The sequence below is a fragment of the Odoribacter sp. N15.MGS-14 genome (assembly GCF_000980245.1).
Classification (GTDB): Bacteria; Bacteroidota; Bacteroidia; order Bacteroidales; family Marinifilaceae; genus Odoribacter; species Odoribacter splanchnicus.
The window spans coordinates 1-42,966 of sequence record NZ_LARE01000023.1 but is presented as its reverse complement, the minus strand read 5'-3'; the positions used below and the strand labels follow the sequence as shown (position 1 = coordinate 42,966).

Here is a 42,966-nt window from a genome sequence, read left to right as displayed (position 1 = left end):
AGTTTTCATATACGGGAGGTACAAAGTCGAATACTTCCGGAAATTATATCGGTATGACGAAGTATAAAGTAGAAGGGACCGGTGTGAGTTGGTTGACTGTCGGTAGTGAGGGAGTCAGTTTTGTACAGGGTACCGACGGTTATATGGTTGTCGCTGGCGAAGACGATGCTTTTGTGACTCTGAATTTGACGGCTACAGCGAACAATACCGGAAAAACCCGTACGGCTACGATTACCGGAGTGTGGGAAGGGGTTACCGAAAGCTTTACGGTGACCCAGATGGATGCTTCATCGGTAGTCGTTTTACCAGCTTTGGAGGCCGGTGTATTAGCCGGAAACTATACATTGACAGAAGAAGGATATACCGGATATGTTCATTTCGGTGATAAAATCTATACGAAAGCAGAGTACGATGCGATAACAACCGAACTGGAAGCTGCAGGCACTAGCCTTTATGACGATCGCTATGCCAAATTCAGGGCTGCCGATTACGACTATGCTATGGGGTTGGATAATGGAAATACTGCTTATCCACTATTATTTAAGATTAATCAGGTGGAATCTACTGCAGACGGGGCTCCTTCAGGAGCTTATGAAGTTGAAATCGTGACGATGTATGAACCGGTGAATACGGCTCTCGAATCGGATTATATCGCTTACTATGATAAAAATACGAAGACTTTATATTTTGAGTTCGACTATTATTCATGGGCATCCGGTCAAACCGAACATTGTATCAGAACTTTGGTTTTTGCAGAATAATTTTCTCCGATACCGGATGCTATTTTAAGGTTAAAACGGTGCCGACAGTTAAAACGGTAATAACGGTTTAAAACTGGACATGCACCGTTCCTTTTTTTATTATCCGGTTTTGGGGGCAAGTCAACAATCGTATGTATGATTTTTATATGCTATTTTCCTTTTAAAAACTCGATTTGTACAATTGTTGTATTTTTTTGCATATATGTTTTATTGAAAGTTAAGGGAATGTCATTCCTTTGTTTAGGTGATTTGAAAAAGGAAAAACCGGGACGTAATAAAGTGGAGGAAAAGGTATTAAACCGATAGGCGGATGAAAATCCGGATGCTAATGATGTACCTCTGCATGGTGTGCTGGTGGGCAGATTGTCTAACCCTAATATGAAAGTGTTATGAAATATGTGATGTGCATTGTATTTTGTTGTCTGCTGTGTCTGGGAAAGGCGCAGCAGAGAGTAACCGGACAGAAACCGGGGATTACGGCTCCACCGCTAGAGCTGAAGCTGAATCCTTTTTACAAGAAATACCTGAATGCCAACGGGATTCATATTATAGCTTCCTGGCGGGTTCCCGATTCGGCGATGTATGCGGCTCACCGTACGTTGACGGCGTTGACCGGATATCTGCCTGCCGGGGTGTTGAAGGCGATGACAGATATCGGTACCCGTGTGGGCGTCATGGCTCGTTATGAAGGTACGACCGATATCCCCGAACATGCTCATTTGGCTCGGGATACTTCTTTGAATTGGGACTTGAGAGCCAGGGGATTAGGAGGAACGAAGTGGTTGCCTTTGACGACTTGTGCCGAAGAAAATATTTTGGGATATCAGATCGATAAATACCATGCCGAAGATATTCTGGTCCATGAATTTGCCCATTCGATTCATTTGATCGGAATACTGACTGTATATCCCGATTTTAATGAACGTCTGAAAAAAGCTTATGATGCCGCTTTGGCTGCCGGAAAGTGGAAAGATACCTATGCCGCGACCAATATCGAAGAGTATTGGGCCGAAGGAGTACAGGATTGGTTTAATGTGAATGCTGAAGTTCCTAAACCGGACGGAAAACATAACCAGGTGAATACCCGCAAGGAATTGAAGGCATATGACCGCGGTTTGTACGATATTTTGAGCGAGTTTTTCCCGGCTACGAACGAGCAGATTAGTTGTCATAAATACATCAATAAATATCGAAAATGAAGAAGAATAATATCGTTTTATTCGGGATAGCGGTGCTTTGTGCATGTTCTGTCCCAAAAGAGCGTCAACCTTTGACCGGTGGACAGTGGGGAGAAATAAAGAACGGTTCTGCCGAAGAGGTCGTTTCTTCAGAAGTGCTCTATTGGCAGGCTCCTCCTGCCAGTAAAGAAGTTTTGCACTTCTATGATGCAACGGCTCATGACGGTACCCGGAGTTTATGTATTTCAGCCGACGGTTTGGCTAATGGATACTGGAATAACCGGGTGAATCTCAAACCGTGGTCGAAATATCGCTTCAAAGGGTGGATCAAATGTGAAAATGTAGTGGCCGAACCGCAAGGGGGAGCCGGATTCCGCTTGCAGGGAGTCGAGGTACAATTGCCTGATTTTACCGGTACGCAAGACTGGACTTTGGTCAGTTGTGATTTTGAGACCGGAGCGAACGATTGTGTCATCGTATCATGTTTGCTGGGAACAGAAGGAAAAGCAAAAGGGAAAGTATGGTTTGACGATCTTTCGTTCGAATGTCTGGGTACGGAGGTCATCGAAACCAGTATAAAAGTTGATCCGGCAGAGCAAAAGGCGGAGATGTCTCCTTATATTTATGGGCAATTTATAGAACATATGGGGCATTGTATTTATGGAGGTATCTGGGCCGAAATGTTGATGGACCGGAAATTCTGGTATGCTCCGGGGCAAAAAGGTTCTCCCTGGCAGATTGCGGGCACGGATAAAGCGGAAGAAGGTTTATATATGGACGAGACGGCTCCCTATACAGGACGGCATACTCCGGTGTTGAAATCCGACGGTAAACGGATCGCGCTGAAACAGACGCAACTGGGATTACGGCCCGGTATTTCCTGTTCGGGATATATTGTAATGAAAGCCGATCGCGAAATGCCGGTAAAAGTGATGTTGAATTACGGTTCGTTTATTCAGGAATTATCCTTGGAGGTCGGGACTACTTATCGTAAATATCCGGTGCATTTTTCAGCTTTCGATCATAAAGTAAAGGATGCTACTTTTTCGATCTGTCCGCAAAAAGAAGGACGATTATGGATCGGTACGGCTTCTTTGATGCCGGATGATCATATCGACGGCTTCCGGGCGGATGTGCTGGCTTTGCTGAGAGGATTGAAAGCTCCGGTATATCGTTGGCCGGGAGGTAATTTCGTCAGTGGTTATGATTGGCATGACGGGATCGGTGAACGGGATAAACGGCCTCCCCGGAGAAATCCGGCCTGGACAGGAGTGGAATCGAACGATGTCGGGATTCATGAGTTTATGCGATTGTGTGAATTGTTGGATACCGAGCCTTATATTGCTGTAAATGCCGGTTTGGGAGGGGTAAAAGAAGCTGCCGATGAGGTGGAATATTGTAACGGTGCAGAGGATACACCGATGGGTAAATGGCGGAAACAAAACGGACAGGCAAAACCCTGGAAGGTGAAATGGTGGTCCGTCGGGAATGAAATGTTCGGGGATTGGCAACTCGGTTTTATGAGTACGGAGGCTTTTGTGAAAAAACATAACAGTTTTGCAGATGCGATGTGGAAAGTAGATTCTTCTATCCACCTGATTGCTGTCGGAGAAGTGGGCCGGTGGGACGAAATGATTTTGGCTAATTGTGCCGACCGGATGGATTTGGTGAGCGAACATTTTTATTGTCAGGACTGGCATGGCGGAGGACTGATGACACACGTATTGCAAATTCCCCGTAATATTCGCCGGATAGCCGAGGCACACCGGGGGTACCGGAGAGATATACCCGCTTTGGAAGGTAAAGATATCCGTATTTGTATGGACGAATGGAATTATTGGTACGGTCCTCATATCTATGGCGAATTGGGTACCCGTTATTTCTTACGGGATGCTTTGGGGATTGCTGCCGGACTGAATGAGTTCCTCCGTCAAAGCGATATGGTATTTATGGCCAATTATGCACAAACGGTGAATGTCATCGGTTGTATCAAAGCGACGACGACGGATGCTTGTTATGCTTCGACCGGCGAGGTGTTGAAATTATATCGCGAACAATTCGGTACCGTTCCGGTGAAAGTGGACGGAGAGTTACGTCCCCTGGATGTCGCTGCCGCTATCCGGTCTTCCGATCAGGCATTGACTTTATCTGTTATAAATCCGGGCTGGGAAGAAGTGACTTTCGAGCTGGATATACTGGGTGGACAGTTTGAGTATCAGGCAAAAACATGCCGGTTGAACGGAGTGGCGACGATTTATACCCTTACCGGACCCGACGATATGGCTTATAATACACCGGGACAGGAAAGTGTGGTGAAAGTGTCGGAAAAAAGTTTGAAAAATACCAAACAGGTGAAAGTAGGCCCTTTTAGTGCGAATGTGATTGTACTCGGAACAGAGTAAAGAGGTGCAAAGGTAGAATTTGAAAATAATGGAAGTTATGAGAAAATTAATAATAGGATGGTTACTGGTTATAGGGATTGTGTCGGTAGGCCGAGCCTGTGAACATTGTGCGGCCTTGGCTGTCGGGAATGTGGTGCCGGCGAAGGTGAAGTATTTCGGTTTGAAGGATGTCCGTTTGCTGGATAGCCCTTTTAAGAATGCTATGGACCGGAATGCGGCATGGATGCTGGAAATGGATATGGACCGTTTGTTATCGAATTTCCTGAAGAATGCAGGCCTCGAGCCGAAAGGAGAATCTTATGGAAGCTGGGAGTCTATGGGGATAGCCGGGCATACCCTGGGACATTATCTTTCGGCTGTGGCACAACAGTATGCCTCTACCGGAGACGAACGCTTCAAACAACGGGTGGATTATATCGTGCACGAACTGGATAGTTGCCAGCAATATTTTGTGAACGGTTTTATCGGTGGCATGCCGGGGGGAGACCGGGTATTCAAACAGGTGAAAAAGGGGATTATCCGTTCGGCCGGATTCGATTTGAACGGCTTGTGGGTCCCCTGGTACAACGAACATAAAACCATGATGGGACTCAATGATGCTTATCTGTTAGCTGGGAACGAGACTGCTAAAAAAGTGCTGGTGAATTTGGCTGATTACCTGGTGGACGTACTTGCCGGACTGACGGACGAACAGGTACAGACAATGCTGAATTGTGAGTTCGGGGGTATGAACGAGGCATTTGCCCAGGTGTATGCTCTGACCGGAAATAAAAAATACCTGGACGCTTCGTATCGATTTTACCACAGACGATTGATGGAACCGTTGGCAGAAGGGAAAGATATCCTGCCCGGATTGCATTCGAATACTCAGATTCCGAAGATCATCGGTAGTGCACGTCAGTATGAGTTGACCGGAAACTCAAAGGATGAACGGATTGCCGAATTTTTCTGGACAACGATGGTAAATCATCACAGTTATGCTAACGGGGGAAATAGCTCGGGAGAATATCTTTCGACACCCGATAAACTGAACGATCGCCTGACGCATTCTACCTGTGAGACGTGTAATACTTATAATATGCTGAAATTGAGCCGGCATCTGTATGAATGGACCGGAGATCCGAAGTATCTCGACTTTTACGAGAAAGCATTGTATAATCACATCCTGGCTTCTCAGCATCCCGAAACGGGAATGACCTGTTATTTTGTGCCGCTGGCGATGGGAACCCGGAAAGATTTTTGCGATAAATACAATTCATTCACCTGTTGTATGGGAAGTGGTTTTGAAAATCATTCCAAGTATGGGGGGGCGATTTACAGTCACGGTAGCGACGACCGTTCTCTGTTTGTCAATCTTTATATACCCTCGGTATTGACCTGGAAAGAGAAGGGATTGAAAGTGAGGCTGGAAACCGTTTATCCGGAGAATGGACGGGTGACGTTGAAAGTGGTCGAGGGGGAACGTCAGCCTTTGGCTTTGAATCTGCGTTATCCGGTGTGGGCCGGAGAAGGGATCGTGGTGAAAGTAAACGGTACAAAGCAGAAAGTAACATCCAAACCGGGATCTTTCATTACGCTGGAACGGAAATGGAAAGCAGGCGACCGGATCGAATTGAATATACCGATGAATCTTTATACGAAGGAAATGCCGGATAATGCCGACCGGCGGGCTGTGTTCTACGGACCGACTTTACTGGCAGGTGCATTGGGTGAGAAAGAGATAGAACCGATCCGGGGTGTACCGGTTTTTGTTTCACCCGACAAACAGGTATGTAAGTATATCCACCCGGTAAACGGTAAACCACTGACTTTTGAAACCGAAGGTTTGGGTTATCCGAAAGAGGTGACGTTGATTCCTTTTTACAATACCTACGATCAGTATTATACGGTGTATTGGGATGTATTCTCACCCGGGGAATGGAAACAAAAACAGGCGGAATACGAAGCAGAAAGATTGCGGATCGAAGAGTTGAATAAGGTGACTGTCGATTATATCGTGCTGGGAGAAATGCAGCCCGAACGGGATCATAACCTGAGTGCCGGGGAAAGCCGTATCGGAGATTTCAGGGGTAAAAAATACCGGTATGCTTATCCGACCGGATATTTTGATTTCGATATGAAAGTATCCGGGACGGAATCCATGAAGATGATGATGACTTTCTGGGGTGGGGATTGTGGCCGTGATACCTTCGAAATCCTGATCGATGGTGTACGTCTGGAATTGTTCTCTCCTAAAGGTGAAGATGGAAACTTCGTCGAAAATACGATTGTAATCCCTGCTAAATTTACCGAGGGAAAAGATAAAATCCGGGTATCTTTTAAAGGATATGAAGGCAAACGTGTCACTTCCTTGTACAATTGCAGAATGATGCGTTGATAAGTGTAGTTTCAAATTTATGTTGTGTGAATCCGGTAGGAGTGATCCTGCCGGATTTTTTGGCTTTTCTATTTTACCGGTTATTTTTATGCGTTTGTCTGGTTGTATTCATTTCTTTCGTTTCTTATGAAAAAAATAGAAAAATCGGTGGTTAAATGCTCAGAATATACTATTTTTGTTGAAAATTAAACAGCTCATCTTTTAAATGTACTTTATATGGTCAGTATTTCTCATGTTGTAGAAGATATCGTAAAACACCGGCCTTATCTGTCGGAGTCTTTAGCGGCGGGCATTATCAATGTTTCTTCGCTTGCCCGGCAATTGCAGCCCGATGTGGAGAGAGCGTTGCAGAAGGGAGTGAATACCGGGGCTATTGTGATGGCCTTGAATCGGTTGGCGCCTTATTTGCAGGTGCGGGAGCAGGTGCAGTTGAATAAGTTGCTGAGTAATATGGGGGATATTATTCTTAGGAGTAGTTTGTGTGACTATACTTTTAAAAATTCACCTACTCTATTGGATTGCCATATCGAAGTATTGAAAAATCTGGTGAAAAACGATGAGATTTTTTATACGATGGTACAGGGAGTTTTCGAAACCAATCTTGTGATCAGCGACACGATGGAGGAATTGATCGCCGATTATTTTAAAGATGAGTTGTGTCTCTTTAAAAAAAACGGTCTGTCTTCGGTGACGCTGAAATTGCCGAAAGGGAACAGTATGCAGGCCGGTTTTTATTATACCATTATGAAAGAATTATCTTGGGAAGGTATCAATCTGACCGAAGTCATCTCTTCTACCAACGAGTTTACGGTGGTGGTTGATAATGCCTTGATCGATAAAACATTTGTGGTGTTGAAAAATATTGGGAAAAGATAAAATAATCATTAAATATAAAGCGAATAAGATATGTTTGAGAATTTATCGGAAAGACTGGAACGGTCGTTCAAGATATTAAAGGGGCAGGGAAAAATCACAGAATTGAATGTCGCGGAGACCTTGAAGGAGGTGCGCCGATCCTTGTTAGATGCCGACGTCAACTATAAAATAGCGAAGGACTTCACCAATCGGGTGAAAGAGAAAGCTTTGGGTATGAATGTGCTCACGGCTGTCAAACCGGGACAAATGATGGTGAAGATTGTCCACGATGAGTTGGCTGAGTTGATGGGGGGCAAGAATGTCGAAGTAGATATAAAAGGTAATCCGGCGATTATTTTGATGTCCGGTTTGCAAGGTTCCGGTAAAACGACCTTTTCCGGTAAGTTTGCCAATTTATTGAAGAATAAAAAAGGGAAGAAACCTTTGCTGGTGGCTTGTGACGTTTATCGTCCCGCTGCTATCGAGCAGTTGAAAGTATTGGGCGAACAGATCCAGGTGCCTGTATATAGCGATGAGACGACCAAAGATCCGGTAAGGATCGCTTTGGATGCCATTAAACAAGCCAAAGCGAAGGGGTATGATGTGGTGATTGTCGATACGGCAGGACGTTTGGCTATCGACGAGCAGATGATGAACGAGATCGCTGCAATCAAAGAGGCTATTCATCCGAATGAAACCCTGTTTGTGGTCGATGCGATGACCGGTCAGGATGCAGTGAATACTGCCCGCGAATTTAACGAACGGCTGGATTTCAACGGAGTGATTCTGACCAAACTGGATGGAGATACCCGGGGGGGGGCCGCTCTTTCTATCCGTACGGTAGTGAACAAACCGATCAAGTATGTCGGAACCGGAGAGAAACTCGAAGCTTTGGACGCCTTCCATCCCGAACGTATGGCCGACCGTATTCTGGGGATGGGAGATATCGTGTCCCTGGTAGAAAAGGCTCAGGAACAGTTCGATGCCGAAGAAGCCAAAAAATTACAAAAGAAAATTTCCCGCAATCAGTTTAATTTTAATGATTTCCTGAGTCAGATCCAGCAAATCAAAAAGATGGGAAATATCAAAGATCTGGCTTCCATGATTCCCGGTGTCGGTAAAGCACTGAAAGATATCGATATCGACGACGATGCCTTTAAAGGAGTTGAAGCGATTATCTATTCCATGACTGCTGCCGAACGGGAGGATCCGGCCCTGATAAACGGTTCACGCCGTAAGCGAATTGCCGAAGGTAGTGGAACGACCGTTCAGGACGTGAACCGTCTGTTGAAACAATTCGAAGAATCGAAGAAGATGATGAAGATGTTGTCCGGTGGTGGTAAACTGATGCGGAAAATGCCCGGCATGAGACGTTGAGCGACTGTAAGTGATTAACGAAAAGTGAATAGAAGAAATGGAGTTAATAGAGGGGAAAAAAATTGCAGCTCAGGTAAAACAAGAGTTGGCAGATGAAGTAAAACGGATGAAAGCAGCCGGAGCCAAAACACCTCATTTGGTGGCCGTTCTGGTAGGTAACGATCCGGCGAGTGAAACTTATGTGGCCAGCAAAGTAAAGGCTTGCCAGGAGGTCGGTTTCAAGAGCACCGAAATGAGGTATTCGGCCGATATTACCGAAGAACAATTGTTGGCTGTCGTCGATAAGTTGAATCAGGATGCCGACGTAGACGGTTATATCGTACAGTTGCCGTTGCCTCGTCATATCTCTGAGCATAAAGTGTTGATGGCTATCGATCCCGATAAAGATGTGGATGGATTTCATCCCTGCAATGTCGGCAAGATGGTGACCGGTTTGCCTGCCTATCTGCCTGCAACTCCCGCGGGAATCGTAGAGTTGCTGAAACGTTATGAAATACCCACTCAAGGGAAGCATTGTGTGGTGATCGGGAGAAGCAATATCGTAGGTACTCCGATGGCGGTGTTGATGTCACGTAAAGATAAATATGCAGATTGTACGGTGACGATCTGTCATAGCCGTACGCAAAATATAAAAGAAATGACGTTACAAGCCGATATACTGATCGTTGCTTTGGGAAAACCTCATTTTGTGACTGCCGATATGGTAAAAGAAGGTGCGGTAGTGGTAGACGTCGGAATCCACCGGATACCTTCGGATAAAACGAAGTCCGGTTTCCGCCTGGTGGGGGATGTAGATTTTGAAGGAGTAGCTCCTAAATGTTCTTATATCACGCCTGTTCCGGGAGGAGTGGGGCCGATGACTATTGTGTCTTTGCTGCAAAATACCCTTAAAGCTTGCAAGGGACTGGCTGACAAGTAAAAAGTTTTGCTTTTTACTTGTCGTGATCAGTTGCCTTTGCGTTAATCAGGTGTAGTGAATTATGGTGTTGAATTATATCTGGATTTTCTTTTTTGCCGTTGCCTTTATCGTCGCTTTATTTCGTTTAGTGATAGGAGGTGATACGGAAGTATTCAGCGCTATGATGACCTCTACTTTCGATATGTCGAAGACCGGTTTCGAGATTTCCCTGGGGCTGACCGGAGTGCTGACTTTGTGGATGGGGATCATGAAAATCGGTGAACGGGGGGGGGCTGTGCAGGTGATGTCAGGAATGATCAATCCGTTTTTCCGCCGTCTTTTCCCTGGGCTGCCTCAGGATAGTCCTGCCCATGGGTCCATTATGATGAATCTGGCTGCTAATATGCTGGGCTTGGATAATGCTGCTACACCGATGGGATTGAAAGCGATGCAGCAAATGCAGGAGGTCAATACCCGGAAAGATGCGGCTTCGAATGCTCAGATTATGTTCCTGGTATTAAATACTTCAGGACTGACGATCGTACCGGTGTCGATCATGGTATATAGGGCCCAATTGGGGGCTGCTAATCCGACCGATATTTTTATTCCTATCTTACTAGCCACTTATTTTTCTACTTTGGCTGGTTTGATCGCTGTCGCTATTTATCAAAAGATCAATTTGTTCGATAGAGTGATTCTGGCTTATTTGGGAGGAATTTCGGCTTTGATGGCGGGAGTGATCTGGTATTTTTCAACCTTGGATAAAGAAGAGGTAACCGTTGTTTCGAATGTCGCCAGTAACATCATTCTGTTCGGTATCATCATGGTATTTATCGGGATGGCGGCCTGGAAGCGGATCAATGTGTACGATGCTTTTATCGAGGGGGCTAAGGATGGATTCGCTACTGCTGTAAAGATCATTCCTTATTTGATCGCGATTTTGGTGGCGATCGGGGTATTCAGGGCTTCCGGGGCTATGGAAGTGGTGATGTCTGCGATTACCCGGGGGATAGAAGGACTTGGTTTTAATGCCGACTGGGTGGATGCGCTGCCGACAGCTTTGATGAAACCGCTGAGTGGAAGCGGTGCCCGGGGGATGATGATCGATACCATGAAGACTTTCGGGGCCGATTCATTTGCCGGACGTTTGGCTTGTACTTTCCAGGGGGCGACGGATACGACTTTTTATATCATTGCTGTTTATTTCGGGGCGGTGGGGATCCGGAATACCCGTTACGCTGTTCCGTGTGGACTGATTGCCGATTTAGCAGGGATTATTGCTGCGGTCGTGATCGCCTATTTGTTTTTTGCCTGAAAATTTTTCTAGTTCAAAAATCTGTATATGAAAAAGGTGGTTGTCGGTATGAGCGGAGGGGTCGATAGTTTTGTGACCGCTTTATTGTTACGCCGGCAAGGGTATGAAGTGATCGGGGTGACCCTGGAATTGTGGGAGAAAAATGATTTAAGCGGTGTGAGAGACAGTTGTGAAAAACTGAATATCCCTTTCCTCTGCCGGGAAGGACATGAACTATTCAGGCAGCAGGTGGTTGATCCTTTCGTAAAAGCTTACCGGTCGGGTCTTACGCCGAGTCCTTGCTGCATTTGTAACCGCCGGGTAAAGTGGATATTGTTACAGCAGGTGGCTGATGAGTTGGGAGTGGAGTATATCGCAACGGGACATTATGTCAGGATTGTCGAACGGGAGGGAAGATTTTATATCCGGAAAGGGATCGATCCTCAGAAGGATCAGTCTTACTTTTTGTGGGGCCTGCCTCAGGCGCTTTTAAGAAGAGCGTTGACCCCTTTGGGTGAATATACCAAAAAACAAGTGAAGGAGTGGGCGGCCCGGAATGGATACGAGCAGATGGCCCGGAGACGGGAGAGCATGGGGATATGTTTTCTGAAAAATAAGGATTACCGTGATTTTATAAAGGATTATCCTATAAAAGACTTCCGACAGGAAAGTGGAGAAATTATTGACGATAAAGGACGGGTATTGGGCGTACATGCCGGAATCTTGAATTATACGGTTGGACAGAAACGGGGGATTCCCGACCGGACCGGAGTTCCTATGTATGTCCGGGAGATCGATGTGGAGAGGAACAGTATTATTGTTGCTCCCAAATCCGGGTTATATACTTCTGTGCTGACAGTCGGGCAGGTGGAGGCAGTGTACTTTGGGGATTTGTTGGCTGCCGGGGTAGAAATCAAAATCCGGGGGTTGGGATTAAATCCGAGGGGAAATATCCGGGCTGAACGTTTGAGCCCTGACCGCTTGAAAGTGGTCTTAAGTGAGCCTGCCTGGGCCGTTGCTCCGGGACAACCTGTTGCTTTTTACCACGAAGATATTTTATTGGGTGGAGGAATTGCTGAAAAAGATGAAAAGCTGTAAGTCAAAATATTATTTCTAAACCGGGGCGTATGGGAAAATTGAAGCGGAAAAAAATCTAAGAAATATGTACAGGAATATTGCAGATTCCAGGAAATTTGCTTTCCTTTGCAGCGTCAAATACGGGTGTAGCTCAGTTGGTAGAGCACTGGTCTCCAAAACCAGGTGTCGGGAGTTCGAGCCTCTCCACCCGTGCACTGAAACGCTATCTTTTCAGATAGCGTTTTTTAGTGCTGTTCTCCCTCTTTCCGGTTTAGCTGTTATTCGAAGGGACTTCCACATACGCCTGTTGGTGCTGATCTACAAAAAGCTTGTTACGCTCCGGGTGTTGTTTGCGCTGAGACTCGTAATTGGCAAACAGCAAAAGTACAAGAATGTATATGGCTATGTGAAGCCAATGCCTGATTTTTTGGAAGTTAGGTTTTGTTTTCATCCGAATCGTGTTTTATTATATAGATGCATCCTGTTTTATTACGTTGCGTCAAGATCGACATTTTTTTCATAAAAGATTTCATTCCTCGTAAAATTAAAGAAATATTAACTAAAAAGATAGTTTATTCCAGCTGACTTTGGTTTCATGTTATCAAGGAAATAGGTATTTATTGTACTTTTGTAACCGCTGTAACTAAAAAATAGTAGGTTTAATTTTTTTTCTTTCTATTCCGATTCCGGGCTTTATACCGTCAGACCGGTTCGCCTGGAACGGTCCGGTAAGGCTTTCCTTCACTGACCGGCGGAACTCCTCACTCCGTTCGTCAGACACCACCGGTCGGGCGTTCGGAAAACCTAACCGGACCCTCGTTCCCGCTCCAATGGTCTTCCGGCATAAAACCCTGCATCTCACGGCAGAGCTAACCGGCAAAGAAAATACAACCGGAAATTTGCAGCAGCAGGAAGACGGACCGTCCGGATTATTTCCAGTGAGAATAAGCTTTCTTAAATCAAGACTGGTCTGCAATTCAGTGATAACGTTAGTCGGAGGTGCTCGGGATTGGCGACCATTGGAGCTCTGGCGAGTGTCGTCTTGCTTTTTCTGAACGCCCGACCGGTGGTGTCTGACGAACGGAGTGAGGAGTTCCGCCGGTCAGTGAAAGAAAAAGGTAGACGACCGACAGAAGCGACCGGGTCGCCAATCCCGAGCACCGAAGACGAATTAGTAATGAAATAAACCTAGAATTATTTTGTTACAGTATAAAACCTGGATAAATTGTCAGGCTGGATCAAGGAAGACAGTAGTCCGGGCATTGGGTTCTATCGGTTTAAAGGCTGTCGTTTTGTCTTGAATATTTGCATTGATTATGTCAATTTGACAAAATAATGATAAAAAGTTTGCTGAAACCTTTCATTCGGAGAATCGGTATAAGATTTGTAATCACTCTATAAGTGAAAGGAGAGATAGACAATGAATACAAATAATTATACGATCAAGTCGCAGGAGGCTTTGCAAAATGCAGTGCAGCTTGCGCAGAGTAAAGGGCAACAGGCCATCGAGACCGGGCATTTATTGAAAGCCGTGATCAATGTCGGTGAGAATGTTACTCATTTTATTTTCAATAAACTGGGAGTCAATAGCCATAATCTGTTATCGGCACTCGACCGGATTATCGATAGCTATCCCAGGGTTTCGGGCGGAGAAGTATACTTATCGCCGGATAGTAACAAAGCTCTGGAGAAGGCGACCCGTTTGGCGAAAGACATGGGTGACCAGTATATTTCGCTGGAACACATCTTATTGGGATTACTGGATAACCGGGATCAGGTGGCTCAATTGTTGAAAGATAGCGGTTTGACAGAGAAAGAGACCAAAGAAGCGATTGCGGAGCTTCGGAAAGGATCGAAAGTCAACTCTCAATCGGCAGAAGAGAGTTATGATGCCTTGGGGCGGTATGCTATAAATTTGAACGAACGTGCACGGAACGGTAAATTAGATCCGGTGATCGGGCGGGACGATGAGATACGGCGGGTGTTGCAGATTTTATCACGTCGTACGAAGAATAATCCGATACTGATCGGTGAACCGGGTGTAGGTAAAACAGCGATTGCCGAAGGATTGGCACAGCGTATTGTGAATGGGGATGTCCCTTCCAATCTGGCTTCGAAACAGATTTTTTCGCTGGATATGGGTGCATTGATCGCCGGAGCTAAATATAAAGGTGAATTCGAAGAGCGTTTGAAGGCAGTGGTCAACGAAGTGCTGGCTTCCGAAGGCGAGATTATCTTATTTATCGATGAGATTCATACTTTGGTCGGAGCCGGAAAGTCGGAAGGTGCTATGGATGCTGCCAATATTTTGAAACCGGCTTTGGCACGTGGTGATCTGAGAGCTATCGGAGCGACGACCCTGAATGAATATCAGAAGTATTTCGAACAGGACAAAGCGTTGGAGCGTCGTTTCCAGAAGGTGATGATCGACGAACCGGATGTGATGAGTGCTATCAGTATTATGAGGGGGCTGAAAGAGAAATATGAAAATCACCATAAGGTGAGAATTACCGACGATGCGATTATCGCTTCAGTGGAATTGTCCCACCGGTATATTTCCGATCGTTTCCTCCCGGATAAGGCTATCGACCTGGTCGATGAGGCTGCAGCCAAATTGCGGCTAGAGATGAATTCGGTGCCGGAAGAAATCGATGAACTCGACCGGAAGATCCAGCAATTGGAAATCGAGAAGGAAGCCCTGAAACGGGAAGGAACCAGCAAAAAATTGTCGGATATCCAGAAAGAATTGGCCGATTTGAACGATGAACGTACAAAACTCAGGGCACAATGGGAGTCTGAGCGTTCTCTGATTGATGAGATACAGAAAAATAAGGATGCTATCGAACAGTATAAATTCGAAGCAAGTCGTGCAGAGCGGGAGGGTGACTATGGTAAGGTGGCCGAATTGCGTTACGGTAAAATCAAGGAAGCCGAACAACGGATCGAGGTGGTTAAGAAAAAATTAGCCGATATGAAACATGGTGAATCCCTGATCCGTGAAGAGGTGACCTCCGACGATATCGCTGCTGTAGTTTCGAAATGGACAGGTATTCCAGTCAACCGGATGATGCAAAGTGAGCGGACGAAGTTATTACATTTGGAAGAGGAATTGCATAAGCGGGTAGTGGGGCAAGAAGTGGCTATCGCTGCTTTGGCCGATGCTGTCCGGCGAAATAGGGCAGGGTTACAGGATGCCCGTCGGCCGATCGGGTCATTTATCTTCCTGGGAACTACCGGAGTGGGTAAAACCGAGTTAGCGAAGGCATTGGCAGAGTTTTTATTCGACGATGAGACGCAGATGACCCGTATCGATATGTCGGAATACCAGGAGAAACACTCTGTATCCCGATTGATCGGAGCTCCTCCGGGATATATCGGATATGACGAAGGTGGACAGTTGACCGAAGCAGTACGGCGGAAACCTTATTCGGTGGTGCTGTTGGATGAGATCGAGAAAGCACATCCCGATGTGTTCAATATCCTGCTGCAAGTGCTCGACGATGGTCGTTTGACCGATAATAAAGGACGTACTGTAGATTTTAAAAATACCATTGTTATCATGACTTCGAATATCGGCGCTCATATTATTCAGGAAAGATTGAAAGACCTGAATGAGAAGAACCGTGATCAGGTATTGGAGACTACCAATAATGAGGTATATGAATTGCTGAAACAAACCATACGTCCGGAGTTCCTCAACCGTATCGATGAGGTGATTATGTTTACCCCCTTACAGAAGAACGAGATTGTGGATATTGTCCGCTTGCAAGTGAAATCATTGCAGAAGATGTTGGCTAACAACAGTATTACCATCGAGGTTACCGATAAAGCTGTGGAATGGATAGCTCAGGAAGGGTATGACCTTCAATTCGGTGCCCGGCCTGTGAAACGGGTGATCCAGCGGAATTTGCTGAACGACCTGTCTAAACAGATTCTGGCAGAAAAGATTACCAAAGACAACCAGATTGTAATCGATGTGAAAGACGATCATATTGTCTTTACTAATAAATAACGGTAACGCTAAAGGAGACGGTAACAACGGTTCTGGATACAGACTGTTGTTACCGTTTTTTTTATGTGCCAGGACTGTTTCGGAGGTCCGGGGTGAAAGTAACCTTGGGCTTTCTTTATCGTAAAATTCGGATAGGCCGTTGAGGGAAAAATGAGTTTTAACAATATTTTTTTAATTTCTAAGGGGCGATATTTGCAAATTTCCTTTATATTTATAAAAATCTTATTTATATCGTATATAAACTTATAAATATTATCTATATGCATACATCTGATATTGGTTTGATCGGCCTGGCAGTGATGGGGGAAAACCTGGCACTCAACTTCGAGAGTAAGGGATTTACAGTTTCGGTATTTAACCGTTTACATCCCGGGAAAGAAAATGTGGTCGATCGTTTTCTTCGTGGCCGTGGTGCAGGTAAACATTTTATCGCTACTTACTCGATTCCGGAGTTAGTTGCTTCCCTGAAGCGGCCGAGGAAGGTGATGATGATGATCCGGGCCGGAGCTCCGGTCGATGAGATGATTCAGGAATTGTTACCTCATCTCGAGCCGGGAGATGTCATTATCGATGGAGGAAATTCCGATTTTAGGGACACGGAACGGCGGGTGAAAGAGGTGGAAGCCCGGGGAATGCTTTATGTGGGAACGGGGATTTCGGGTGGAGAAATCGGAGCTTTGACAGGCCCCTCGGTAATGCCAGGCGGTTCTCCGGCAGCCTGGCCGCTGGTGAAGGATTTACTGCAGGGGATCGCTGCCAAATTGGATGAAGGTACGCCTTGTTGTGAATGGATAGGAAGCGGTGGGGCCGGGCATTATGTAAAAATGGTGCATAATGGAATCGAGTACGGAGATATGCAATTGATCGCTGAGAGTTATTTTATGTTGCGGAAATACGGACAGTTGGAGAATGACGAGATTGCCGATATTTTTGCCGGATGGAATAAAGGGGAACTCAATAGTTATCTGATTGGAATTACGGCCGATATTTGCCGGGTAAGAGATACGGACGGAGGATATTTACTGGATCGTATTTTGGATATTGCCGGACAAAAGGGTACCGGTAAGTGGACTGCCGAAGCTGCTCTTGAGGAAAGCGATCCGTTGACTTTGATCACAGAGGCGGTACATGCCCGTTTCCTCTCGGCCATGGCCGACGAACGCTCGAAGGCGTCGGCTCTGTATCGAAGTGAAAATAATGATATTCATGAACATGCCGGTTTACCGGATTTATTGCGACACGCCCTATATGCTTCGAAATTGATTTCTTATGCACAGGGATTCTCTTTGTTGAAAAAAGCTTCCGAGCATTATCAATGGAATTTAGATTACGGCATGTTGGCTAAAATTTGGCGGAAGGGCTGTATTATCCGTTCCGTTTTTCTGGAGCAAATTACCCGGGCTTATCACGCTTTACCCGGTTTGGAAAACTTACTTTTCGACGATTTTTTCCGAAACCGAATACTCGAGGCTTTGCCTGCATGGAGAAAGATTACGGCCGACTGTCTGTTGAGTGGCATTCCGATTCCTTGCATGGCTGCCGCTTTGACGTATTTCGACGGTTTGCGGACAGAACGTTCTTCTGCAAATCTGATTCAGGCGCAACGGGATTATTTCGGTGCTCATACGTATGAAAGGACAGATATGGAGAGAGGACAATTTTTCCATACCGATTGGAATGAAACGGGAGGGAATGTTTCAGGAACTTATAATGCTTAGTAGATGAAGTTTAAAAGTTATTAATCGAGGATTATGATAAAACCAGATGGACAAATATTGGTCATTTTCGGGGCTTCCGGAGATTTGACGAAACGTAAATTATTGCCTTCGTTGTATGAGTTGTTTGCTCGGGATATGCTGCCTGAAAATTTTGTGATTTTAGGTGTTGCGAGGACTCCTTTCTCGGATGAGGAATTCCGGATACAGCAGAAAGATAATCTGAAGGCTTTTTTGAAAGGGAAACATCCTGAAGCTAAACAATTGGATGCTTTTCTGGAAAGGGTACATTATTTAGGATTCAATTCGGATGAAGCGGCCGAGTATCATTTGCTGGTTGAGAAGATTGCCGAATTACGGAAAGCAAAAGATATTCCGGATCATCTGATTTTTTACCTGGCGACTCCACCGCAAAAATATGGCCCGATTGCAGAAGCGCTGCGTAAAAGTAAATTGAATAAAGCGTCGGAAGAAGGAGGTTGGAGGCGGATTATCGTCGAGAAACCTTTCGGGAGCAGTTTGGAAACGGCACAAGCACTGAATAAACAACTGTGTTCGATCTTCGACGAAGAAGATATTTACCGGATCGATCATTTCCTGGGGAAAGAGACGGTACAGAATATACTCGTGCTTCGGTTTGCCAACCAGATTTTCGAGTCGTTGTGGAATCGGAATTACATCGATTCTATCGAAATTTATGCGGCTGAAAAATTAGGGGTAGAAAACCGGGGAAAATATTATGAAGGGGCCGGAGCATTGCGGGATATGATACAAAATCACCTGATGCAGTTGATGGGGTTCGTTGCTATGGAAGCTCCTTCGGCTTTCGATGCCAACCTGATGCGCGATGAAGTGGCGAAGGTGTTCAGGGCTTTGCATCCCCTGTCACCCAATGATGTGATTCGGGGACAGTATATTGCCGGAAAAGCAGGAGAGGAGAGTGTGGTCGGCTACCGGGAGGAAAATGGAGTTGCGGCGGATTCTACGACAGAGACGTATATCGCTATGCGCTTTTTTATAGATAATTGGCGTTGGGGAGGGGTACCTTTCTATTTTTATACGGGGAAACGCATGCAAGAATCCCGGTCTGAAATCGTGATTCATTTCAAGAATGTTCCGCATCGTTTGTTCAGCGGAATTTGTCCCCGTTCTTCTTGTAATGAGTTGATACTGAAAGTGGATTCGCCGGAAAGTATTTCGTTGAAATTCGGGTTGAAAGTTCCGGGATCGTTCTTCGAAGTTAAACAGGTGAGCATGAATTTCGCTTATGATTCGTTGTGTAATACCTATATTGCTAATGCTTACGAGCGTTTGTTGCTGGATGCGATGCAAGGGGATTCTACTTTGTATACCCGCACGGATGCCCTGGAATTAAGCTGGCGTTTTATCGATCCAATCCTGAAAGAATGGGCCAAAGATCCGGCCAAAGGGTTAACTTTCTATCCTGCCGGTAGTAATGGGCCTGAAGAACGGAAATGGTTATTGCATTATTCATTATAAAAGGTAACGATAGATAAAACGGGAACAAGAGAACTGTTTTCCCGTTTTATCTGTTTTTACCTGTTTTCACCGTAAATTTTATGGAAGAACTGACCCTGACGACACCTTCGATTTTGTTCTCGGCGATTTCGTTGATTATGTTGGCTTATACGAATCGTTTTTTGGCTTATGCATCGGTGATCAGGAGCTTGAAAACAGAACACGAACAAAATCCGACCCCTATGGCACAACGGCAGATCGACAATTTGCGGAAAAGGTTGTATATGGCTCGCTCGATGCAAATTTTCGGAGTATCCAGCTTGCTGTTGTGCGTGGTTTGTACGCTGTTTATCTATGTGGGATGGCAATTGGTTGCTGTATATACCTTCGGAGTGGCTTTACTCTTGTTGGTGATTTCTCTCGCTATCTCTATCCGTGAGTTACTGATATCGGTGAAGGCACTTGAATACCGATTGGATAATGTAAAAATTAAAAAGGAGGGGGAAGAGAGTTGTTGAGTTAAAAGAGTTACTGAGTTAAAAGAGTTGCTGAGTTGCTGAGTTGCTGAGTTGCTGAGTTACTGAGTTGCTGAGTTACTGAGTTGCTGAGTTACTGAGTTGTTGAGTTATAGAGTTGAAAGAGTTGAAGGGGTATAGATAGTTGGATCAGAAGAATTTTTTAGATACTGATTATTTAATCCCAATAACAGAATGATTCAAATAATACTTAAATTTACCTTCCTTTCACAAATTTTCCCAGATCAACAGCATGGCAATTTAGTCATTCATCAACTCTTTTCAACTCAGTATCTCTTTCAACTCAATAACTCAGCAACTCTTTTAACTCTCTCAACTCTTCACTCCTGTCTATCGATTTGTTGCAAAGCGAAGGCGTATGCTCCGAGTGAGATGGCACGGCTGGCACCCAGTTTTGAGATGGTGATACCGATGCGTTTCATAGGGTCGTAGACTACTGATTTATCGGTTCCGTATATTTTCAGTTCGCGGGACCCTCCTTTGGCAAATTCGACGAATTCATTGAAATCATCCAGGTCGTATACTTTAAACTGAAGCCGGCTAATGGTTTCACCGTTCATGCGTTGTAGTTGTCCCCTCATTTCTTTTAATAAAGCAGGCATGATATATTTACGGGCTGCGGTAATTCCGCCGCCGATGACGATCAGGCCGTCGATCAGTGTTGCTGCGGTTGCCATAGCATCTCCGGCGATTTCTCCGTAGTCTTCAAAAGTTTTTAGGACGGCTTCCCGATTCCCCTCCCGGGTCCCTTCTGCGATATCGAACATATCTTTGGGTTCGAGGTTGTGATCGGTATCTCCGGAATTTTTGGCATATTCACGTTTTAAAGCATGGATCGCCACACCATCTTCACAGATCACGTCGGGGTATTTTTTATTTCTCAGGCAGAAAGTCTCCACACAAGAGTTATCTCCGATGTGCATTTGTCCGTTGACGGTAAATCCGAATCCGAATCCGGTTCCCCAGGTATATCCCAATAAATTTTTATAGCGTTTGGCACTGTTCAGACGTTCCAGTTTGGAGTTGATTTCGGGCAATGCTCCGGCAAGTGCCTCCCCGTAAGCAAATAAATCTGCGTCGTTGTTGATAAATACAGGTATCCCGAATTTGTCTTCCAAAAAAGGACCGAGGGCAACCCCATCCCGGAAAGAAGGGAAGTTAGGCAGATAACCGCCGATGATTCCGTTGGGATAGTCGGCCGGACCGGGGAAAGCAAAGCTGATGGCTACCGGTTTTTCATCCAGAGCGTTGATTACTTCCCGAAATCCTCTTTCCAACGTTTCCAGGCATTGACCCAAATCATGTGAATTGGAAGGAAGAGAAATCGGTTTGATCACATCCTGATTGCCCCGGATAGCTCCGAAAACAAAATTAGTCCCTCCGGCATCGAGGGTAATTACTGTTCTTTTATCAGTTTGATACATTATACTTTTGTTTAAGTTTATAAATGAGATATAAAAATATAGTCTTATTGCACCTACTAAAACAGGTAAAATTACAAAAAATCTTTAATTTTCAGGATTATTCCGTTTTTTCTCTGTTTGAGTCAAGGAGATCGGATGGGTGAACCAAAAGCAAGACCCTTCGCCCTCTTTGGAGTTTACACCGATTTGTCCTCCCATTTGTTTTACCAGACTTTTGCAAATCGATAATCCTAAACCTGTACCTTGAACGAAAGTATTTAATTTGACGAAACGGTCGAATATGACTTTTTGTTTTTCTTCGGCAATGCCTTGGCCGGTATCACAGACATAGAGTTTGAGTTCATGATTCGGCAAGAGTTCATATCCCAGTGTAATCGTACCTTGTGAAGTAAATTTCAGCGCATTGTTGATGAAATTCGAGAGTACCTGAATCACCCTGTTTTTGTCACTGGTTATGTAATAAACCGGGGATTGTTCATCGAATATCAATTTGACTTGATGATTTTTAATCTTGATACTGTAAGACCGGACAATCTCATTGCAGAGTTGATAAACATTTACCCGGTCGTTGATAAATTTGAAAGTCCCTGCTTCAATTTTAGAAAGATCGAGGATATCTGAAATCAATTGTAGTAACAATTCATTATTTTCTTGTACAATCTTCAAATAACCGAAACGTTCTTCCCGGTCGTCCGACTCGGCCAACAAATCGGAGAAACCGACGATTGCATTTAGGGGTGTCCGGATTTCATGGCTCATGTTAGCGAGGAAAGCAGATTTCAAACGATCACTTTCTTCTGCCCGCTCTTTGGCTTCGATCAGGCGTTGTTCGGTTTCTTTCAATTCGGTGACATCATAATTGACACAGATCATGTCCAGCTTTTGGGGATCATCGTTCATTGTGTTACGGATTACATTGATCCGCGTCCATTTGTTGCCTTCGGCAGTGGTGATTCTCAAGTCTTTGAAAAAGCTTTCGATTACTCCGGCTTTCACTTGCTGGATGGACTTCAGGATATAATCCCGGTCTTCAGGGTGTACGTGTTTGTATACACCGATGATTTCAGAGAGGGGCGTCGTTGCTTCTTCTCCCAGATTATAATACCATTGAGGGATCCCATAGCCGGTACGTGTCCAGATGTCGAATCTACAATATCCGATTTTGCCGAATTTGCTGACCATAGAGAACGAACTTTCGAATTCTGCCAGTTGGCTATATACTTGTGTGATTTCGGTATTGTCGATATTGATTAACAGGTAATTGATCAGATTTCCCTGAGAGTCGTAGAGTTCTGTTGCAGTTGTGTATATTTCAAGAAGACCGTTTTTCTTCGATGAATAATAATTTTTGATTGTAGAGAAAGGATATTTGATGCGGAAAGTAATGGCTTCTTTACGGCGCAACGCTTCGATAATATGTAAAGGAAGATTCGGATTTTCGAACAAATTGACTCCTAGTACCGTCTCTTTGTTAGCGATTCCGAAAATTTCCATATCTTTGGTATTCAGGTCTATCAGGAAACCGTTTTTGTCGTAAAGTTCAATTCCGGCTGGTAAATTGTCGTAAATATTACGCAGAATTTTTTCACTGCGGTCCAAAGCCTGATGAGTATTGAAAGTTTCCGTTATATCTGAAAACAGATAGATGACTTCGTCGGGACGGGTCATGTAGGAAATGAAATGAAAATATTTATTGATTCTGCTGACAAAATGGGTATCGTCCAGATAATCCTTGTTGGGTGACAGTGTTGTTAATTGGAGGAGATTGGATGAAAAATCCAAGCCTAGCGAGCTGGCCCGAAGACCGTTGAAGTTTGATTTTCCGGTGATTTTTTTAGCAGCCAGATTGGCGTCGGTAAACAACAGGTCTACGGGATTTTGTTGTTGATCGTAAAGAATCCGGGCACGTAGATAGCCCAGTGGCATATGTTTGTATAGATTTTGCAGATAATCCCTTTCGGTTTGTGCCTCTTGCCGGGATTTTTGAAGCTCTATGCAAATATTGATGATATTGACCAGGGAAGTAAACCATTGACAATCTTCATCGCTCCACTGATGAAAATCTTCAACTACGTCGATTCCTACATATCCCCAAGCTCCCTGAGGAGATACCAGAGGTACGACGATAAGTGATTTTATCGATTGTAAAGCTAAAAATTCTTTTTCGGAAGCAGCTTCTTCCGGTAAGTCGTCCAGAGTGGATAAGACGATAGAATGTCCCGACATGATTTGTTCGGTCCACCAGACATTATCGGTGGTCGCCAGGTCGGTGATCAGTGTCTGTTCCTTCTCTATATTGTTATCTACTACTTCAAAAGTACAAGTCTGTGTTTTGATTTCGGAATCGTATTCGATGATATATGCCCGTCCTGCCTTGAATACCTGAAGAATATCCTGCAAGATTTTATTAATGATTTCGGATGTATTGTTGTTTTGCAGAAAAGACAGTAAGGTATATGAAATATTATTGAGCTGATACAAGAGATTATTTATCCTTAATGCAGCTGCTTGCTCGGATTTGGTCGTTTCCGGACTATCGACAATTTGTATCGAGCCTGTGATAATAGAATCGCCATGTGCATTTTTTTCCTGATGAAGTTTTTTGATATGAATCCAAATTTCTCCTTTCGGGCAAAGAATCGGGAAGGTCATATCGTAGACGTAAGGTTGTTCTAAAGTTGCGATTTCTTCACCGATCCGGAAACGGAAATCGGTACGGACCCTGTTCAGAAAATCTGCAAAAGACAATCGATCGGATGGTAAACCTGTCAATTCCATTATCTGTTTTGAAAAAAAATAGGTCTGGAGTCGGTAATCTGCTTTCCACCATCCAGTGCGAGTATCTGAGAGAATACGATTCATCAGTTCGTATTCTTCTAATGTAATTTCTGGCATTACTTTAAAACTTGTTTAATAATTCGAAGATGCGCACAATTAACAATAACGCACCAAATATAAACAATTGTAAGGAATTAGGGGGTTAAAATATGTAAAAGCGGGAACAATGGATAAAATGGAAAGAGGGGAAAGAATTTCAGCAGTTATAAGGGTTACAAGGGTTTCAAAAGTTTGAAAAAGGAACGCCGGGACGGACCTTTCGTCCCATTTTCGGAAAAAACTAAAAAAGCCACCTTAATAGTGGCTTTTTGCTCCTCAGGTAGGACTTGAACCTACGACCTACGGATTAACAGTCCGCCGCTCTAACCAACTGAGCTACTAAGGAATCACTTTTGAAGTAAAGAACTCCGCTCCTCAGGTAGGACTTGAACCTACGACCTACGGATTAACAGTCCGCCGCTCTAACCAACTGAGCTACTAAGGAATATTTCTCAAAAGCGATGCAAAGATATGGCTTTTTTTGAAAGTGACAAAATTTCATCAGAAAAAAAATGATTTTTTGTTTTTTTTACAAAGGAATAAATTAAAGTGATTAATTTGAAAGGAGTTGTAAAAAAGCTAAATTTGTCACGATTCATTATTCATGAAAAATTAATGTGTGTGGGTATTCGATTAATAATATCGGTGACATTTTTGTTACTGGTGGTGTCTGTCCGTTTACAGGCGCAGGATACGAAGGTATCTCATCCATTTATGTGGAAATCTTTTAATAATCCGGCCTATTCAGGTTTTGATGGATTAGCGGGTGTGAATATCGGTATGCAACGGTCATATTGGAGTAAGCCGTTGGATTTCAGGTCTTATTTTGTTTCGGCAGATTATGCCTTTCAGGAGAAAAGGACTTTCGGCTTGGGAGGTCTCTCTCTGTTTTATCAACGCGATCAGGAAAGTTCGGTGATGTATGTGACCCAGCTGTTTGCTGCCGCCTTGTCGGCCCGGGTGAAACTGTCACGTTCTACGGTGTTGCAGGTCGGTCTGCAACCTAGCCTATATTGTAAAAGCGTGGATCCCTCGAAGTTGACACTGGGAGATCAGTTCGATCCTTTTTACGGTCAGATTTTGGATATCTCCCCTGAGTTGATGAGTTTTTATGCCGATAAAGTGACGATATTCGATATGGCCGCCGGTATTTACGGTCAGACCGATTTCAATGTGGCCTGGCATGGGGTGGCTAGTTTGGAGTATGGGTTTTCTGTATATCATATCATAGAATCCACTCAGTCGTTTTTATCCGAACACGGGTCTGCTTCTTCCGAAGAAAATCTGTTGAATCGCCGGTATTCGGGATATGTTTCGTATGCACATCCTTTTGCTTTAGGGAATCAGATCAATACAGTGCTTTCTCCGTACGTAATGGTCGATGTGCAGTCGGTTATGCGGAATTTACAATTCGGAGTTTGCTGGGAGGAAGAACGTTTCGGACTGATCGGTCTGGGGGTCCGGGGAGATCAATTCGAAGGATTGCAGGTAGGTACCTTGTTAGTACATTTAGGAGTGAATATTCCGGGAGGACGTGATTCCGGATGGAAGATCGGTTATACCTGTGAAGTCCCGACCCATCAAGGGACGATGTATCAAAATACCAGTCATTCTTTATCGTTGCATTGGTATTACAGGATAGTTCCCAAACGTTGCATCCAGCGTTTCGATAATTCGCCGAACAATAGTAAGAGAGCCAGAATGAAACGGAAGAATAAGGCTTTTCATTTTTAAAATCCGCCGATCACAGGCGAATAAAAAGGATCAGATATGAAAAATCAGAAAAAATGCAGAAAAGGGATATACCGCTTAGCTTTACTACTTACTGTTTTGTGCTCGGCAGTAGGTGGTTATGCCCAGACTCAGGACGATTTGAAATTGGTCGATCCCGGCGGGTTTAAGTTGTGTAATGGAGATGCTGTGAACGGACAAAAGTTGACGGTTTACAATCAATGTGTGCATGAGGGCTTCAAAAAAGGAACTTTTAAAGTAGATTGGGGAGATGGCTCTGCTGTCGAAGAATGGGGAACCGAAGAGACGATGGAGCATGTTTATAGGGAATTCAAAGTGTTTAAACTGAAATTTTCCTGGACTTCATCGGATGGCAGTAAAGTACTCGAAAAAAACTATGATGTACTTCGGCTGAATAAGCCGGATGTCGCATTGAAAGTGAATGAAAAAGGTACTTGTTACGGTATGGAGTCTGAAATAAAAATTATCGATTATGATAAACAGACTTCCGGTACCGTTTATGTCGTGAATTTCGGAGATGGGCGTGATACGACTTTAACACAGGCAGAGATGATGAAAACAATGGGATCGGTGAAACATACTTTTCAGACCGATAATTGCCCGATAACGGTGGAATTGGAGGCTCGGAACGAGTGTTCGGACTACATGTTACCTTTACAGACGACCGTGACAACAGCCGTGGTTATTCCCCCGGAAGCGGCTTTTGATTTCGTAGCCCCGGGGTGTACCGGTTATCCTGTTCAGGTAATAAACCGTACGATTGAAGGACGGGATGTTTACTGTAATACAATAGCAGAATATATCTGGAAATTTGGAGATAAACCTTCTGTGTTCGAAAAATATCCTCAGGTGATATTCGATACGCCGGGAGAATATGAAGTACGCTTGATCGCTTCTACAGGGGGGCTGGAATGTTCCAACGATACAATCGTAAAAGTGATCAGTGTGATACAATCGCCGGAAGTCGGTTTTACAGTCGATAGGGATACCGTCTGTTCGGGCGAAAGTGTTGTATTTACCGACCATTCTAAAGGGGAAAATCCACAGTATTATTGGAATGTTACCGGTAGGCAGACAAATGATTTTGTTTTTATAAACGGCACTAGCGAGAAGTCGGAGAATCCGGTCATTCAGTTCAACGGCTACGGGGAATACGTGGTTGCACTGACTTTGACAAACGAATGTCCTCAAAATGTAAAAGATACGACTATTATCGTACGGAAGGATCCCGAGATTGTGGAGGTTACCTGGCCGGTGTCTTTATGTCCTGATCTTACTACGGGGAAAGCTTTGGTGAATTTGGAGAATTATTTCCGTCTCTATTGGAATGGAAACCCGAAAGAAGCAGTCTGGAAAATCGAACCTAAGGCAGGAATGACCGGTACGGTAGATTTTTTACCCGGTTATGAGGCGGATAAAGAATATCCGCAGGTTTATTTGCAGGCTGGTGCAACCTATGAGGTTTCCTTGACTTTGAAAGGAGCTTCGGTAGGCGGTGTGCTTTGTGGTGATCCCTCCAAGTTGACGATCCATAAAGAGTTGAAAATCGATGATCCTGCGATTACCGACAATATTGTTCCGACACCTGCCCCTGTCGGAGACAACATCTCGATTTGTGACGGCGAAACGGTTAGTTTTGAGAATCATTCCAACGGAGAGGGATTAGAACATTCTTGGACGATTAAGCCAATCACGACGGAATTATACGATCCGGCCTGGAATGTTGAATACCTGGCCGGTTCTCCGACTTCTGCCGAACCTCGGATCAGGTTCAATGGGTATGGAGACTTTGAAGTGACCGACTCGTTGTCTGTCCCTTGTAACTCGAAACGCATTTCTTTCCGGGTACATGTCAGGAAAGATCCGACTATTTTCTTGGCCGATTTTCCGACAGAAATCTGTCCCCGGGATGTATTGAATACGGAGTTGTGTATTTTTTACGAATGGTATAATCATGTGCCCGAAGCACATTGGGAGTTTACTCCGGATAGAGTGGACTTTGTGGACGGAACTTCGTCCGATTCGCCGGAGCCGAAGATTCATTTTCAGGAATCGGGAAAATATACCTATAAGGTCACTTTGCCGGAGGTGGGGTGTCCGGAAAAGGATGAGCATGGAGGTATTTTGACCCGGAAAGAATTGACCGGAGAATTGAAGGTCCGGATTTCAGGTTTGGATGTTACTGTCAAAGAGAAGGACAACCGGGATGAAGTATGCGAAGGTGGGATGCTTATCTTTACCAATTCGGCATCGGAAAAGGATCCTGAAAGTTTAGAGCTGGCTTATAACTGGGAAGTGACTATCCCGGAGACAGGGGAACCTCAGGGGGGAACGGCAGAGGATTGTGAGTTTCTAAAGGGGAATACGGAAAAGGTTGCTCCGATCACTTTTAAGAAATGGGGAACCTATGAAGTAACCGGTACGGTTTTCGGATTTTGTGATACCGTGTCGCGGACTTTACGAATCCGGGTGAAAAAAAATCCGGAAGTAGTATTGGAAGATACGGTTTCTTGTCCTGCCGGTTTTGTCCTTTCGGGTGATACTACGTTTGTATGGTATAATAATACCCCACAGGTAACCTGGCAGATTTATCGGCAGGACGGCACGGACCAGCCGGGAGATTATGAACTGGGTGCGGAGGGGTTGACGAGTCTGATTCCTCGGGTGGAATTTAAACGTCCCGGATATTATACGGTGAAAGCAACTTTGCCTCATGCGGGATGTCCGGCTACCGATCCGGTGGCTGAGGCGGTATACCATATTTATGATCCGGATATTTACGGGGATATTGTCATAAAGACACCTGTTGCGGGAAATCCTTCGGTTGCCGATATTTGTGAGCAGGAAATTGTCGTTTTTGAAAATACAATGCAGGAAGAAGCCGGTGCGCTCAGCTGGGAATGGGAGGTGGTTAGCGACGTAGAGCAGGGATATGAATATATGCAGGACGGCCAGGTTATCGATCCGGCTGTGGGGAGCAGACAGAAGGCTCCTTCGATCCGGTTTACAAAATATGGGGAATACCGGGTGAGAGTAGCTACTCATAGTACGTGTAAATCGCCTGTGACAAAAGAGTTCTGGGTGGTGGTGCATGGTATCCCCGATATCGAATTGGCATCATATATGAAACGGGTCTGTGCCGGAGACGGTATTCCCGTGGAAATGTCCGATTATCTGAAATGGGTGGATACCCGGAATTCAGCCCTTACTTCGAAATGGACCATTACTCCGGAAGTGGGATGGTCCTGGAAAGGCGGAGATCGGGAAAATACCGATTTCCCGGGGATATTATTCAATGATAATGGGCATTATGAGCTTAAGCTCGAGGTTTTTTCGAAATGTGCGGATGAGGGAAAACAGGAGTTTCTGACCGAAGTCAATGTGCTCAGGACCGAACAGCAGGCTAGCTTTTCTGTAGGTAAAGATTCTGTCGGTTGTACGGATGATCCCGATCCGTTTGTGATTACCCTGAATAATCTTTCGGAGGGGGATTCCCTGGCTTATACCTGGACGGTTACACCTCAGCAGGGGGTAAGTTTTGCCGAGGGGGATACGAACAGTGAATCTCCGAAACTCTTGTTCTCGGAGCCGGGAGACTACGATGTACGGTTAGCGGTTTCCAACGGTTGTCATCACGACGACGATTCGGTATTCCGGATCAAGGCATTTGCCATTCCCCGGGTCAGGATCGGGGATATTGCAGATCAGTGTGAACCTTTTCATTTTATCGGGAGAGAGCGGGTAGAAGTCGATCAGCGGAACGACAAAATACAACAGGTACATTGGACGATCACTGCGAATCAAGGTTATGCTTCCGAGGGATATACACTGGTGAATGGAACGGATTTAAAATCTTATTATCCGGATATCGATTTCAAAACCTGTGATTATACCGTAGTCGCAGCATATAAAAATCGTTGTAAAACACCGGGACAGGCTGTTTTTCAGGTGAAGGTCGATAAATTTATTCCTGTGATCCCATTGCCGGATGATACGATCTGTGAACTGGCAGAGGCCCGGATTCTTCGTGCACAGCCGGAAGGGGGCTGGTGGACGTTGAAAGATCCTGCAATTCCCGAAGCGGCTGAAGTGTTGTATACCGAGCGGGGAAATAGTTATTTTTATCCGGGCTTCGATCCCTATGCGCAAAAAGATATCGGATTGGTGTATCATTACCGGAACGGGGCTTGTATCGCCCGGGATACGATGAATATGCGGATATGGCCCTTACCTTATGTAGAGGCCGGTGATTCTTTGAAGATGTGTCTGAACAATCCACCGGTGACTCTGGTGGGAAGAGATTCGGCAGCGGGGCAGGTATGGCAACCCAACAGAGGAGATTGGAAATCGGGTCAAGACGTGTTGGCGGGACATTTGTTTACTCCGACTGTTCCGGGGGATTTTCAATTGTTGTATTATTATACGGATAGCCGTGGGTGTATGAACCGGGATTCGGCGGTGATGCGGGTACATCCTTTGCCGTCGACCGATTTTACGGTGGCTCCTCAGAGTTGTATCCATACGGATGTGTTGTTTACACCCGCTCAGCCTGACGGGAATACATTCGAATGGATATTCGGCGACGATACGCCTCATGGGATATCGGACAACGAGATCCTGCATAGTTATGACATGTACGGTTATCGGGATGTTATTTGTATGGCTCAGTCGGTTTATGGATGCCGGGATACTTCCGAAGCTACCCGTATCGAGATTATTAATTTGCCGCCTCCACCTTTTTTCGATGTCGATACTTTACAGGGGTGTGCTCCTTTCGAGGTCCTCTTTACGGTCGATCCCGATACCTATAAGAGCGATCATAATTACCTGACTTTTCATTGGGATTATGGTGATGGGACGAAGACCGACACCTTGATGCCTATCGTGCCGAAGCCTTATCCGGCCGGGAGCTGGGATACGACCTTTGTTGCCCGGATGACAGTAAGCAACGTTTGTGATACCGTGAGCTACGATACGACGATTACTGTATTCTCGGCTCCGAAAGTTTCTTTTGCTTTGATGCATGAATGGGAATGTTCGCCGGTATTTTTGGAATTGCAGAATACGACTACCGGAAATAATTGTGTATTCAACTGGACTTTTACCAATTCACGAACAGGAGAAGTGGTCGGAGAAACGGACATCCGTAATCCGGAGCATGAATTTACGACAGATGAAACCGCTACCAGCTATTTTATTACTTTACGGGCTGAGAATCGTTGTGATGTGGATGAGTATACCGATACCCTGCTTGTGAAACCCCGGCAGATCAGTGCTCATTTTACGCCTTTGGACAATCCTTACGCCTGTGTAAATCAGGAAATCTTATTCCGGAATAATTCTACGGACACCGTGTCTACTATCCTGAATACCTATTGGAATTTCGGGGACGGTAGTCGGGATACCGTCTGGAGCCCACGACATAAATACGATAAGCAAGGTACTTACCTGGTGAAATTGAAGATCGACAACGGCTGCGGGTGGGATACGATTTCTTCGCCTGTAATAATTTATCCTTTACCGCACTTGGAAATCAAAAGTGAAGATTATCTTTGTGAGGCGGATACATTTACCTTTGTCGTAAATTCAGATCAGGAACTGAAACAGGTAACCTGGAAATTGGGAGATGGACAGACAGGAAACAAGGATAGCCTGAGGTATGTGTACGAAGGATACGGTACCTTTCCGGTAACGGTTATCGGAGTTTCTGCCGAGATAAATCAGTGTACTGATTCGGTCATGAAGGAAGTGGTCGTTTATAACAAACCGATCCTGACGATCGAGCCGGTAGATACTATCCAATGTTCGCCTTATCTGTACCAGCCGGAGATTACCGGAGAGGCTTATCTGATGTGGGATTATGGGGATCGGTCGGGACTGACTTCGGCGAGGGAGCATTGGTATGTAAATGAATCCGATACGGTTCAGCGCTTCCGGGTGATGATATATGCCGAAACGGATAAGGGGTGTAAATCGGAATACCTGCGGGGAGTAGTTGTTCCTAATAAACCCAGGGCGTTATTGGACAAAAAGGTGGAAAAAGGAAATCCTCAAAAAGTGACCTTTATCAATCTTTCGGAAGAATGTTCGGACTGTATCTGGAATTTACCTGATAAGGGGACCTTCCATGCTTTCGGCGATCAGACGGTGGAATTCGGGGAGCAGGGGGTGTATCGGGCCGAACTAGTGGTAGAGAATGTATATGGATGCCGGGATACGGCGATTATGGAACATCGGGTATTGATCAAAGGATTGTATTTCCCGAATACTTTTATTCCGCATAGTCAGAATCCGAAGATCAACCGTTTTAACGGGATCGGGATGGGACTAGCCCGTTATAGGCTACAGATTTTCGATCAATACGGAAATAAGATTTGGGAAACCCGAGCCCTGGAAAACGGTCGGCCTTCGGAAGGCTGGGATGGCTGTAACCTCAAGGGCGAACGAATGCCGCAGGGAATGTATATCTGGCGGGCAGAAGCGATCTTCGGGGATGCCGAGGTCTGGACCGGAGATAATAATGAGTCGGGAGTTCCTGAAACGACGCAGGGGACGGTGTTGTTACTGAGAGAATAGGAAATCCGTTCCGGTAAATAATGGAAATTATAGTTTAACTTTTAAACGATAGAAGATGGATTATTTTAAAGAGGTTAACCTGGCAGTCACGATATGTGACAAAGAAGGGAAGATTTTGGAAATGAACGATAAGTCGCGTAAGACATTTTTAAAGCCCGGACAGGAGGATCTGATCGGTAAAAATGTGTTGGATTGCCATCCCGAGCCGGCTCATTCCCTGTTGGCCGATATGTTACAAAATCCCCGGACCAATGTCTATACTATCGAGAAGAAAGGGGTAAAAAAACTGATTTATCAGACGCCTTGGTATGTGGAAGGAGAGTTTATGGGGTTTATGGAGTTGTCGATGGAAATACCTTTCGAGATGAAGCATCGGGTGAGGGGGGAGAAATAAAAATAGAAGATTAAAAATAAAAAGCTAAAGGTTAGGAGGCTATAAGCTTAAGCGAGAGAGGAGGAAAAAAGATGAAAGGGTTGATTAGAGATATACTGACTTTTTTGCGGGAGTTACAGGAAAATAATGACCGGGAATGGTTTGCCGGTCAGAAACCCCGTTATCAGAAATTGAAAGAGGGGTTCGATGAATTGGTGGACCGATTGATTGCGCAAACTGCTGTTTGGGATGAGGAGGTGAAGAATCTGAAAGCGAAGGATTGTGTATACCGGATTTACCGGGATATCCGCTTTTCGCTGGATAAGCGTCCTTATAAAGATCATTTTGCTGCTTATATCTGTGGTTGGCGGGGACGTAACAGCGGACGTTGTGGGTATTATATCCACCTCCAACCGGGGTGTTGTATGTTTGGTGGGGGGTGTTATTGTCCGGAACCGGCTTTGTTGAAACGGATCAGGCAGGATATCTATGAAAATATCGAAGAGTTTACTTCGATTATCCGGGAACCTGAATTTATTGCCGAATTTCCTGAATTGGATACCGATGATAAATTAAAGAAAGTTCCGGCTCCTTTCCCTGCCGATTTCCCGGAGGCCGATTTACTAAAACATAAGCATTATGATGTGATGAGTGTAAAGCCGGAAGCCTGGTTCGAGAGCGACGATTTACTACAGAAAGTGGATGCAGTGTTTCGTAAAATGTACAAGTTTAACCGCTTTTTTAATTATACGATAGATAATCAGTAGTGAAGAGAGAAATCTTTATTATTTTTGCATAATAAAAAATAGATACTCATATGAAAGTCTTGTTATTGGGAAGCGGAGGGCGTGAACATGCGCTGGCGTGGAAAATAGTTCAAAGTCCGAAATTGGGAAAACTTTATGTGGCTCCGGGGAATGCAGGGACAGCCCAGTTGGCTGAAAATGTCAGTCTTGCAGTGACCGATTTCAGGGCTATCGGTGATTTTATTCAGGATAAACAGATCGATCTGCTCGTGGTAGGTCCTGAGGATCCGCTGGTGGAAGGAATACGTGATTTTCTGGAAGCCGATTCCCGTTTCGGGGGATTGATGATTGTGGGGCCCGGTAAGGACGGTGCTATTCTGGAAGGCAGTAAAGATTTTGCCAAACAATTTATGATCCGGCATGGTATTCCTACTGCGGGATATATGACGGTGACTCCCGATCGGGTGAAGGAAGGACAGCAGTTTTTAGCTACTCTTCGTCCGCCTTATGTACTGAAAGCCGATGGGTTGGCTGCCGGTAAGGGAGTGTTGATCCTTCCGGAATTGGAGGAAGCTCAGCGGGAACTGGAAGAGATGCTGGGTGGGAAGTTCGGCAAAGCGAGTAGCCGGGTGGTGATCGAAGAGTTTTTGCATGGAATAGAGATCTCAGTGTTTGCTATTACCGATGGTAAAGATTATAAAATATTGGGATCTGCCAAAGATTATAAGAGAGTAGGAGAAGGGGATACCGGATTGAATACCGGAGGAATGGGAGCTGTTTCGCCTGTGCCTTTTGCCGATGAAGAGTTTAACCGGAAGGTAGAGGAAAGAATTGTGCGCCCGACTGTCGAGGGCTTGAAGAAAGATGGAATCGACTACCGGGGATTTATCTTTTTCGGATTGATGAATAAGGGAGGAGACCCTGCTGTCATCGAATATAATGTCCGGATGGGAGATCCTGAGACCGAGGTGGTCATGCCCCGTCTGAAGACCGATATCCTCGAACTGTTCGAAGCGACGGCTTTGGGGAAACTGGCCGATTCGGCATTCGAACTGGACGAACGCTATTGCACGACGGTGATGTTGGTGGCCGGAGGATATCCCGGAAGTTATGAGAAGGGGAATGTGATTACCGGACTCGATGATATCGAAGGGAGTATTGTATTCCATGCCGGAACAAAAGAGGCTGATGGACAGATCCTGACTAATGGCGGACGGGTGATGGCTGTGAGCTCTTTCGGAACACAGATGGAACAGGCGCTGAAACAATCTTATGCTAACGTGGCAAGACTGTCTTTCAAAGATATGAGTTACCGTAGGGATATCGGGCAGGATTTGATAGAAGTAAAAGGTAAAAAGCTAGAGGCTATAAGCTAAAAGCTTGAGGTTAAAGGGGGAGAAGAAATAAATTGAATGATCGCGGGGAAATACCGGTATGAATGAGTTTTTAAAATCCAGACGGTTATATATGCTTTTTGTATTGCCATTCCTTGTAATGGCAATCGCTTTTCTTAGTGGGTATTTCTCTCTGGAGTCTCTCCAATCGGTGCAGGTGAAGGGAGTCATCAATATGGCTTATATCAATCAGCTGGATAAATCCTGGTTATCGGCAATCGGCTTTGTCATGGTGTTGGGGGTGGCCTATCTGATCTTTTTTCTGAGTGAACGGTTTAAATTGCTGGGACAAACGACGACCTTGCCTTCACTTATTTATATCCTGCTGACGTCGGGCATTATGGTCAATGTCGGTTTTGACTACCTCCTGATCGCTGTTTTTATCGTGACGGTCGCTGTATGGAAATTGCAGATGGCGATCAATGATACGAAAAGTAATGGTGTATTGTATGATTTCGGTTTTCTAATCGCCCTGTCCGTTGCTATTTATCCGAAGTTTATCCTGTTGATCGCTTGGGCTTTCGGGGTCTTGTTCTTTTCGGGCCGTTCTACCTTGAAGGATATTGTGGCTTTGTGGTTGGGAATTCTGACGCCGGTTCTGTTTATTGCTTTTTATTATTTCTGGACGGATCGTTTGGAATTGTTGCCGGCTATTTTTACGGATAACCTGATGGTCGGTGAACATATACATCGTCTGCCTGTAATCGATCTGGTGCGGCTGGGGATGATCGTATTGGTGCTGATCATTGCTTTGACAAACCTGTCGGCCCGTTATTCCCTGATGATCGTCAATCAGCGGCGTGGAATTCTTTCGCTGGTATCTATGATGATATTCCTGTCCTTGACGTTTGTGATTATTCCCGGCAATTATTATGATTTTATGTATATGTTTGCCGTCCCTCTTTCTTTTTTATATGCCCAGTATTTTATTTGCTGCCGGACCGCTTTATTCAGCAATCTGGTGTTTGTATTACTATTGGCTGCCTGTTTTCTGACGTATTTGGTTTAATTGTTCACATCCGATACGGGTACTTACCGTTTAAAAGTGAGTCGTTCGCCTGTACGGTCGGTATAAAAATCTCCTTTATCGTATACGACATGTCCGTTTACCAGCGTCGTTTGTACTTTATAGGTGAACGTTTGGTTTTCCAGGGGCGACCAGCCACATTGATAGAGAATATTTTCTTTTGTTACCGTCCAGGGGGCTTTCCGGAAAATACAAAGATCGGCCTGATAGCCTTCGCGGATAAATCCCCGGTTTTCGATTCGGAACAATTCGGCGGGGGCATGGCACATGCCTTCGACTATTTTTTCCATAGAGATCATACCGCGTTCGGCTAATTCCAACATTACCGTCAAAGAGTGTTGGACCATAGGGCCACCGCTGGCGGCTTTGGTGTATGGACCGTTTTTTTCGGACAGGGTATGGGGGGCATGGTCTGTTGCGATCACATCGATGACGCCCTGATTCACTGCTTCCAAAAGGGCCTGGCGATCGGCTTCGGTTTTGATTGCCGGATTCCATTTCACGAAATTCCCTTTGGTCAGATAAGCCTCGTCGTTGAACCAAAGATGATGTACACAGGCTTCGCCGGTGATTTTTTTCTCCAACCGTTTTCCGCTATCGAGCAGAGTCAACTCGTCGGCAGTGCTTAAATGCAGAATGTGCAAGCGGCTATTGTATTTCCGGGCCAATGAAGCGGCCAAGGCAGAGCTTTTCAGACAAGCCTCACGGCTACGGATAAGCGGATGATATTGTGGTGGAATATCGTCTCCGTATTTTGCTTTGTAAAGAGCTAAATTATGGTTGATGGTGGGCGTATCCTCACAATGGGTGGCAATCAGCAAAGGCGACTCTGCAAACAAACGTTCCAAAGCCGGAATACTATCTATCAACATATTTCCCGTCGAGGAACCCATAAAAGCTTTTATACCGCAAGTGGTACGGGGATTGACACGTTTTATTTCACCGATATTATCCGTTGTAGCTCCCAGATAAAAAGAATAGTTGACTAATGAAGTCCTGCCGGCAATCTCCTGTTTCTCTTCCAGCAATTGCAAGGTAGTGGTTGGCGGCACGACATTGGGCATATCCATAAAAGAAGTAACACCTCCGGCGGCAGCGGCACGGCTTCCTTCCCCGATGTTTCCTTTATGGGTCAGTCCGGGTTCCCGAAAATGCACCTGATCGTCGATTACCCCCGGAATAACGAAACAATGGCTGGCATCGATTACCTGAGCTTCCTGAAGCAGTGTTTCCGGAGCCTGAGCCAGGATTTGGGTAATCTTTCCCCCTTCGATGACCAGATCGGCCTGAAATTGCCGGCCTTCGTTGATGATAGTACCTCCTTGAATTACCTTTTTCATTTCTAATCTTTCCGTGGTTTTATTTTTCCGAACAGAGCCCGCATTTTCATGGTGATGACCCCGAAGACGGCTTCTTTGATAATGCCTTTACTCATTTTTGAAGTACCTAATGTACGGTCTGTAAAAATAATAGGTACTTCCTGCAACCGGAATTTCAGTGTCGAAGCAGTGAATTTCATCTCGATCTGGAAAGCATAACCTTTAAAACGGATCTTGTCCAGATTGATTGTTTCCAATACTTTCCGGGTATAACAGACAAAACCGGCTGTGGCATCATGTACTTTCATTCCGGTAATGATTTTTACATATTTTGAAGCAAAAAAGGACAATAACACCCGGCTCATCGGCCAATTGACCACATTGACTCCTGTCACATAACGCGAACCGATCGACAGGTCGGCCCCTTGCACACAAGCCTCGTAGAGCCTCACCAGATCCCGGGGATTATGTGAAAAGTCTGCATCCATTTCAAAGATGTAATCGTACCGATGTTCCAAAGCCCATTTAAAACCTGTGATATAGGCGGTTCCCAGTCCTAACTTACCTTTACGTTCGATGATATGGAGATTTGTGAACTCTTTTTGCAGTGTTTTTACGATTCCCGCTGTTCCATCCGGCGAATTATCTTCGATAATCAGAATATCGAAAGCGGGTTTTAAAGAAAATACGCAACGGATAATGTTTTCGATATTTTCTTTTTCATTATAAGTCGGAATGATAACTAATCTATCGTTCACAATATATGATTTTATATTCTATTTATCAGATTTACAGATATTCAACGATCCTTTCCAGCTTATTACCCCGTGAACCTTTTATGAAAATAAAAGAGTCGTTTAATGGGTGCGATTTCAGGTATTCCATGAACGATTCTGTATCTTTAAACCAGGTGATAAAGTTACATTTATCAGCGCAATGTTCAAAATTATTCCCGATGAGAAATATCCGGTCGAAATTTCCTTGCTGCGTTAAGCGGACGATCTCTTCATGAGCTGCAGCATTTTCTGTGCCAAGTTCGAGCATTTCTCCTAAAATGACCACTTTATGCTCTCCGGGCATCTCGCAAAAATTGCCTACGGATGCACGCATGCTGCTCGGATTGGCGTTGTAAGCGTCCAGGATGATAGTGTTACGGCCGGAACGGATCAGCTGGGAACGCAGGTTGGAAGGCCTGTAATTTTCGATAGCGGTTTGGATATCCAGGGGATCGATGCCGAAATGCATACCTATGGCCGAAGCAGCCATAGCGTTGTCAAAGTTATAACCTCCTACCAGGTGGGTTTTGACATATAAATCCCCTTTCCGGGTTTTCAGCGAATAGACCAGATAGGGGACGGTTTGTTTGATTTCACCTTTGAGTAAATCTCCTTCTTGTCCATAAGTGTAGCGTTTGTGGTCACGGCTGAGTTGTATCAGCAGCGGATCACCGGTATTGACAAATACTGGTCCGTTTTTCGGTAAAAGATAGTCGTAGAGGGCTTTTTTGGTTGCGATAATATTTTCGTAGCTACCGAAACCTTCCAGGTGGGCATGGCCGATATTGGTGATAATCCCGAAATCGGGATCGGCAATTTCACAGAGCGTTTTGATTTCACCCGGATGGTTGGCTCCCATTTCTACGATACCGAATTCGGTGGTTTCATCCATACTGAGCAAGGTGAGGGGGACGCCGATGTGGTTGTTGAAATTCCCCTGAGTGGCGAAAGTCTTGAATTTTTTCGATAATACGGCATGGCAGAGCTCTTTAGTTGTGGTCTTACCGTTGGTACCCGTAATTCCCAGAATCGGAATGTGCAATTGTTGTCTGTGATAATGAGCCAGTTGTTGCAGGAAAAGAAGACTATCTGCAACTAATTCGCAACCCGGCGATAGGTAATCGGCATTATCGATAATGGCTAAGGCGGCTCCCTGTTCAAGGGCTGCTGCGGCATATCGGTTCCCGTCGAAGTTTTCACCTTTCAAGGCGATAAAAATATCTCCCCGGATAATTTGCCGGGAGTCGGTGGTTATCCGGTGACCCCGGATAGCGGGATATAATTTTTCGATCGTTGTCATAAGCTGATGAAAAAAGAAAGGTTGCCGCTGGAATGAATGCTACGACAACCTTTTGTTGGGTTAATAATTTAAGAACTATTTCTGCGATACTTTATTTTTCTTGCCGCCGGTAGCATTCCCGACATGACTCATGGCACAGCGGAAACCGATGTCGTTACTGGATCGCTTCTGATTCATATAGCGCCGGCTACCCGGGTTCAGCCAATAGGCCCGGTCTTTCCAGGATCCTCCTTTATATACCCGGGCTTCATCATCGATCAGGGTGGTGATTTCCCCTTTTCCGTCGTTGTAATACATATCGTGAGTACCCCGGTCGTTTTCTGTGTTACGCCAGTCGATATCTCCGGAAATCCGTGATTTCAAATCTCCGTCGTTGAAATTACGGTTGTCGGCTGTACGGTAGTTTTCGCGGTTTGCCAGTTCGGCATCTGTCTGATTCCGGTAACGCATCCGTCCCAGACTGTCTTTGGGGGCTGCTGTGCCATCCTCGTTCAGTACCGGCGATTGAAATACATTACCCCGGTAGGGATTGAATTCCGCCATATCCTGGAAAGATAAAGTCCGGTATACATCGGCTACCCATTCGTTGACGTTACCTGCCATGTCGTATAAACCGAAATCGTTCGGCCAGAATGATCTGACCGGTGAGGTGTAGTCCCAGCCGTCGTTGGCCGAGCCCGCAACGCCCATATAATCGCCTTTCCCTCTGGTAAAATTAGCCATCATCCGTCCCCGGTGTTTTTTTTCGGCATATCTCACCCACGAACCGTCCCAGGGATAGATTCGGGAGTTGGATATTCTTTCGTCTTGGGTATTACCGATCAAACCGTAAGCGGCATATTCCCATTCTGCTTCTGTCGGCAGGCGATACTCCGGGAGCAATAATCCGTCTTCCCACCTTACCGGACGTCTTTCTTTACTCAGGCCTTTGTAGTTCTTTCTTACCGTACCGGTATATTGTCCTGTCGTATAAGCTTCCGTATTGAAGTTATTTTCATCTTTTTGATTATCGGGATCATGGGTCAGGATTTTTTTGTCGATCAGGATTTGTTCGTTTACCCTGTCGGTACGCCATACACAGTAGTCCGTTGCTTGTTCCCAGCTAACCCCGACTACCGGATACTCTGCATAAGCTGGAAAACGGAGGTAATTTTTCACCATCGGTTCGTTGTAACCCAACTGGTCACGCCACACCAGGGTATCGGGTAATGCCTTTTGGTATACTTCGGGATAGGTGGTATATACCCGTCGTAACCAGGTCAGATATTCCAGCCAGTCGATGTTACGGACTTCGGTTTCGTCCATATAAAAAGAAGCGATACTTACTCTTTTGGGCGTATTGTTCCAGTCGCCCATGACATCTTCCTGGGTACGTCCCATAACGAAAGTTCCTCCCGGAATGAATACAAGTCCGGGGCCTGTTTTTTGTGCTTTTACATTATTGTACTCGATCCCCCCGTTTTTACTGTCGTTGTATGTCCAGCCTGTGGTAGAAGATTTTTTCTTTCCGAAAATGCCTTTTATTTTCTGACAGGATGTGGCAGAAAACACAAGCAGACAACACGTTGCAAAAACAAAAAATCCATTATTTCTCATCTGTGGAATGTCTTTAGCAAATAGTTATGGTTGATTATAAAACACACGTCGTAATTAATTCACAAATATAGATAAATAAAGTTTTAGATGAAAATGAAATGATTGTATTTTTTCTTCAAAAGCTGTAAAATACCTTGCTCACTCTTCACTACCTTTGTAATTTATTGATAATTTTGCAAGGATAACTCCATATGGAGGATAAAGAATAACCTATGAAAATTAAAACTGGAATTGGAATCGATGTTCATCGGCTGGAGGCTGGTAGAGAGTTTTGGCTGGGAGGTATAAAGATCGGACATGAGAAAGGATGCGTTGCCCATTCGGACGGCGATGTGTTGATACATGCTATTTGCGATGCTCTGTTGGGAGCTACCGGCTTGGGAGATATCGGACAGCATTTCCCGGATACCTGTCCGGCTTATAAAGGGATCGATAGTAAGCTCCTGTTGCAAAAAACGAAAGCCTTGATCGATCACCGGGGATATGCGATCAGTAATATCGATAGTGTCGTTTGTCTGCAACGTCCCAAAATCCGACCGTTTATCGATGATATGCGGCATTGCCTGGCTGAAATCCTGGAACTGGATGTCGACGATCTTTCGATCAAAGCGACAACTACCGAACAACTGGGCTTCGAAGGCCGCGAAGAAGGGGTGTCGGCCTATGCTACGGTGTTGGTATACAAACTTTGAAAGGAAATAGCTTGATTGTATTTGTATTTTCCTGATTTTATCCCTTGTTATAATTTTATAACAAGGGATTTTTTTTGTTTCTATGATTTAAAATGATAAATATTTTGAAAATAAAATTAATTTTCTTAAATTGTGCAAGCCAGGTTTTATTCCTTCAACCTTAAATATCCGGGGAGTGGACATCGGTTCTAATTTAAAATTCAGATCTATGAAAACAAATTTTAAAAAATTAGTTGTAATGCTTGGTATAGTACTAGGTTTTACTTTAAGTGCGGGTGCTATTATTATGGGGTGGGGGTATATTGCCGAAAGTGAAATGCATAGTTTTCAGGAGAATTGTTCGGCAATTCCTAATGCTTATGTTAAAACGGACGGGAAAGAATATGTTGTCGATGGAGTGTTAAGTTATTATGGAGCCTGTGTTTGTCGGGTGGGTTATACCTATAATGAAGCACAAAAAGCATGTGTCGTGATGGGAGAATAGTTTTAAGAACATTCTCTACGTTATACAATTAAATTATAACTTAAAAATATCATGAAGGTCGGTGTTTATATTTTATTATTATTCTTTTTATTTTTTTCGTGTAAACAGGTAGAAACAGGGCATGTTCCAGTAATTCATTTACAACCAAATGAGAAGAGTATTTTAAAAATTTCGGATTATTTCAATCGGGTCGAGGCTGTTTTGTTGCGGGATACCTTTTTTTTCGGTGTGGAAGATTTTATCGAAGGTGCGGATAAATATATCGTTTTGGCTTCGGATCATCCTGGGTTAATGCAAGGGAAGGATAGATATTATGTATTTGATAAAGAGGGGTATTTCCGGAATTGTATCGGAACAGTGGGTCGTGGTACCGGTGAATATCGGGAAATCCGTAACGGATTACAAATGGGGGAAGATAGTCTGTTGAAAATAATCGATATAAATAAATATCTGAGTTATTCATTGGATGGAAAAGTAATGCAGGAGAGCGCATTATTTTCAGCAGAAAATAAAACTCCTATTCATACAAGTCCGAGGTATTTATGGAAGGACTCGCTGGTTGTATTCGAGGGGTATTCGGTTGTTACCGATAATCCGGCTATGTTGCGGGCCGCTAAGCAGGATAGCTCTTATTTTTGCGAGATATACGCCTTGAAAAGGAATGAGTTG

The 42,966-nt window shown here is 44.8% G+C and carries 28 protein-coding genes and 3 tRNA genes; 23 read left to right on the top strand and 8 right to left on the bottom strand.

Annotated features, from left to right (window positions below; all coding sequences use genetic code 11):
• The 14 genes from WS34_RS07125 to WS34_RS07045 form a co-directional block, all read left to right on the top strand.
• Positions 1-761 (top strand): BACON domain-containing protein (locus WS34_RS07125; RefSeq protein WP_046403963.1); only part of this gene is annotated, 761 nt, incomplete at its 5' end.
• Positions 762-1,150: 389 nt separating this feature from the next.
• Positions 1,151-1,960: a hypothetical protein gene (locus WS34_RS07120; RefSeq protein ID WP_013613528.1), complete on the top strand. Its 810-nt coding sequence runs from the start codon at positions 1,151-1,153 to the stop codon at positions 1,958-1,960.
• Complete coding sequence (locus WS34_RS07115) at positions 1,957-4,341, top strand: alpha-L-arabinofuranosidase family protein (RefSeq protein WP_286693662.1); 2,385 nt, start codon at positions 1,957-1,959, stop codon at positions 4,339-4,341. Before WS34_RS07120 ends, WS34_RS07115 begins: the two co-directional genes overlap by 4 nt.
• Before the next feature lie 37 nt (positions 4,342-4,378).
• Positions 4,379-6,718, top strand: a complete 2,340-nt coding sequence (locus WS34_RS07110; protein WP_286693661.1) for a glycoside hydrolase family 127 protein — start codon at positions 4,379-4,381, stop codon at positions 6,716-6,718.
• A gap of 216 nt (positions 6,719-6,934) precedes the next feature.
• Complete coding sequence (locus tag WS34_RS07105; RefSeq protein ID WP_013613531.1) at positions 6,935-7,594, top strand: hypothetical protein; 660 nt, start codon at positions 6,935-6,937, stop codon at positions 7,592-7,594.
• Positions 7,595-7,624: 30 nt separating this feature from the next.
• Positions 7,625-8,950 (top strand): signal recognition particle protein, encoded by a 1,326-nt coding sequence (gene ffh / locus WS34_RS07100; protein WP_013613532.1) that lies wholly within the window; start codon positions 7,625-7,627, stop codon positions 8,948-8,950.
• Positions 8,951-8,987: 37 nt separating this feature from the next.
• Complete coding sequence (gene folD / locus WS34_RS07095; RefSeq protein ID WP_502685462.1) at positions 8,988-9,869, top strand: bifunctional methylenetetrahydrofolate dehydrogenase/methenyltetrahydrofolate cyclohydrolase FolD; 882 nt, start codon at positions 8,988-8,990, stop codon at positions 9,867-9,869.
• Positions 9,870-9,930: 61 nt separating this feature from the next.
• Positions 9,931-11,163, top strand: coding sequence for a spore maturation protein (locus WS34_RS07090; protein ID WP_046403955.1), 1,233 nt, complete (start codon positions 9,931-9,933; stop codon positions 11,161-11,163).
• A 27-nt stretch (positions 11,164-11,190) separates the two neighbouring features.
• Positions 11,191-12,240, top strand: coding sequence for a tRNA 2-thiouridine(34) synthase MnmA (gene mnmA / locus WS34_RS07085; protein ID WP_022160516.1), 1,050 nt, complete (start codon positions 11,191-11,193; stop codon positions 12,238-12,240).
• A 119-nt stretch (positions 12,241-12,359) separates the two neighbouring features.
• Positions 12,360-12,432: transfer RNA gene (locus WS34_RS07080), tRNA-Trp, on the top strand.
• A 1,207-nt stretch (positions 12,433-13,639) separates the two neighbouring features.
• Entirely contained in the window at positions 13,640-16,231 is a 2,592-nt protein-coding gene (clpB, locus tag WS34_RS07065) for an ATP-dependent chaperone ClpB (protein ID WP_046403949.1), read from the top strand.
• 260 nt (positions 16,232-16,491) lie between these two features.
• A complete protein-coding gene (gene gnd, locus WS34_RS07055) occupies positions 16,492-17,949 on the top strand; it encodes a decarboxylating NADP(+)-dependent phosphogluconate dehydrogenase (RefSeq protein WP_046403946.1) in 1,458 nt (485 codons plus the stop codon).
• A gap of 33 nt (positions 17,950-17,982) precedes the next feature.
• Positions 17,983-19,446 carry a glucose-6-phosphate dehydrogenase gene (zwf, locus tag WS34_RS07050; RefSeq protein WP_013612381.1) on the top strand — a complete coding sequence of 488 codons (1,464 nt, stop codon included), beginning with the start codon at positions 17,983-17,985 and terminating at the stop codon, positions 19,444-19,446.
• 80 nt (positions 19,447-19,526) lie between these two features.
• Complete coding sequence (locus WS34_RS07045) at positions 19,527-19,943, top strand: DUF2721 domain-containing protein (RefSeq protein WP_013612380.1); 417 nt, start codon at positions 19,527-19,529, stop codon at positions 19,941-19,943.
• Between the two features lie 338 nt (positions 19,944-20,281).
• On the opposite strand, the gene WS34_RS07040 is transcribed toward WS34_RS07045, so the two are convergent.
• From WS34_RS07040 to WS34_RS07025, 4 genes are all read right to left on the bottom strand, one after another.
• Positions 20,282-21,385: an ROK family protein gene (locus tag WS34_RS07040; RefSeq protein ID WP_022161111.1), complete on the bottom strand. Its 1,104-nt coding sequence runs from the start codon at positions 21,383-21,385 to the stop codon at positions 20,282-20,284.
• 84 nt (positions 21,386-21,469) lie between these two features.
• The gene (locus WS34_RS07035; RefSeq protein ID WP_286693660.1) at positions 21,470-24,163 is read right to left on the bottom strand and encodes a sensor histidine kinase; all 2,694 of its coding nucleotides are present in this window, start codon (positions 24,161-24,163) and stop codon (positions 21,470-21,472) included.
• 371 nt (positions 24,164-24,534) lie between these two features.
• A tRNA-Asn gene (locus WS34_RS07030) sits at positions 24,535-24,608 on the bottom strand.
• Positions 24,609-24,633: 25 nt separating this feature from the next.
• A tRNA-Asn gene (locus WS34_RS07025) sits at positions 24,634-24,707 on the bottom strand.
• Between the two features lie 200 nt (positions 24,708-24,907).
• Between WS34_RS07025 and WS34_RS07020 the strand changes: the two genes are divergently transcribed.
• The 6 genes from WS34_RS07020 (at position 24,908) to WS34_RS06995 (ending at position 36,112) form a co-directional block, all read left to right on the top strand.
• Positions 24,908-25,996, top strand: a complete 1,089-nt coding sequence (locus tag WS34_RS07020; protein ID WP_175315411.1) for a PorP/SprF family type IX secretion system membrane protein — start codon at positions 24,908-24,910, stop codon at positions 25,994-25,996.
• A 36-nt stretch (positions 25,997-26,032) separates the two neighbouring features.
• The gene (locus WS34_RS07015) at positions 26,033-32,590 is read left to right on the top strand and encodes a PKD domain-containing protein (RefSeq protein ID WP_046403940.1); all 6,558 of its coding nucleotides are present in this window, start codon (positions 26,033-26,035) and stop codon (positions 32,588-32,590) included.
• A 55-nt stretch (positions 32,591-32,645) separates the two neighbouring features.
• On the top strand, positions 32,646-32,984 hold the full coding sequence (locus tag WS34_RS07010; protein WP_022159463.1) for a hypothetical protein: 339 nt from the start codon (positions 32,646-32,648) through the stop codon (positions 32,982-32,984).
• Positions 32,985-33,055: 71 nt separating this feature from the next.
• Complete coding sequence (locus WS34_RS07005) at positions 33,056-33,730, top strand: DUF2461 domain-containing protein (RefSeq protein WP_046403938.1); 675 nt, start codon at positions 33,056-33,058, stop codon at positions 33,728-33,730.
• A 50-nt stretch (positions 33,731-33,780) separates the two neighbouring features.
• A complete protein-coding gene (gene purD, locus WS34_RS07000) occupies positions 33,781-35,085 on the top strand; it encodes a phosphoribosylamine--glycine ligase (RefSeq protein WP_022159464.1) in 1,305 nt (434 codons plus the stop codon).
• 91 nt (positions 35,086-35,176) lie between these two features.
• On the top strand, positions 35,177-36,112 hold the full coding sequence (locus tag WS34_RS06995; RefSeq protein WP_046403936.1) for a DUF6427 family protein: 936 nt from the start codon (positions 35,177-35,179) through the stop codon (positions 36,110-36,112).
• A 23-nt stretch (positions 36,113-36,135) separates the two neighbouring features.
• Here the strand turns inward: WS34_RS06995 and WS34_RS06990 are convergent, their stop codons facing one another.
• The 4 genes from WS34_RS06990 to gldJ all read right to left on the bottom strand — a co-directional run bounded on the left by WS34_RS06990 (position 36,136) and on the right by gldJ (position 41,121).
• Positions 36,136-37,470, bottom strand: a complete 1,335-nt coding sequence (locus WS34_RS06990; protein WP_022159466.1) for a dihydroorotase — start codon at positions 37,468-37,470, stop codon at positions 36,136-36,138.
• A gap of 2 nt (positions 37,471-37,472) precedes the next feature.
• Positions 37,473-38,207, bottom strand: a complete 735-nt coding sequence (locus tag WS34_RS06985) for a polyprenol monophosphomannose synthase (RefSeq protein WP_013612370.1) — start codon at positions 38,205-38,207, stop codon at positions 37,473-37,475.
• A 31-nt stretch (positions 38,208-38,238) separates the two neighbouring features.
• Positions 38,239-39,525, bottom strand: a complete 1,287-nt coding sequence (locus WS34_RS06980; protein WP_046403935.1) for a UDP-N-acetylmuramoyl-tripeptide--D-alanyl-D-alanine ligase — start codon at positions 39,523-39,525, stop codon at positions 38,239-38,241.
• Between the two features lie 75 nt (positions 39,526-39,600).
• Positions 39,601-41,121, bottom strand: a complete 1,521-nt coding sequence (gene gldJ, locus WS34_RS06975; protein WP_013612368.1) for a gliding motility lipoprotein GldJ — start codon at positions 41,119-41,121, stop codon at positions 39,601-39,603.
• 212 nt (positions 41,122-41,333) lie between these two features.
• On the opposite strand from gldJ, the gene ispF reads away from it, so the two are divergent.
• From ispF to WS34_RS06960, 3 genes are all read left to right on the top strand, one after another.
• On the top strand, positions 41,334-41,813 hold the full coding sequence (ispF, locus tag WS34_RS06970; RefSeq protein ID WP_013612367.1) for a 2-C-methyl-D-erythritol 2,4-cyclodiphosphate synthase: 480 nt from the start codon (positions 41,334-41,336) through the stop codon (positions 41,811-41,813).
• Between the two features lie 238 nt (positions 41,814-42,051).
• Complete coding sequence (locus WS34_RS06965; RefSeq protein WP_146752564.1) at positions 42,052-42,297, top strand: hypothetical protein; 246 nt, start codon at positions 42,052-42,054, stop codon at positions 42,295-42,297.
• A gap of 51 nt (positions 42,298-42,348) precedes the next feature.
• A partial coding sequence (locus tag WS34_RS06960; RefSeq protein ID WP_046403931.1) for a 6-bladed beta-propeller occupies positions 42,349-42,966 on the top strand: 618 nt, incomplete at its 3' end.

What these genes read in the sequence shown, in the direction of transcription:
- WS34_RS07120 (WP_013613528.1), top strand. Translation starts at nt 1,151, where the DNA reads ATGAAATATGTGATGTGCATTGTATTTTGTTGTCTGCTGTGTCTGGGA.
- WS34_RS07115 (WP_286693662.1), top strand. Translation starts at nt 1,957, where the DNA reads ATGAAGAAGAATAATATCGTTTTATTCGGGATAGCGGTGCTTTGTGCA.
- WS34_RS07110 (WP_286693661.1), top strand. Translation starts at nt 4,379, where the DNA reads ATGAGAAAATTAATAATAGGATGGTTACTGGTTATAGGGATTGTGTCG.
- WS34_RS07105 (WP_013613531.1), top strand. Translation starts at nt 6,935, where the DNA reads ATGGTCAGTATTTCTCATGTTGTAGAAGATATCGTAAAACACCGGCCT.
- ffh (WP_013613532.1), top strand. Translation starts at nt 7,625, where the DNA reads ATGTTTGAGAATTTATCGGAAAGACTGGAACGGTCGTTCAAGATATTA.
- folD (WP_502685462.1), top strand. Translation starts at nt 8,988, where the DNA reads ATGGAGTTAATAGAGGGGAAAAAAATTGCAGCTCAGGTAAAACAAGAG.
- WS34_RS07090 (WP_046403955.1), top strand. Translation starts at nt 9,931, where the DNA reads ATGGTGTTGAATTATATCTGGATTTTCTTTTTTGCCGTTGCCTTTATC.
- mnmA (WP_022160516.1), top strand. Translation starts at nt 11,191, where the DNA reads ATGAAAAAGGTGGTTGTCGGTATGAGCGGAGGGGTCGATAGTTTTGTG.
- clpB (WP_046403949.1), top strand. Translation starts at nt 13,640, where the DNA reads ATGAATACAAATAATTATACGATCAAGTCGCAGGAGGCTTTGCAAAAT.
- gnd (WP_046403946.1), top strand. Translation starts at nt 16,492, where the DNA reads ATGCATACATCTGATATTGGTTTGATCGGCCTGGCAGTGATGGGGGAA.
- zwf (WP_013612381.1), top strand. Translation starts at nt 17,983, where the DNA reads ATGATAAAACCAGATGGACAAATATTGGTCATTTTCGGGGCTTCCGGA.
- WS34_RS07045 (WP_013612380.1), top strand. Translation starts at nt 19,527, where the DNA reads ATGGAAGAACTGACCCTGACGACACCTTCGATTTTGTTCTCGGCGATT.
- WS34_RS07040 (WP_022161111.1), bottom strand. Translation starts at nt 21,385, where the DNA reads ATGTATCAAACTGATAAAAGAACAGTAATTACCCTCGATGCCGGAGGG.
- WS34_RS07035 (WP_286693660.1), bottom strand. Translation starts at nt 24,163, where the DNA reads ATGGAATTGACAGGTTTACCATCCGATCGATTGTCTTTTGCAGATTTT.
- WS34_RS07015 (WP_046403940.1), top strand. Translation starts at nt 26,033, where the DNA reads ATGAAAAATCAGAAAAAATGCAGAAAAGGGATATACCGCTTAGCTTTA.
- WS34_RS07010 (WP_022159463.1), top strand. Translation starts at nt 32,646, where the DNA reads ATGGATTATTTTAAAGAGGTTAACCTGGCAGTCACGATATGTGACAAA.
- WS34_RS07005 (WP_046403938.1), top strand. Translation starts at nt 33,056, where the DNA reads ATGAAAGGGTTGATTAGAGATATACTGACTTTTTTGCGGGAGTTACAG.
- purD (WP_022159464.1), top strand. Translation starts at nt 33,781, where the DNA reads ATGAAAGTCTTGTTATTGGGAAGCGGAGGGCGTGAACATGCGCTGGCG.
- WS34_RS06995 (WP_046403936.1), top strand. Translation starts at nt 35,177, where the DNA reads ATGCTTTTTGTATTGCCATTCCTTGTAATGGCAATCGCTTTTCTTAGT.
- WS34_RS06990 (WP_022159466.1), bottom strand. Translation starts at nt 37,470, where the DNA reads ATGAAAAAGGTAATTCAAGGAGGTACTATCATCAACGAAGGCCGGCAA.
- WS34_RS06980 (WP_046403935.1), bottom strand. Translation starts at nt 39,525, where the DNA reads ATGACAACGATCGAAAAATTATATCCCGCTATCCGGGGTCACCGGATA.
- gldJ (WP_013612368.1), bottom strand. Translation starts at nt 41,121, where the DNA reads ATGAGAAATAATGGATTTTTTGTTTTTGCAACGTGTTGTCTGCTTGTG.
- ispF (WP_013612367.1), top strand. Translation starts at nt 41,334, where the DNA reads ATGAAAATTAAAACTGGAATTGGAATCGATGTTCATCGGCTGGAGGCT.
- WS34_RS06965 (WP_146752564.1), top strand. Translation starts at nt 42,052, where the DNA reads ATGCTTGGTATAGTACTAGGTTTTACTTTAAGTGCGGGTGCTATTATT.